Origin of the sequence: Pseudomonas sp. BMS12 (genome assembly GCF_001592875.1) — a bacterium.
Classification (GTDB): Bacteria; Pseudomonadota; Gammaproteobacteria; order Pseudomonadales; family Pseudomonadaceae; genus Aquipseudomonas.
In genome coordinates, this window is the sequence record NZ_LSOF01000020.1 from 1 (window position 1) to 56033 (window position 56033).

At 65.7% G+C, this 56033-nt stretch carries 51 protein-coding genes, 1 tRNA gene and 2 pseudogenes; 34 read left to right on the top strand and 20 right to left on the bottom strand.

Annotated elements, in window-relative coordinates; all coding sequences use genetic code 11:
• On the top strand, positions 1-353 hold a 353-nt coding region (locus AYB31_RS18610; protein ID WP_330220007.1), incomplete at its 5' end, for a helix-turn-helix domain-containing protein.
• Between the two features lie 6 nt (positions 354-359).
• On the opposite strand, the gene AYB31_RS18615 is transcribed toward AYB31_RS18610, so the two are convergent.
• A complete protein-coding gene (locus AYB31_RS18615; protein ID WP_068830461.1) occupies positions 360-2042 on the bottom strand; it encodes an amidohydrolase in 1683 nt (560 codons plus the stop codon).
• 416 nt (positions 2043-2458) lie between these two features.
• Between AYB31_RS18615 and AYB31_RS18620 the strand changes: the two genes are divergently transcribed.
• The 7 genes from AYB31_RS18620 (at position 2459) to AYB31_RS18650 (ending at position 11101) form a co-directional block, all read left to right on the top strand.
• Positions 2459-3412: a TAXI family TRAP transporter solute-binding subunit gene (locus AYB31_RS18620; RefSeq protein ID WP_068830463.1), complete on the top strand. Its 954-nt coding sequence runs from the start codon at positions 2459-2461 to the stop codon at positions 3410-3412.
• A gap of 166 nt (positions 3413-3578) precedes the next feature.
• Positions 3579-5606, top strand: a complete 2028-nt coding sequence (locus AYB31_RS18625) for a TRAP transporter permease (RefSeq protein ID WP_068830465.1) — start codon at positions 3579-3581, stop codon at positions 5604-5606.
• Positions 5603-5998, top strand: a complete 396-nt coding sequence (locus AYB31_RS18630) for a DUF1850 domain-containing protein (protein WP_068830467.1) — start codon at positions 5603-5605, stop codon at positions 5996-5998. The genes AYB31_RS18625 and AYB31_RS18630 overlap by 4 nt, the downstream gene beginning before the upstream one ends.
• A gap of 110 nt (positions 5999-6108) precedes the next feature.
• Positions 6109-6603 (top strand): DUF3617 domain-containing protein, encoded by a 495-nt coding sequence (locus tag AYB31_RS18635; protein WP_068830469.1) that lies wholly within the window; start codon positions 6109-6111, stop codon positions 6601-6603.
• A gap of 51 nt (positions 6604-6654) precedes the next feature.
• Complete coding sequence (locus tag AYB31_RS18640; RefSeq protein WP_068830471.1) at positions 6655-7221, top strand: LemA family protein; 567 nt, start codon at positions 6655-6657, stop codon at positions 7219-7221.
• 2 nt (positions 7222-7223) lie between these two features.
• Complete coding sequence (locus tag AYB31_RS18645) at positions 7224-9149, top strand: DUF2207 domain-containing protein (RefSeq protein WP_068830473.1); 1926 nt, start codon at positions 7224-7226, stop codon at positions 9147-9149.
• A 50-nt stretch (positions 9150-9199) separates the two neighbouring features.
• A complete protein-coding gene (locus tag AYB31_RS18650; protein WP_068830475.1) occupies positions 9200-11101 on the top strand; it encodes a DUF2207 domain-containing protein in 1902 nt (633 codons plus the stop codon).
• Between the two features lie 3 nt (positions 11102-11104).
• On the opposite strand, the gene folE2 is transcribed toward AYB31_RS18650, so the two are convergent.
• Positions 11105-11998 carry a GTP cyclohydrolase FolE2 gene (gene folE2, locus AYB31_RS18655; RefSeq protein ID WP_068830477.1) on the bottom strand — a complete coding sequence of 298 codons (894 nt, stop codon included), beginning with the start codon at positions 11996-11998 and terminating at the stop codon, positions 11105-11107.
• 105 nt (positions 11999-12103) lie between these two features.
• Between folE2 and AYB31_RS22395 the strand changes: the two are divergent.
• From AYB31_RS22395 to AYB31_RS18670, 4 genes and pseudogenes are all read left to right on the top strand, one after another.
• Positions 12104-12304: pseudogene (locus tag AYB31_RS22395) on the top strand (RNA polymerase-binding protein DksA); the annotation flags it as partial.
• 264 nt (positions 12305-12568) lie between these two features.
• Positions 12569-12703: pseudogene (locus AYB31_RS22400) on the top strand (TraR/DksA family transcriptional regulator); the annotation flags it as partial.
• A complete protein-coding gene (gene zigA, locus AYB31_RS18665; protein WP_068830481.1) occupies positions 12696-13901 on the top strand; it encodes a zinc metallochaperone GTPase ZigA in 1206 nt (401 codons plus the stop codon). The pseudogene AYB31_RS22400 and the gene zigA, both read left to right, overlap by 8 nt.
• On the top strand, positions 13901-14542 hold the full coding sequence (locus AYB31_RS18670) for a DUF1826 domain-containing protein (protein WP_068830483.1): 642 nt from the start codon (positions 13901-13903) through the stop codon (positions 14540-14542). The genes zigA and AYB31_RS18670 overlap by 1 nt, the downstream gene beginning before the upstream one ends.
• 21 nt (positions 14543-14563) lie before the next feature.
• On the opposite strand, the gene AYB31_RS18675 is transcribed toward AYB31_RS18670, so the two are convergent.
• Positions 14564-14917: an NADH:ubiquinone oxidoreductase gene (locus AYB31_RS18675; protein ID WP_068830485.1), complete on the bottom strand. Its 354-nt coding sequence runs from the start codon at positions 14915-14917 to the stop codon at positions 14564-14566.
• Positions 14918-14989: 72 nt separating this feature from the next.
• Between AYB31_RS18675 and AYB31_RS18680 the strand changes: the two genes are divergently transcribed.
• Complete coding sequence (locus tag AYB31_RS18680; protein ID WP_068830487.1) at positions 14990-15955, top strand: CobW family GTP-binding protein; 966 nt, start codon at positions 14990-14992, stop codon at positions 15953-15955.
• Here the strand turns inward: AYB31_RS18680 and AYB31_RS18685 are convergent.
• Together AYB31_RS18685 and AYB31_RS18690 are read right to left on the bottom strand one after the other, a co-directional pair.
• Positions 15952-16662, bottom strand: coding sequence for a hypothetical protein (locus tag AYB31_RS18685; RefSeq protein WP_068830489.1), 711 nt, complete (start codon positions 16660-16662; stop codon positions 15952-15954). The genes AYB31_RS18680 and AYB31_RS18685 overlap by 4 nt on opposite strands.
• A gap of 51 nt (positions 16663-16713) precedes the next feature.
• Positions 16714-17547 carry an extracellular medium-chain-length polyhydroxyalkanoate depolymerase gene (locus AYB31_RS18690; RefSeq protein WP_068830491.1) on the bottom strand — a complete coding sequence of 278 codons (834 nt, stop codon included), beginning with the start codon at positions 17545-17547 and terminating at the stop codon, positions 16714-16716.
• Positions 17548-17865: 318 nt separating this feature from the next.
• Between AYB31_RS18690 and AYB31_RS18695 the strand changes: the two genes are divergently transcribed.
• On the top strand, positions 17866-19602 hold the full coding sequence (locus AYB31_RS18695; RefSeq protein WP_068830493.1) for a DUF1302 domain-containing protein: 1737 nt from the start codon (positions 17866-17868) through the stop codon (positions 19600-19602).
• A gap of 11 nt (positions 19603-19613) precedes the next feature.
• Positions 19614-20972 carry a DUF1329 domain-containing protein gene (locus tag AYB31_RS18700; RefSeq protein WP_068830495.1) on the top strand — a complete coding sequence of 453 codons (1359 nt, stop codon included), beginning with the start codon at positions 19614-19616 and terminating at the stop codon, positions 20970-20972.
• A gap of 10 nt (positions 20973-20982) precedes the next feature.
• Here AYB31_RS18700 and AYB31_RS18705 read toward each other — a convergent pair whose 3' ends face one another.
• Entirely contained in the window at positions 20983-21603 is a 621-nt protein-coding gene (locus AYB31_RS18705; protein WP_068830497.1) for a TetR/AcrR family transcriptional regulator, read from the bottom strand.
• Positions 21604-21780: 177 nt separating this feature from the next.
• On the opposite strand from AYB31_RS18705, the gene AYB31_RS18710 reads away from it, so the two are divergent.
• Genes AYB31_RS18710 through AYB31_RS18720 form a run of 3 tightly spaced genes read left to right on the top strand, consistent with a single transcriptional unit; the run spans position 21781 to position 23875 of the window.
• Positions 21781-22584 carry an alpha/beta fold hydrolase gene (locus AYB31_RS18710; RefSeq protein ID WP_068830499.1) on the top strand — a complete coding sequence of 268 codons (804 nt, stop codon included), beginning with the start codon at positions 21781-21783 and terminating at the stop codon, positions 22582-22584.
• 54 nt (positions 22585-22638) lie between these two features.
• Positions 22639-23520: an alpha/beta fold hydrolase gene (locus tag AYB31_RS18715; RefSeq protein ID WP_068830501.1), complete on the top strand. Its 882-nt coding sequence runs from the start codon at positions 22639-22641 to the stop codon at positions 23518-23520.
• 1 nt (position 23521) lies between these two features.
• Positions 23522-23875, top strand: a complete 354-nt coding sequence (locus AYB31_RS18720) for a DUF7079 family protein (RefSeq protein ID WP_068830503.1) — start codon at positions 23522-23524, stop codon at positions 23873-23875.
• Positions 23876-24049: 174 nt separating this feature from the next.
• On the opposite strand, the gene zwf is transcribed toward AYB31_RS18720, so the two are convergent.
• The gene (zwf, locus tag AYB31_RS18725) at positions 24050-25477 is read right to left on the bottom strand and encodes a glucose-6-phosphate dehydrogenase (RefSeq protein WP_236715582.1); all 1428 of its coding nucleotides are present in this window, start codon (positions 25475-25477) and stop codon (positions 24050-24052) included.
• Between the two features lie 181 nt (positions 25478-25658).
• Here zwf and hexR point away from each other — a divergent pair, with 181 nt between their 5' ends.
• The 4 genes from hexR (at position 25659) to AYB31_RS18745 (ending at position 29748) form a co-directional block, all read left to right on the top strand.
• On the top strand, positions 25659-26525 hold the full coding sequence (gene hexR, locus AYB31_RS18730; protein WP_068830508.1) for a transcriptional regulator HexR: 867 nt from the start codon (positions 25659-25661) through the stop codon (positions 26523-26525).
• A 105-nt stretch (positions 26526-26630) separates the two neighbouring features.
• Positions 26631-26825, top strand: coding sequence for a PA3496 family putative envelope integrity protein (locus AYB31_RS18735; RefSeq protein ID WP_068830510.1), 195 nt, complete (start codon positions 26631-26633; stop codon positions 26823-26825).
• 212 nt (positions 26826-27037) lie between these two features.
• A complete protein-coding gene (locus tag AYB31_RS18740) occupies positions 27038-27496 on the top strand; it encodes a (2Fe-2S)-binding protein (RefSeq protein ID WP_068830512.1) in 459 nt (152 codons plus the stop codon).
• Between the two features lie 14 nt (positions 27497-27510).
• Complete coding sequence (locus tag AYB31_RS18745) at positions 27511-29748, top strand: xanthine dehydrogenase family protein molybdopterin-binding subunit (RefSeq protein WP_068830514.1); 2238 nt, start codon at positions 27511-27513, stop codon at positions 29746-29748.
• 86 nt (positions 29749-29834) lie between these two features.
• On the opposite strand, the gene AYB31_RS18750 is transcribed toward AYB31_RS18745, so the two are convergent.
• A complete protein-coding gene (locus AYB31_RS18750) occupies positions 29835-31022 on the bottom strand; it encodes an XdhC family protein (RefSeq protein ID WP_082805358.1) in 1188 nt (395 codons plus the stop codon).
• Between the two features lie 82 nt (positions 31023-31104).
• Positions 31105-32079 carry a LysR family transcriptional regulator gene (locus AYB31_RS18755; RefSeq protein ID WP_068830515.1) on the bottom strand — a complete coding sequence of 325 codons (975 nt, stop codon included), beginning with the start codon at positions 32077-32079 and terminating at the stop codon, positions 31105-31107.
• A gap of 189 nt (positions 32080-32268) precedes the next feature.
• Here AYB31_RS18755 and AYB31_RS18760 point away from each other — a divergent pair, with 189 nt between their 5' ends.
• Together AYB31_RS18760 and oadA are read left to right on the top strand one after the other, a co-directional pair.
• The gene (locus AYB31_RS18760; protein ID WP_068830517.1) at positions 32269-33684 is read left to right on the top strand and encodes an acetyl-CoA carboxylase biotin carboxylase subunit; all 1416 of its coding nucleotides are present in this window, start codon (positions 32269-32271) and stop codon (positions 33682-33684) included.
• 16 nt (positions 33685-33700) lie between these two features.
• Complete coding sequence (gene oadA, locus AYB31_RS18765; RefSeq protein WP_068830518.1) at positions 33701-35515, top strand: sodium-extruding oxaloacetate decarboxylase subunit alpha; 1815 nt, start codon at positions 33701-33703, stop codon at positions 35513-35515.
• A 172-nt stretch (positions 35516-35687) separates the two neighbouring features.
• Here oadA and AYB31_RS18770 read toward each other — a convergent pair whose 3' ends face one another.
• The gene (locus tag AYB31_RS18770) at positions 35688-35903 is read right to left on the bottom strand and encodes a DUF1127 domain-containing protein (RefSeq protein WP_068830520.1); all 216 of its coding nucleotides are present in this window, start codon (positions 35901-35903) and stop codon (positions 35688-35690) included.
• Positions 35904-36270: 367 nt separating this feature from the next.
• On the opposite strand from AYB31_RS18770, the gene AYB31_RS18775 reads away from it, so the two are divergent.
• Positions 36271-37314 carry a threonine aldolase family protein gene (locus AYB31_RS18775; protein WP_068830521.1) on the top strand — a complete coding sequence of 348 codons (1044 nt, stop codon included), beginning with the start codon at positions 36271-36273 and terminating at the stop codon, positions 37312-37314.
• Between the two features lie 410 nt (positions 37315-37724).
• Positions 37725-38549: an HDOD domain-containing protein gene (locus tag AYB31_RS18780; protein ID WP_068830523.1), complete on the top strand. Its 825-nt coding sequence runs from the start codon at positions 37725-37727 to the stop codon at positions 38547-38549.
• 31 nt (positions 38550-38580) lie between these two features.
• Here the strand turns inward: AYB31_RS18780 and AYB31_RS22130 are convergent, their stop codons facing one another.
• Positions 38581-38793: a response regulator transcription factor gene (locus AYB31_RS22130; RefSeq protein WP_082805360.1), complete on the bottom strand. Its 213-nt coding sequence runs from the start codon at positions 38791-38793 to the stop codon at positions 38581-38583.
• Positions 38790-39065 carry a response regulator transcription factor gene (locus tag AYB31_RS22405; protein WP_442961834.1) on the bottom strand — a complete coding sequence of 92 codons (276 nt, stop codon included), beginning with the start codon at positions 39063-39065 and terminating at the stop codon, positions 38790-38792. The genes AYB31_RS22130 and AYB31_RS22405 overlap by 4 nt, the downstream gene beginning before the upstream one ends.
• Before the next feature lie 216 nt (positions 39066-39281).
• Here AYB31_RS22405 and AYB31_RS18790 point away from each other — a divergent pair, with 216 nt between their 5' ends.
• Together AYB31_RS18790 and AYB31_RS18795 are read left to right on the top strand one after the other, a co-directional pair.
• Positions 39282-40343, top strand: coding sequence for a hypothetical protein (locus AYB31_RS18790; protein WP_068830526.1), 1062 nt, complete (start codon positions 39282-39284; stop codon positions 40341-40343).
• A gap of 74 nt (positions 40344-40417) precedes the next feature.
• Positions 40418-40816: a hypothetical protein gene (locus AYB31_RS18795; protein WP_068830527.1), complete on the top strand. Its 399-nt coding sequence runs from the start codon at positions 40418-40420 to the stop codon at positions 40814-40816.
• Positions 40817-40873: 57 nt separating this feature from the next.
• Here the strand turns inward: AYB31_RS18795 and AYB31_RS18800 are convergent, their stop codons facing one another.
• From AYB31_RS18800 to AYB31_RS18810, 3 genes are all read right to left on the bottom strand, one after another.
• Positions 40874-41962 carry a polyamine ABC transporter substrate-binding protein gene (locus AYB31_RS18800; RefSeq protein WP_068830529.1) on the bottom strand — a complete coding sequence of 363 codons (1089 nt, stop codon included), beginning with the start codon at positions 41960-41962 and terminating at the stop codon, positions 40874-40876.
• A 28-nt stretch (positions 41963-41990) separates the two neighbouring features.
• A complete protein-coding gene (locus tag AYB31_RS18805) occupies positions 41991-43022 on the bottom strand; it encodes a histone deacetylase family protein (protein ID WP_068830531.1) in 1032 nt (343 codons plus the stop codon).
• Between the two features lie 203 nt (positions 43023-43225).
• On the bottom strand, positions 43226-44221 hold the full coding sequence (locus tag AYB31_RS18810) for an AraC family transcriptional regulator (protein WP_068830533.1): 996 nt from the start codon (positions 44219-44221) through the stop codon (positions 43226-43228).
• Positions 44222-44354: 133 nt separating this feature from the next.
• On the opposite strand from AYB31_RS18810, the gene glsB reads away from it, so the two are divergent.
• Positions 44355-45278, top strand: a complete 924-nt coding sequence (glsB, locus tag AYB31_RS18815; RefSeq protein WP_068830534.1) for a glutaminase B — start codon at positions 44355-44357, stop codon at positions 45276-45278.
• 117 nt (positions 45279-45395) lie between these two features.
• Here the strand turns inward: glsB and AYB31_RS18820 are convergent, their stop codons facing one another.
• Complete coding sequence (locus AYB31_RS18820; RefSeq protein ID WP_068830536.1) at positions 45396-46388, bottom strand: asparaginase; 993 nt, start codon at positions 46386-46388, stop codon at positions 45396-45398.
• 128 nt (positions 46389-46516) lie between these two features.
• Positions 46517-47962, bottom strand: a complete 1446-nt coding sequence (locus tag AYB31_RS18825) for an alanine/glycine:cation symporter family protein (protein ID WP_068830538.1) — start codon at positions 47960-47962, stop codon at positions 46517-46519.
• Between the two features lie 159 nt (positions 47963-48121).
• On the opposite strand from AYB31_RS18825, the gene AYB31_RS18830 reads away from it, so the two are divergent.
• Positions 48122-48943 (top strand): helix-turn-helix domain-containing protein, encoded by an 822-nt coding sequence (locus tag AYB31_RS18830; RefSeq protein WP_068830539.1) that lies wholly within the window; start codon positions 48122-48124, stop codon positions 48941-48943.
• Between the two features lie 378 nt (positions 48944-49321).
• Here AYB31_RS18830 and gabT read toward each other — a convergent pair whose 3' ends face one another.
• The 3 genes from gabT to AYB31_RS18845 form a co-directional block, all read right to left on the bottom strand.
• Entirely contained in the window at positions 49322-50602 is a 1281-nt protein-coding gene (gene gabT, locus AYB31_RS18835; protein ID WP_068830541.1) for a 4-aminobutyrate--2-oxoglutarate transaminase, read from the bottom strand.
• Positions 50603-50857: 255 nt separating this feature from the next.
• A complete protein-coding gene (gabD, locus tag AYB31_RS18840) occupies positions 50858-52309 on the bottom strand; it encodes an NADP-dependent succinate-semialdehyde dehydrogenase (RefSeq protein ID WP_068830544.1) in 1452 nt (483 codons plus the stop codon).
• Positions 52310-52642: 333 nt separating this feature from the next.
• The gene (locus tag AYB31_RS18845; protein ID WP_068830546.1) at positions 52643-53653 is read right to left on the bottom strand and encodes an AraC family transcriptional regulator; all 1011 of its coding nucleotides are present in this window, start codon (positions 53651-53653) and stop codon (positions 52643-52645) included.
• Positions 53654-53789: 136 nt separating this feature from the next.
• On the opposite strand from AYB31_RS18845, the gene AYB31_RS18850 reads away from it, so the two are divergent.
• From AYB31_RS18850 to AYB31_RS18865, 4 genes are all read left to right on the top strand, one after another.
• Positions 53790-54845 carry a fatty acid desaturase gene (locus AYB31_RS18850; RefSeq protein WP_068830548.1) on the top strand — a complete coding sequence of 352 codons (1056 nt, stop codon included), beginning with the start codon at positions 53790-53792 and terminating at the stop codon, positions 54843-54845.
• A gap of 68 nt (positions 54846-54913) precedes the next feature.
• The gene (locus tag AYB31_RS18855) at positions 54914-55639 is read left to right on the top strand and encodes an NAD(P)H-dependent oxidoreductase (RefSeq protein WP_068830550.1); all 726 of its coding nucleotides are present in this window, start codon (positions 54914-54916) and stop codon (positions 55637-55639) included.
• Positions 55636-55800 carry a rubredoxin gene (locus AYB31_RS18860; RefSeq protein ID WP_068830552.1) on the top strand — a complete coding sequence of 55 codons (165 nt, stop codon included), beginning with the start codon at positions 55636-55638 and terminating at the stop codon, positions 55798-55800. The genes AYB31_RS18855 and AYB31_RS18860 overlap by 4 nt, the downstream gene beginning before the upstream one ends.
• A 68-nt stretch (positions 55801-55868) precedes the next feature.
• Positions 55869-55945, top strand: a tRNA-Arg gene (locus AYB31_RS18865).
• Positions 55946-56033 lie beyond the last annotated feature (88 nt).

The window sequence follows — 56033 nt, forward strand, 5'->3', positions numbered from 1 at the left end:
AGGCCGCCCGGCGCCATGGCCGCGAGGCGCCGCCGCTGCCGCCGAGCGAGCTGGCGCGGCTGCTGGGCCACGACTGGCCGGGTAATGTGCGCGAGCTGATCAATGCCGCCGAGCGCCATGCCCTGGGCCTGTCGGTGCCGGCACCGAGTCTGGCCAGTGGACAGTCGCTGGCCGAGCAGATGGAAGCCTTCGAGGCACAGTGCCTGCACCAGGCGTTGCAACGTTGCCAGGGCAATATCGCCGAGGTGATGGAGCTGCTGCAGCTGCCGCGCCGCACCCTCAACGAGAAGATGCAGCGTCACCGCCTGCAGCGCAGCAGCTATCGCCCTGCCGGCAGTGGCGACGACGAATAGCGGCGCTTAGCGTGGGTACTTGCGCTCGCCGGCCAGGTACACCGCCTGCACCTTGATCCGGGGCAGCGCCTCGGTCGCCACGCTGTAGGGGTTGTGGTCGACGATCTGCAGATCGGCCCACTTGCCCGGCTCCAGGCTGCCGGCCTGTTCCTCGATGCGCAGCTGGTAGGCGCCGTTGACCGTCATGGCGCGTAGCGCCTGGTGGATGTCGATGGCTTCGCCGGCGTTCAGCGCCCGTCCGCTGCTGCTCTGCCGGGTGATCGCCGTGTGCATCAGGCTGAACGGGCTGGCCGGGAACATCGGGCTGTCAGCGTGCAGGGTGGGGCGCATGTGCTGGGCGAAGGCGCTGCGTACCGGTAGCACCTGCTGCGCCATCAGCCGGCCGATGATCGAGTCTTCCAGCGCGTCGCCGTAGTAGAGGATGTGGTTGATGTGGAAGGAGGGCGTCACGCCCATCTCGGCCAGCAGCGGCAGGCGGTCAAGAGGCAGCTCCACGCCATGCTCCAGGCGCACCACCGGCCGTTTGCCGGGCAGCGGGCCGGCGGCCTTGAGCGCCTGGGTCACGGCGCGGGCCGAGGCATCGCCCTGGCTGTGGATGGCCACCTGCCAACCGGCGGCCGTGTAGCGGCGGATCTTCTCCTGCAACTGCTGCTGGCTGAACATCGCCTCGCCGTGACTGCCCGGCGCGATGCCCAGGGTCTGGCCCAGCGGGCTGTTCAGGTAGGGCGAGCTGGTGAACATGCTGCCGGTGTAGGGCGAGCCGTCGTGCCACAGCTTGATGCCGAGCACGCGGAAGTAGGGATTGTCCTGCTCGGGACTGTCCGGCAGGTACTTGAGCTCGTCCTCGACCAGGTAGAAGAACTGGCGGATGCGTGGCTGCAAGTGGTCCGAGGCGACGAAGCGCGCCATCAGCGGCGGCACGTTGTAACCCAGTGAGGCGACCGAGGTGAAACCGTTGGCGAGCAGGTCGTCGAGCACCGTCTGGTAGCGGCCGAACAGCTGCCACGGTGATTTGAGGTCCTTGAGCAGCGGTTGGGCGGCGCGGCTTTCGGCGATGAAACCGGTCAGCTCGCCCTGGCTGTCACGCTGGTAGTAGGAGCCGTCGCCCGGATCCGGCGTGTTGCGGTCGATGCCGGCTTCGGCGAAGGCGCGCGAGTTGGCCCAGAACGAATGCAGGGTCTGCGACACCAGCAGCACCGGGTTGTCCGGGGCGATGGCGTCCAGTGCCTGGCGCATCGGCACGGCGAGGTCGGGAGTGAGGATCGGGTCGATGCCGCCGGCATATACCCACTCGCCCGGGTCGGCCTCGGCCACCGCCGCCTTGAGCGCCGCCCAGACCTCGGCGTTGCTTGGGTGGGTGAAGCCGGACAGGTCCGCCGCGCCGCCGAATACCGCGCTCAGGGTCGGGTGTTCATGGGCGGCGATAAAGCCCGGCAGTACCGTGTTGCCCTGCAGGTCGATCACTTCGGTGTGTTCGTCCTTCAGCGCCATGATCTGCGCCTCGCTGCCCACTGCCAGGACCAGCCCGTCGCGCACGGCGATGGCCTCGGCCACCTGGTCCTGGGCGTTGACCGTCAGCACCTGACCGTTGTGCAGGATCAGGTCGGCGCCATCGCCGGCCGAGCAGCCGGCCAGCAGGGTCAGGATGGCGAGGGCAGCATTGCGGCAGAGCGCGTGGGGATTCGGCACGGGGAGGTTCTCCTTGGCGGCTGGTGCTCAGACTACCGGACAGCGCCGCAGCGCGTGGCCAGGTGGCACAGAAGTGCGCGGGTCTGGCACAAGTGCCCTGGCATGGCTGGCGGGCCATCGGCGGATTTCCGCTTATTGGGGGCGGGTGGTGGGCGGATTTCCGCTCAAACTTGTCGGGCGGATTTGCTCGAACCCAGCAAAATCGAGCCTTCTAGCCCCTGGCACGCTGGCTGCTATGGTTTCTGCCATGCCCTCAAGAGGGTGATAACAAGAACGACCGAGTGTGCATTGCCTGCCAGGAGTCCAAGGGCTCCTCATCTAGCCCGGCCTGCCGGGTGCGCTCGCCGTTCTTGTTGCCGGGTCGCCGTTCAGCTCCACGGGCGCGACTCACCGACAACAACAATGGAGAAACCCGCATGACCCTGACCAAGCGTCTCAGCCTGTTCGCCGCCGCGGCAGCGTTCACCGCCAGCACCGCGGCCATTGCCGCCCCGACCTTTATCAACATCCTCACCGGTGGCACCAGCGGCGTGTACTACCCGATCGGTGTCGGCCTGTCGCAGCTGTACAGCAACGGCATCGAAGGCTCGAAAACTTCGGTACAGGCGACCAAGGCCTCGGTGGAAAACCTCAACCTGCTGCAGGCCGGGCGTGGCGAGTTGGCTCTGGCCCTCGGTGACTCGGTGGCCGATGCCTGGAACGGCGTGGAAGAAGCCGGCTTCAAGGCGCCGCTGAAGAAGCTGCGTGCCATTGCCGGGACCTACCCGAATTACATCCAGATCGTCGCCAACGCCGACGCGGACATCCACACCCTGGCCGACCTCAAGGGCAAGCGCATCTCCGTCGGCGCGCCGAAGTCCGGCACCGAGCTCAACGCCCGCGCCATCTTCAAGGCCGCTGGCCTGAGCTACGAGGACATGGGTGAAGTGCAGTTCCTGCCCTATGCCGAGTCGGTCGAGCTGATCAAGAACCGCCAGCTGGACGCCACCCTGCAGTCCTCGGGCCTGGGCATGGCCGCCATCCGCGACCTGGCCTCGACCATGAAGATCAGCTTCGTTGCCATCCCGGCCGACGTGGTGGGCAAGATCGGCAACGCCGCCTACCAGCCGGCGACCATCCCGGCCAAGACCTACGACGGCCAGGATGCCGACGTACCGACCGTGGCCATCACCAACATCCTGGTGAGCCATGAGGGCGTGAGCGACGACGTGGCCTACCAGATGACCAAGCTGATGTTCGAGAACCTGGACAAGCTGGCCACTGCCCACTCCGCGGCCAAGGACATCAAGCTGGACAGCGCGGCGAAGAGCCTGCCGATCCCGCTTCACCCGGGTGCCGAGCGCTACTACAAGGAAGTCGGTGCGCTGTAAGGCCCTTGCGCGTCGGGTTACCCGCTGGGCGGCGTAACCCGGCGCGCCGCGCACAGGCCGCCAGCGGTGGCCGCAACTATCCTGCTGAGAGAAGCCGGCAAAGGCCGAACCGCCGTTTGTCCTTTGCCGGCCGCTCTCGTCCCATGGTTATCGAGGTACCGGATTCATGAGCGAGCACCACGACGGTCTGGCGGCCAACCCGCGCGACTGGCCCAAGGCGCTGTTCTGCGTCGCCCTGCTGTTCACCATCTTCCAGATCATCACCGCCGCCTTTCACCCGGTGTCTACCCAGGTGCTGCGTGCGGTGCACGCCGGCTTCCTGCTGCTGATCGTGTTTCTCTGCTACCCCGGCGTCGGCAAGGGCCGCCCGTGGCAGCCGCTGGCCTGGGTGCTGGGCCTGGCCGGCATGGCCACGGCGATCTACCAGTGGGTGTTCGAGGCGGACCTGATCCAGCGCTCCGGTGACCTGACCCAGGGCGACCTGATCGTCGGCGTGTTGCTGATCGCCCTGGTGTTCGAGGCGGCGCGGCGGGTCATGGGCATCGCACTGCCGCTGATCTGCGGCCTGTTCCTGCTCTACGGCCTGTTCGGCGAATACCTGCCGGGTGATCTGGCCCATCGTGGCTACGGCTTCGACCAGATCGTCAACCAGCTGTCGTTCGGGACCGAGGGGTTGTACGGCACGCCGACCTACGTGTCGGCCACCTATATCTTCCTGTTCATCCTGTTCGGTGCCTTCCTCGAACAGGCCGGCATGATCAAGCTGTTCACCGACTTCGCCCTGGGCTTTTTCGGCCACAAGCTGGGTGGCCCGGCCAAGGTGTCGGTGGTGTCCTCGGCGCTGATGGGCACCATCACCGGTTCCGGCGTGGCCAACGTGGTCACCACCGGGCAGTTCACCATCCCGCTGATGAAGCGCTTCGGCTACAAGTCGGCCTTTGCCGGCGGGGTCGAGGCCACGTCGAGCATGGGCAGCCAGATCATGCCGCCGGTGATGGGCGCGGTGGCCTTCATCATGGCCGAGACCATCAACGTGCCCTTCGTCGAGGTGGCGAAGGCGGCGCTGCTGCCGGCGTTGCTGTACTTCGGCTCGGTGTTCTGGATGGTTCACCTGGAAGCCAAGCGTGCCGGCCTCAAGGGCCTGCCGAAGGACCAATGCCCGAACCCCTGGACGGCGGTGAAGGAGCGCTGGTACCTGCTGATTCCGCTGCTGGTGCTGGTCTGGCTGCTGTTTTCCGGGCGCACGCCGCTGTTCTCCGGCACCGTCGGCCTGGCGCTGACCGCCATCGTTATCCTCGGCTCGGCGATCATCCTGCGGGTTTCCAGCTTCGGCCTGCGCGTGGCGTTCTGGATCGCCCTGGGCGTGCTCTGCGCCGGCTTCTTCCAGCTCGGCATCGGCGTGGTGTTCGGCGTCATTGGCCTGCTCGTCGCGGCCTGCTGGTTCATCAAGGGTGGTCGCGAGACCCTGACCGTGTGCCTGCACGCGCTGGTCGAGGGCGCGCGCCATGCGGTGCCGGTGGGCATCGCCTGTGTGCTGGTCGGGGTGATCATCGGCGTGGTGTCGCTCACCGGGGTGGCCACCACCTTCGCCGGCTACATCCTGGCCATCGGCAAGGACAACCTGTTCCTCTCGCTGGTGCTGACCATGTTCACCTGCCTGGTGCTGGGCATGGGCATCCCGAGCATCCCCAACTACATCATCACCAGTTCGATCGCCGCGCCGGCCCTGCTGGAGCTGGGCGTGCCGCTGATCGTCTCGCACATGTTCGTGTTCTATTTCGGCATCCTCGCCGACCTTACCCCGCCGGTGGCGCTGGCCTGCTTCGCCGCCGCGCCGATCGCCAAGGAGACTGGGCTGAAGATCAGCCTGTGGGCGATCCGCATCGCCGTAGCCGGTTTCGTGGTGCCGTACATGGCGGTGTACAACCCGTCGCTGATGCTGCAGGGCGACAGCCTGTGGATGACCGCGTACATGCTGTTCAAGGCGGCGGTTGCCATCGGCCTGTGGGGCATCGCCTCGATCGGTTTCCTGCAGGGTCGCCTGGCCTTGTGGGAGCGCGTGCTGGCCTTCGCTGGCGGCGTGGCCCTGGTGTTGGCGCTGCCGATCACCGATGAGCTGGGCTTCGCCATTGCCGCCGTGCTGCTCGGCCAGCACCTGTGGCGTCATCGCCACGCGGCGCCGGCGGCCGCGTGATCGGTCTGTGCATGGGCCTGGCCGGCGCGCTCTGGGCCCAGGTGGCGGTGCCGCAGTCGGGGTTCACCCTGGCCTGGAACCACACTATCGAGAAGATCCGCTGGGAAGAGGACTACCGCGTTACCGCCGACGGCCTGCTGCTCGGCGAGGCACGGGTCAAGGGCTCCGGCGCGGGCATGGAGATCCCGGACGGCGCCGAACTGCGTGACGGCAGCTGGCACTACCGCCGGCAGATGCCGCCGCTGCAACCGCTGCGCGTCGGGCGTACCCCCGAGGCCGGTGATTACCAACTCTGTTTCGACCAGCGTTGCCATACCCTTGGCGAGTGGTTGGGTCCGCCACGAGCGGACCGGCCGGCGCTGGAACTCTGGAGCTGCACGCTCCAACGCTGATCCCGGCGCCACAAGCGCCAGGATGGACCCGACCCCCGCAGGTTCGCCTCCGGGGGTTTTGTTCGTCTGGGGTCTAAGCTGGCTGAACCGCCACCTGGAGGAAAACCGTCATGCGCCCTCTGCTTGCCCTGCTGTTTGTCTTGCCAACCCTCGCCTGCGCCGAGCCTCGTGCCGGTCTGTGGGAGTTCACCAGCCAGATGCTGCATGGTGGTCAGACCATGCCGGACATGCAGCAGATGATGGGCCAGCTGCAGAACCTGCCGCCCGAGCAGCGCCAGATGATGGAGCAGATGCTCGCCCAGCAGGGAGTCAAGCTGGGTGGCAGCGGTGTGCAGCTGTGCCTCAGTGCCGAACGCCTCAAGGCCGGCGACATCCCTCTGCAGAACGAAGACTCCGGTTGCAGCCATGAAATCACCGAGCGCAGCGCCGAGGTCTGGAAGTTCCACTTCAAGTGCCCGAATGGCGAGGGTGAGGGCGAAACCCGCTTCCAGGGCGATACCGCCTTCACCACCACGGTCAACGGCGTCTACGACGGCCAGCCCAGCAGCATGCACAGCCAGGCGAAATGGCTGGGCGAGGACTGTGGCGGGCTGCCCAGTCGCTGATCCGGTGGCCGGGGTACACTGCCCTCCTCATGGGGCAGGGGAGCCAAGGGTATGCAAGGATTGAGTGGCTGGATCGCACTGGCACTGGTGGCGGCTGTGCTGCTGGCGATCATCTATGGCTACAACCGCCTGGTGTTCAACCGCGCGCGGGTGGCCGAGGCCTGGAGCGGCATCGACGTGCAGCTCAAGCGCCGCTCCAGCCTGATCCCGCAGCTGGTGGCCTGTCTCAAGGCCTACATGGCTCACGAACGGGAAACCCTCGAAGAACTGGTCAGCCGCCGCGGCGCGGCCCAAGCCCATGAGCGCGACGGTGCGGCGGATCGGGCGGCGGTCGAAACCCAGCTCACGGCCGCGCTGCTGCGCACCTTCGCCCTGGTGGAAAACTACCCGCAGCTCAAGGCCGACGCCGCCTTCCTCGATCTGCAGCGCAACCTCAGCGAGGTCGAGGAGCATATCCAGATGGCCCGTCGTTACTACAACGGCGCCGTGCGCGAGCTCAATGTGCTGGTTGAGTCATTTCCCAGCAACCTGCTGGCGCGCGCCTTCGCGTTTCGCTGCGCCACCTATTTCACCCTGGACGACGCCCGCGACGGGTTGTCGCCGAAGCTGGAGTTCTGAACATGCCGGGCTGGCTGAAACCCCTGTTGCTGTTGTGCTGCCTGCTGCCCGGCGTGACGCGGGCGCAGGAAGTGATCGAGGACTTCGCCGTCGAGGTGCAGGTCGAGGCTGACGGCGGCCTGCTGGTGAGCGAGCGCATTACCGTGCAGGCCGAGGGCGAGCAGATCAAGCGTGGCATCTACCGCGACTTCCCGGTGCGCATGCGGCTGGCGGGGCTGCTCGACAAGCGGGTCGGTTTCGAGCTGCTCGAAGTGCAGCGCGACGGCGCCCCCGAGCCCTATTTCGAGCAGGCCCAGGGGCCGATGCAGCGGGTCTATATCGGCCGCCACGACCGCCAGCTGGCGCCGGGGCGCTACCAGTACCTGCTGCGCTACCGCAGCAATCGCCAGTTGCTGCATCGCCCCGGCGAGGATGAGTTGTACTGGAACGTCACCGGCAACGACTGGGCCTTTCCCATTCGCCATGCCAGCGTACGCGTGTTGCTGCCGGCCGGCGCCGAGGTGCTGGCCGCGCACGGCTACACCGGCTGGGCGGGCGAGCAGGGCGAGGATTACCGTGAGGTCGACGACGTGCCGCCGAGCTACGAGACCACCCGCGAATTGCAGCCCGGCGAGGGTTTCACCATCGCCCTGGCCTGGCCCGAGGGCCTGGTGCAGCGGCCCGGTGCGCTACGCCAGCTGGGCTGGCTGATCGACGACAACCCCGGCGCGCTGCTCGGCCTGGCCCTGTTGCTGGCGCTGCTGGGCTTCTATGGCTACCAGTGGCGGCGCGTCGGCCGCGATCCCGAGGCCGGCGTGGTGATCGCCCGCTTCGCCGCGCCCGAGGGCCTGTCGCCAGCGGCGGCCGGCTTCATCTGGCACCGAGGTTTTGCGCGTGGCTACAGCAGCGTGCGCGCGCTGACCGTGGCGCTGACCTCGATGGCGATCAAGCAGGCGGTGCGCCTGGAGGACCTCAACGGCGGCAAGGGTTTCGCCGTGCATCGCGGCCAGGTAGACGACAAGGCGCTGTTCAGCGGCGAACGCAAGGTTCTGGCCAGCCTGCTCAAGGGCGACATCGGCTATCTGGAAGTCGGCAGCGACTACGAGCCGCGTCTCGGCGCCGCCGTCGGTGCACTGGACAAGCTGCTGCACAAGGAACAGCACGAGCGCTGCTTCCGCCTCAATCGCGGCATCTGGTGGCGCGGCGTGCTGCTGGCCCTGGCCGGCATCGCCGCCTGCCTGGTGCTGGGCACCCGCGACAGCGAGGGCCTGGCCCTGATCGGCGTGGCCAGCCTGTTCATGGTCTGCTTCGGTGGCGCCGGGCTGTTCATCATTGGCACCGGGGTGCGCAGCATGGGCGAGGGCGGGGTCGGCAGCGGTTTGGTCATGGTGCTGTTCGGCCTGCCGTTCTTCGGCGTCGGCCTCGGCGCGCTGGGCATGATGGCAGGGGCGGTGGCGCCGCTGAACCTGCTGTTGGTGCTGGCCTTGGTGCTGTGCTGCGCGCTGTTTCGCGTGTGGCTGGAGGCGCCGACCCTGCAAGGCCGGCAGTTGCTCGACGAGCTTGCCGGCTACCGCGAATACCTGAGCCTGGCCGAGCGCGACGAACTGGCCGGCGCCGGCAAGGCCCCGGCCATGAGCATCGCCCTGTACGAACAACACCTGCCCTACGCCATGGCCTTGGGCGTGGAGAAGGAATGGAGCGCGCGCTTTACCCGCGCCCTGGCGGCGGGCCTGATCTCGGGTGCCAGCAGCGACAGCTACCGGCCGACCTGGTATGCCAGCGAGCGCGCCTTCAGTAGCCCGGAACAGTTCTCCAGCCACCTGTCCTCGGGCCTGGCCGGCATCGCGGCGAGCGCGGCCAGCCCGCCGTCGAGTTCGTCATCCGGTGGCTCGTCCGGCGGCGGTTCCTCGGGCGGAGGCGGTGGTGGTGGCGGCGGTGGCGGCTGGTAGGTCGAAAATGTCCGGCGCCCGGAAAGGGCGCTCTTACAAGGAGTGTGGTTGTGCCAGGAAGGCTGTTATCCCTGTTGTTGTTGTGCTGTCTGGCGTCTTCGGCCAGCGCCGATGAAGTCATCGAATCGTTTGCCGCTACCCTGCAGGTGCAGGCCGACGGTCAACTGCTGGTCACCGAGCGCATCGTGGTGCAGGCCGAGGGAGGGCAGATCAGGCGTGGCATCTATCGCGAACTGCCCACGCGCTATCGCCGCGGAGACTCCTTGTATCGCAACACGCCGTTCGAGTGGCTGGGCAGCAGTCGCGATGGTCAGCCGGAGGCTAGCCATATCGTGCGCGCCGCCGGGGGCGAGCGCCTGTATCTCGGCAGCGCCGAGCACATCCTGGAGCCGGGGCGGCATAGCTATGAGCTGCGTTACCGCGTCGATGCCCAGCTGATTCAGGGCGAGTTGCACGACGAGTTGTACTGGAACGTTACTGGCAATGCCTGGCGCCTGCCGATTCTCAGCGCCAGCGCCGAGGTGTTGTTGCCGGAGGGCGCGCAGATCGTCAGTGCCAGGGCTTACACGGGCCTGAAAGGAACACAGGGAACTGACTACCGCATCGAGTCCGGCCAGGGTCGTCTGGCGTTAACCAGCACCCGAGTCCTGGGCCCCGGCGAGGGCCTGACCTTGGCAGTGCAATGGCCGTCCGGGCTGGTCACGCATCCGGGTTGGCTGAAGCGCACCTGGCGTTTGCTGTGCGACAACCTCGGCCTGCTTCGTGCGGGCCTGGCGGTGCTGTTTCTGGCGGGTGTCTACGGGTACTACTGGTATCGCATTGGCCGGGACCCGGCACCTGGCCTGGTGATTCCGCGTTATGCCGCTCCCGAGGGCGTCAGCCCGGCGAGGGTCAGCTTTCTCTGGCACCGTGGCTTCGCCGAGGGCAAGCGTGCTGTGCGTGAGCTGGGTGTAACCCTGACCGATCTGGCCATCCGCGGTCATGTCCATCTGCGCGACGAAGGGGGACGGCTGCTTCTTACCCGCGCCACAGAGTGCCAGGCGACGCTGGGTATCGACGAGGGGCGTCTGCTCGACGAACTGTTTACCGATGGGCAACCGATCCCGCTCGGACGTACGCACCAGCCGCGCCTTCTGCAGGCGGTGGTCGCCTTCGGCCATAGGCTGAAGGAGTTTGGTGCCCGCTATCACAGCCTCAATCGGGCTCCATGGCTGGTCGGTTTCTGGATTGCTTTCGCTGCCACCCTGGTGTTGCTGTTTGCCGAAAGTGAGGGAGAAGCGAGCAAGGAGATCGCCGGCATTGCGGTTTCAATTTTGCTTTTTGGAGGCATCGGTATTGGCTCATTGCTCAGTGGGGGCCCGTCCTTCGGCGGCATCATGGCGTTGTTGGTCAGTCTGTTTCCGCTGAGCATGCTGGCTAATCGGGTACCCCCGGGAGCGCTTGTGGCCGTAACCGTGCTCTGGCTGTTGGTGGTGCTGTTCCGTTTCCTATTGGCGGCACCCACCGTTCAGGGCCGGCGCATGCTGGATGAGCTGGCGGGGTACCGCGAATACCTGCAGCTGGCTGAGGCCGACGTGCTGGCTCGCGCTGGTGACGCGCCGGCCATGAGTATCGAGCTGTACGAGCGGCACCTGCCTTACGCCATGGCCCTGGGGGTCGAGGCACGCTGGAGCGCACGCTTCGCTGCGGCGCTGGCCGCCGGGTTGGTCGAGCCGCAGTTGCGCGAATACCGGCCCGACTGGTCAGTGGGGCGCGATGCGGCAGCCATTGGCCGCGAGCTGGCGCCGAGCCTCTACCGCGACTTGGCCAGCGCCTGTGACGAGGAGTCGGCTGCGAGCTCCTCTGCTGATTATTCCGTGTCCGATGCTCCGAGCTCCAGTGGCGGGTCCGCCTCTTCGGGGGGAGGCCATTCTGGCGGTGGTGCCGGTGGCGGAGGAGGCGGCGGCTGGTAAGGCTTAGCGCCAGTTCCAGCTGCTGCGGGCCACGGCGTCGTGGGCGTGCAGGCTTTCGGCATGCACCACTTCCAGGTTGAAGCCGAGCAGGCCGTCCTGCTCGCGCAGGCACTGATGCAGACGTCGCGCGGCGTCTTCGCAGAACATCAGGTTCTGCCCGTTGGCCAGGGCGAAGGCCTGCTCGTCGGCGCGTTTCACTGCCGTCTGCAGCGCCGTGCCCAGGGCGGCTTCGGCGTTGTTCAGCAGTTGGCGAACCGGCAGACGCTGCAGTTTGGGGTCTAAGCACAGTCGTAGGCGCGCCTCGCTGCGCTGGCTGTGCGGCGTGGCAAGAATGCCGCTAGTGCCGCCAAGCCAGGCGATGATATCGGCATGATCGAGTGATATACCTGCAAAATCATCGACAAATTGCTGCTGAATCAGCTGTCTGGCCAGCGCCGCCGAGCACGGGCAGGTGGAGGAATAGCCCAACGTCAGCTGCAGTTCCACGTGAAACCCTGCCGCATCCAGGCGGGTATTCAGTTCCAGCGGATAGCCCTTCCATCCGGCCAACGGGCTGACCAGCGCCGGGCGCTTGAGCAGCAGCTCGCCGCGCAGGTTGAGGTGGGCCTGCTGCGATAGCCCTTCATGACTCTGCAGAAACTGGTGCAACACCGCCTCGATCGCGGGCAAGGACAACTCGCGCTGCTCCAGGGCCTCCAGCGCCAGGTACAGGCGCGACATGTGAATGCCGCGTGCGCCGGGGTTGTCCAGGCTGACGCCGGCATCCACCCGACAGTCCAGCGGCTTGCCATCGAGCAGCACCGGCAAGGCGATCTGCTGCATGCCAACGAAGTCCAGCCGGGGCTGGTTCTGCGCGTTGGACTGCGCGGCGATATCGGGAAGGGTCAGGGCAGTCATCGGATTTCTCGGGCCAGTTGCGAACCGATAATGTTATGTTATAACAAAAATGAGAGACAACCCTGACGAGAATCGACTGTGCTCAGCGAACCCGAACTGCTTGCCATGCCCGCCGCCGCCTACATGAACGAGGCGCAGCAGGCGTTCTTCCGCCAGCGTCTGCTGGAACAACGCAGCGAGCTGCAACGGCGCATCGACGAGGAACAGCGCCAGTGGCAGCTGCGTCTGCTGGAGCGCGAGAAGAAGCTGCTGGACAAGATCGACGAGGCGCTGGAGCGCCTGGCCCGTGGCGAGTACGGCTGGTGCCCAGGGTCTGCCCCCCGTTTCGTAGCGGCCGCGTTGCTGCGCCAAATGGCGCCAGGCAAGGCGCGGGGCGCAGGGAATGGTGGCCCCTTGCCAAGTCCCGCAACGCCGCATGGCGCCATTTGCCGCGCAACCCGAAGTGCCGGGCCAGTTTTTGCACGGTGCGTTGTTGCTCGACGGCTCATTTGGAGCACCAAACTTCGCCTCTCGCGCCTAACCCCGCGCAAAAACTGGTGCCGGCGCGGCCACTACGAAACGGGGGGCAGACCCTCAACCGGCGAGCCGATCGGCCTGCGCCGCCTGCTGCTGCGGCCCACCGCCAGCCTGTGCATCGAAGCCAAGGAGCGTCAGGAACAACGCGAACGCCATATCCGTGATGTGCGAGGAAACCCCAATGGATAACCGTCTACCCGTTACCGTGCTGTCCGGCTTTCTCGGCGCCGGCAAGAGCACCCTGCTCAACCATGTGCTGAAGAACCGCGACGGCCTGCGCGTGGCGCTGATCGTTAACGACATGAGCGAGATCAACATCGACGGCAGCGAAGTGCAGCGCGACGTCAGCCTCAACCGCGCCGACGAGAAGCTGGTGGAGATGAGCAACGGCTGCATCTGCTGCACCCTGCGCGAAGACCTGCTGGAGGAAGTGGCGCGGCTGGCCCGCGACGGCCGCTTCGACTACCTGCTGATCGAGTCCACCGGCATCAGCGAGCCGCTGCCGGTGGCCGAGACCTTCACCTTCCGCGACGAACAGGGCCAGAGCCTGTCCGACCTGGCGCGCCTCGACACGCTGGTCACCGTGGTCGACGGGGTGAACTTCCTGCGCGACTTCCACGCCGCGGAGAGCCTGGCCAGCCGTGGCGAGACGCTGGGCGAGGAGGACGAGCGCTCGATCACCGACCTGCTGATCGAGCAGGTGGAGTTCGCCGACGTCATTCTGATCAGCAAGACCGACCTGATCTCCAGTGCCGAGCGCGAGGAGCTGACGGCCATCCTGCGCGGGCTGAACACCGAGGCCGAGATCGTGCCGATGGTGATGGGCCAGGCGCCGCTGGCGAAGATCCTCAACACCGGCCGCTTCGACTTCGACCGCGCTTCCCAGGCGCCCGGCTGGCTCAAGGAGCTGCGCGGCGAGCACGTGCCGGAGACCGAGGAATACGGCATCGCGTCGACCGCCTACCAGGCGCGCCGGCCCTTCCACCCCGAGCGTTTCTTCACCTTCCTCAACCGCGAATGGGTCAACGGTCGGCTGCTGCGCTCGAAGGGCTACTTCTGGCTGGCCAGCAAGTACCAGGAGGCCGGCAGCTGGTCGCAGGCCGGCGGCCTGATGCGCCATGGCTACGCCGGGCGCTGGTGGCGCTTCGTGCCCAAGACCCAGTGGCCTCAGGATCAGGACGGCCTTGGCACCATCATGAGCAAATGGAGCGCCGAGGTCGGCGACTGCCGTCAGGAATTGGTGTTCATCGGCCAGAACATCGACTTCGCCCGCCTGCGCGCCGAACTGGACGACTGCCTGCTGACCGACGCCGAGATGGCCGCCGGCCCCGAGGCCTGGCAACACCTGCCGGACCCCTTCGGCGCCTGGACCGAGGAGGCGGCCTGATGCAGGCCCTGCAGTTGCGCCCGGCGCCACGCCAGGTGCTGAGCGAGAAACACGAGGTGCTCACCGAGGTGCTGCACGACGGGGTCAATCTGGCCCTCTGGCAGCGCCGCCTGGCGCCGCAGGTGACGGATTTCGCGCAGGTGCTGCTGGCCCAGCCGCTGGAGGTGAGCGAGACCCTGCAGATCGAGATTGGCACCGACGAGGCGCTGCGCATGCCGCCGTTGCTGGCCGTCCAGGCCGACCTGCATGGGCACGCAGCCTTTGTCGCCGATGTCGTCTGGCTGGTCGAGGCATTCGCCTGTCTGCTCGATGCGCGCCGGGTTGGCTTGCGCCTGCGCAGCCTGGCCAAGCCGATGTGCCCGCGCTTTCACGTCGATCATGTGCCGCTCAGGTTGATCAGCACCTATGCCGGGGTTGCCAGCGAATGGCTGCCAGAGGGTGGCATGGATCGCCGCCGGCTGGGCGATGCCCAGGCCGAGCCCCGGGATGCCGGGCGTATCCAGCAGATGGAGGCGGGCTGGGTGGCGCTGGCCAAGGGCGAGAAGTGGTTGGGCAACGAGGGCGCCGGGCTGATTCATCGTTCGCCAGCGCCACCTGCTGGCGAGCGGCGCTTGTTGCTGACCCTGGACTGGCTGGCCTAGCCGCGCTCAGCAGGTGGCTGGCTAGCGCGCCATCCACACGCCCTTGCTCTGCTGTTCGCAGGCGGGCTTGAGGTAACGGGCATCGCTTTCGACGCCGTAATAGTGAATATCCTGCTGGTAGGGCGTGCCCTGCACCTTGGCGTTGCGGCATTCGCCGAAAGCGCCGGCCGGGCATTGCACGACGAAGCTGACCTCGACCTTCTGCCCCTGCAACTGTGGGGCGCAGAAGCCGCTGCGAAACAGGTTGGCCGGGATGGTACGGTTCTGCTGGCACAGCTTGACCTCAAGCTGCTGGCCTTCCGCGTGCACCACGCAGGCCTCGGCCCAGGCCTGGCCGGTCAGGCCCAGCAACAACAGGGCAACAATCGCACGCATCGCGTTTCTCCTTGGCGGCAAAGCGGCGACTCTAGCCTTTTCCGCCAGCCGTTAAAACCGCACCATAGGGCCATGCTCGCGAATATCCCCACCCATCTGATCGGCGGCCCGCTGGGCGCCGGCAAGACCAGCCTGATCCGTCATCTGTTGGCGCACAAGCCGGCGCATGAGCGTTGGGCCGTGCTGGTCAACGAGTTCGGCCAGATCGGCCTGGACGCTGCCCTGTTGGCGACCCATGAGGACGGCATCGGCATCGCCGAGATTCCCGGTGGCTGCCTGTGCTGCGTCGCCGGTGCGCCGTTTCAGGTTGGCCTCGCCCGTCTGCTGCGCAAGGTGCGGCCGGATCGCCTGCTGATCGAGCCGTCCGGCCTGGGCCACCCGGCCGAGTTGCTGCGCCAGCTGGGCATGGCGCCCTGGCTGGGCGTACTGGCGCTGCAGCCAGTGGTGCTGGTGCTGGATGCCGCGGCCCTGGCGGCTGGCCAGACGTTGCCGGAGGCGCAGCAGGCGGCGTTGCCGCTGGCCGGTTTGCTGCTGCTGAACAAGGCCGAAGGCCTGGATCAGGCGGCGCGCGCACGCGTGCAGGCGCAACTGCCGGCGTTGCCGTTGCGCTGGACCAGCCAGGGCGCGCTGGACTTCGCCGAGCTGCCGGGCAGCGCCGTATGTGCTGCTGAGGCCACTGACGCTAGTGCCTTGCCCGAGGCCAAGGCGCCGCTGGCGCAGCTCTGGCGCGACCCGCGCCAGCCGATCTGTCAGATGCAGGCGCAGGCCGAGGGCTGGAGCATCGGTTGGCGTTTCCACCCAAGCCAGCGTTTTGACTCCCTGCAGATCGAGTCGTGGCTGGCCGGGCTGGACTGGAGCCGCGCCAAGCTGGTGCTGCATACCGAGCAGGGCTGGCGCTCGGCCAACCTGCTCGCCGGCCAGGCGCCGCAGTGGCGGGACAGCGAATGGCGCCGGGATTCGCGGCTGGAGCTGATCTTCGCCGCAGCGCAGGAGCCGGATCTGCTCCAGGCCTCGTTGCTGCGTTGCCGGCTGGCCTAGTCGGCTGCGGCGAGCAGTGTCAGTTCACCGATGATGCTGGTGCTGTAACGGCGCATGAGGCTGGGGACTGCGCGTTGCTCGTAGCCCATTAGCGACGGTTCGATATAGCGCCATTTGCGGGCGATGGCCTGGAGTCGGCGTTGGCGTTCGCTGCGGGGAGCCGCCTGGTGCAGCATCTGCAGCAGGTCGCTGCTGAAGTTTCTGGCCTGCTCGTCGATCGCCAGGCTGTCGCTGCCCAGGGCATTGGCACCGATGCTGTAGGCGATGTAGTCGGTGGTCAGGTACTGCAGGCGCAGGGCCAGGCGCTCGGGGCCAGTCAACTCGTCCGGCGTCGGGCCGAGGCTGTCGCTGTCGGCCATGAGCCGGCGATTCAGTTCCAGTACCGAGGCCACCGAGTTGCCGTCGGGGATATGGCCCTGCTGGATTTCGTTCGAGATGGACTGCAGCAATGTGCGATAGCGCTGCCAGGTTTCGAGCATGGCGGGCGGTCGCGTGGCCAGCTGGGTCACCAGTCTTTCTCCGTGTTGCAGGCGCCGTTCGAGTACGACGCTGAAACCGGGGTCGGCATCAACGCCATAGAGCAGGTAGAAATCGCCGAGCGAACCGCTGAGCGCCAGGCGCAGCTCCTGTAACTCGTCCGCGTTGGCAGTTGCGCCGCTGAGCAGGCATGAGACGAGGCCCAGCAGGCCGAATAGGCGGGCGATCATGAAAGGCTCCGTGTGGTGTAGGGTCGGGCGGCGTTGGCCGCCAGGTGCTGCTCAGGGGTGGGCGTTGAACCAGGCGAGGACCTTGCCGGGCGATGCGGCGAACCACTCGTGGCCGCCCAGCGGCTCGGTGTAGCGCGCGGTTTCGATGCCCTGCTGGAGCAGGCGGTCGTAGTACAGATCCATGCTCCACCAGGGCACGGTGAGGTCGACGAAGCCATGCAGGAAGTAGGTGGGCGGATGATCGGCCGGCAGCTGATTGGGTAGCACGCACAACGGGCCGCTGCAGGTGGCGTAGGAGCCGGACTGGATGGCCAGGGCCTTGAACTGGCCAGGGAAGGACACCGCCATGCGGCTGCTGTTGTAACCGCCGCTGGAAATGCCGGTGGCGTATTTGCGCTGGCTGTTCAGCGGACCGAAGTGGCCGCTGGCGATGGCGTCGAATACGTTGCCGAGGAAGTCGTAGTCGGTGGTCAGTTCATAGGCCTGGGCCAGTCCGGGAATATTGGTCTGCCAGAACAGGTCGGCCGGCGCGCTGGGGGCGATCACCGCGTAACCGTTGTCGAGCAGGGCGCGTACCAGTTTGCCTTCGTAGTAACCGCCGAAGGGCTGATTGCTGTAGTAGGTGAAGTTGTTCAGCGGGAAGAACGAGCCCTGGTAGATCAGCACCACCGGCCAGCCGTTGGCGGGCGGCGTGCCCAGCGGGGTCTGGTAGATCACCTGGCGGGCGCCGACGATGCCGGAGTCGATCCAGGTGGTCTTGTAGCTGCAACTGACCTTGGCCGGCAGCAGCAGGGTCTTGGCTCTTTCGCTGCAGCGCGAGTCGGCGAAGGCGTTGGGCAGGGCGAACAACAGCAGGCAGAACAGCAATGAGCGGGGCGCGAGCATGAGCGTGATCTCCGTTGTTATTGTGGGTGTCGCGAGCCAAATAGAAACAGGAATTCCGATTCCGTCAAGTGTTAAAGTGCCCGGATTGCGGGGCCTGCAGAGCATCTTTGCCGGGAGATTGGCGGAATAGAGCGGCTGATTCGCTCGCTGCCGAGGGCGAATCAGTTGCCGGAGGAAGGCACGAACCACTGGCCACAGAAAAAGTTCTGTTGGCGGGCTTGTCAGGTGAGCAGAGGAGGTCTAGATTATTTCGGAACCGATGTTCCGATTCCGATAAAAACAACACTGGAGGTCATCGTGGCACACCACGGAAGAGGCTTGGCGGCAGCCAGCCTGGCATTACTCGGCAGCCTGCCCCTGGGCGCTCAGGCATTCCAGGTTCGCTCCGGCGACTGGACCACCTCGCTCGATACTACCGTCTCCTATGGCGTCAGCTACCGCATGGAGGGCCAGGACCGCAAACTGATCGCCCGCGCCAACGGCGGCAAGGGCAGCAATGCCGGGCTGATCAACTCCGACGACGGTAACCTCAACTTCAAGAGGGGCGATCTGTTCTCGGAAATGGCCAAGGTCGTCTCGGAGATGGATCTGCGCTACCAGGACAACTTCGGCGTATTCGTCCGTGGCCGTGCCTTCTACGACTTCGAGCTGAAGGACGATGACCGTCGCCACCGCGAGATCAGCGACGGCGGCCTGGATGAAGCCGGCTCCAGCATCGACCTGCTGGATGCCTTCGTCTACGGCAGCTGGACGGTGGGCGAGCGCGACCTCAACGTGCGCCTCGGGCGCCAGGTGATCAACTGGGGCGAGTCGCTGTTCTACCAGAACGGCATCGGCGCCACCAACCCGGTGGACATCAACGCCCTGCGCGCGCCGGGCTCGGAGATCAAGGAGGCCTATCTGCCGACCTTCATGATCTACGGCTCCTACGAGCTGCACGACAACGTCTCCGTGGAAGGCTACTGGCAGCCGGGCAAGGCCTGGGAAGCCTCGAAGATCGACCCCTGCGGCACCTACTACTCGACGCTCGACCCGCTGGGCGAGGATTGCGAGTACCTGTCCGTGTCCCCCCTGCAGGAACAGGCCACCGCCCTGGCTGGTAGCAGTCTGGCCTTCGACAGCCCGCAGGCGGCGCAGGCCTGGGCCAACGGTTTGCCACCTGGCCTGGTCAACAACCTGCTGCGTGCCTACATCCCGACCACTTTCATGAGCCGCGCCCAGGACATCGATGGCGACGACTCGGCCCAGTACGGCCTGGCCCTGCGCTGGTACGTGCCGGAGCTGAACGACACCGAGCTGGGCTTCTACTACCTGCGTTACAACATGCAGGTGCCGATGCTCGGCATGACCGTCGGCCGCCCCGTGGTACTGCCGGTAGTGGGCGCGCTGCCCGATGCCAGCAGCTCGCGCTACTACGCCGAGTACCTGGAGAAGCGCGACCTGTTCGGCATCAGCTTCAACACCTCGATCGGCGGCGACAGCTTTCTCAATGGCCTGTCCCTGGCGGGCGAGCTGAGCTACCGGCCGGACACGCCGATCGCCCTCGGCCTCAACGAATACCTGCCACTCGCCCTGCTCAATCCGGATGGCCTGCCGGTGGGCAGCAAGCTCGACGGCTATCGCGAGAAGGACATGTATCAGGCCTCGCTGGCGGCCATCTACAACTTCAACGGTCTGTTTGGCTCGGACTCCGCGACGCTGTTCTCCGAACTGGTCGCCAGCCGCGTGCAGGGCCTGGAGTCGGACGTCGACTACTACGAGGCGACCAGCAGTGCCTACGGCGCCCAGGCCAGCATGAACCTGACCTATACCAACGTGTTCAACCTGGTGAACCTTGTGCCCAGCATGAGCTACCAGTACAGCATCAACGGCGTGGCGCCTCAGCTCACCAACGGCCTCGATGAAGAGGCGCAGAGCTGGTCGGTGGGTCTCGACGCCATCTACCAGGAATCGCTGACGGTCGGCGCCAAGTTCGTCGCCTACAGTGGCGGCGGCATTTCCAACAAGCGCACCGACCGCGACTACCTGACTTTCAACGTCAAATACAGCTTCTGAGAGGGATAGCCATGCATCATTCAGGAAAGCTCCACGCCGCATTGCTGGCCACCCTGCTCGTAACCCCGCTGGCGCAGGCCCAGGTCGGCGCCGACCAGGCCGCGCGCCTGGGCCAGGACCTCACACCGCTGGGCGCGGAAAAGGCCGGCAACGCCGACGGCAGCATCCCCGCCTGGAACGGCGGGTTGAACAAGGACAGCGCGGCCTTCGACCCCAAGCTCGGCTACAAGGATCCCTACGCCGCCGACCAGCCGCTGTTCAGCATCAGCGCCGCCAACGCCGAGCAGTACCGCGACAAGCTCAGCCCGGGGCAGCTGGCCATGCTCAAGCGCTACGCCGGCAGCTGGAAGCTCAACGTCTATCCGAGCCGCCGCTCGGCCTCCTACCCGGACAAGGTCTACGCCGCGATCAAGGCCAACGCCACCAGCGCCAAGCTGATCGAGAACGGCAACGGCATTGCCGACTTCAAGGTCGCCACGCCTTTCCCGATCCCGCAGTCGGCTCTGGAAGTGTTGTGGAACCACCTGGTGCGTTATCGCGGTGACAGCGTCAAGCGCTACTACGCCCAGGCCGTGCCGCACGCCAGCGGCGACTACTTCATGACCCAGATCGAGGACCTGTTCCTGTTCAACCAGGACGCCGGCAACGCCAGCAAGGACAACGGCAACGTGCTGTTCTACTTCCGCCAATCGGTACTGGCGCCGGCGCGTCTGGCCGGTACCGAGCTGCTGGTCCACGAGACCGTCAACCAGGTCAAGGAGCCGCGTCTGGCCTGGCTCTATGCCGCCGGCCAGCGCCGCGTGCGACGTACGCCGAACGTGGCCTACGACTCGCCCGGCACCGCCTCCGAGGGCATGCGTACTACCGACAATTTCGACATGTTTTCCGGCGCCCCGGACAAGTACGACTGGCAGCTGATGGGCAAGCAGGAAATGTACGTGCCCTACAACAGCTACCGCTTCGCGGCCAAGACCAACAAGTACGCCGATATCGTCCAGCCTGGGCACGTCAATCCGGACCTGCTGCGCTACGAGCTGCACCGCGTCTGGCACGTACGCGCCACGCTGAAGGCCGGTCTGCGCCACCAGTACAAGCAGCGCGACCTGTATTTCGACGAGGACAGCTACCAGATCCTGGTGGTGGACCACTACGACAACCGCGACAACCTATGGCGTCTCGGCGAGTCCTACACCCTCAACATGTACGACCAGCCGTTGCTGTGGACCCGCGGTGATGCGGTGTATGACCTGATCGGCGGCCGCTACGTGATTGGCATATTGGCCAACGAAGAACCGGCGGACCAGTTTGGTGTGGCTTTGAATCCAACCGACTTCACGCCGGCGCAACTACGCCGCGACAGTCGCCGTTAATCGACGGATATCAACTTTGCGTCAGCTGGAGATAGCTGCAGATCATCTTGGAAAGTTCCCCGGGAACAACTTCCCGGGGCGTCGCCCCGATACTGCCGACCATGGTGAAGTAGTTCAGCCCGGCCAGCAGCATATGGGCACAGAGATCGGCAGCCTGTTCCGGCTGCGGGTGACGCAGGAGAGCCCGATGGTGCAGCACAATACGACCAAGGGCCTGGCCGATATGGGCATTGAGCTGGTGAAAGCGTTGACGGAACTGCGGGTCCATGGAACTGCGCCGGATCAGCGCGCGGAGCAGGCCTTCACTACCGTCGAACAGGCGGATCACCCCGCGGATAAAGGCTTCCACCTCGGCGTCCAGCGGTGCGGCCTCGCGACTCAGGTCCTCGACCAGGTTATCGATTGCGATCCGGTTCTGCTCGACGAAGCGCTCGTGCACGGCGTACAGCAGCACGTCCTTGTCGCCGAGCAGGCGGTAGAAAGTACCGACCGAGGATTCGGCCAGTTGAGCGATCTGGGAAATACCGGTTTCTTCGAAACTATTGTTGGTCAGCAGTTCGGCCGCCACGTTGAGGAAGCGTTCCAGGGCCTTCTTGCTGCGTGCCTGGGTGGGGCTGGCGATGCTGTACATAAATGATTCTCGAGCCGGAGCCAGTCGATTCTAGGGGGTTTGATAGGGCAAGGCAAATTGCCATTTATTGAAGTGAATGGCGTTTATCAAGTTATTGCTTAAAACAACTTTATTAATTATCCGAGTTGCTCGGGTAATGCACTTTTATTGTCTTTTTAATAATCAGTGGATGCACTAATGATCAACTATCTGCATTTGCCCACCGGGCGTTTCGCTTATATCGACCAGGGCCAGGGTACACCCATTCTGCTGCTGCACGGGTTGGGTTCTTCGTTGCTCGACTGGCAACCGCAGGTCGAACACCTGGCGCGCTATTGCCGGGTGCTGGCGCTGGATGTGCGCGGTCATGGTCAGAGCGAACCGCTGCGCGCGCCATCCAGCATGAGCGCGCTGGCGGGGGACGTGGCGGCGTTCATCCAGGCGCTGGATATCGAGCCGTGCATTCTGGTGGGCATTTCCATGGGTGGCATGCTGACCTTCCAGCTGCTTGCCGAGCAGCCGCAGCTGGTGCGGGCGGCGGTGGTGATCAACAGTGCGCCGAGCTTCCCGGTGGACTCCTGGCAGATCAGGGGCCAGATCTGGCTACGCCTCACGCTGTTTCGTCTGTTCGGCCTGCGCGGCCTGGCGCGCATGCTGGCCGGCAAGCTGTTCCCCAAACCGGAACAGCAGGCGCTGCGCGAGCAGGTGAAGCAGCGTATCGCCGGCAATGACCCCGTCTCCTACCTGCATGCCATGCGCAGCATTCCCGGCTGGTCGGCCCTGCCGGCGGTGACGCGGGTGGAGACTCCGTTGCTGGTGGTCAGCGGTGACCGCGACTACACCCCGCTGGCCTACAAGCGTGCCTACGTGGCCCAGCTGCGCAACGCGCGCCTGGAAGTGATCGAGGACTCCGGGCATGCCACGCCACTGGACCAGCCAAGGCGACTGAACCACTTATTGGACGAGTTTATCGCCGCGCATTCGGCGGCTTTGCCTGCCTGACGCCTCGGGAGGGCATGGGTACACTAGCCGCGGACATTCTCTGCGGCCCATTCCATGCAACTGCTCCCCTGGTCTCATCCGTCATCCGCCGGCTTCACCCTGACCGGCTGGCACAGCCCGCCCTCCGGCAAGCCGCTGCTGCATTTCCTGCATGGCAACGGCTTCTGCGGGCGCACCTACGAACCCATGCTGGCGCTGCTGGCCGAGCATTTCGACCTGTGGCTGTGCGATGCCCAGGGCCATGGCGAGACCGAGCATGGTGGCCGCTTCCACGGCTGGAACCGCAGCGCCGAGCTGGCAGTCGAGGCCTTCGAGGCAGGGCGCGGCCTATTCGGCGAGGTGCCGCGCCTGGCGCTCGGCCACAGTTTCGGCGGCGTGCTGACCAGCCTGATCCTGGCGCGCCATCCCGAGCTGTTCCGCCGTGCGGTCATGCTCGATCCGGTGCTGTTCAGCAAGCCGATGATCGGCGCGATGGCGCTGTCCGAGCTGCTCGGTCTGCATCGGCGCAACGTCATGGCGAAGAAGTCGGCAGCGCGCCGGCGCCACTGGCCGGACCGGGCCACGGCGTTCTCCCTGCTGCAGGGGCGCGGTATCTTCCGTGGCTGGGACGATGCGGCGCTGCAGGCCTATGTCGAGCATGCCCTGAAAGATGCCGAGGACGGCGGCGTCGAACTGAAGTGCCGGCCCAGTCGCGAGGTGGATATCTTCAGCTCCTACCCCAAACGCCTGTGGCCGTCGCTGGCCAGGATCGCCACGCCTAGCCTGCTGCTGTACGGCAACCGAACCTACCCCTTCGTAGGCCAGTCGGCGCGGCGCCTGACCGGGCTGAACCCACAGGTGCGTATCGACGAGGTCGAGGGCGGGCACTGCTTCATGCAGGAGCACCCCGCGGCGAGTGCCGAGCGAGTGCGTGCCTTTCTGCTGACGCAGGGCTGAAATGAGCGCCAGCCGCGAGGCTATCTGGCTGGCGCTGTCCGACCTGTGGCTGGACGTCGAGCCCGACGTCACCAGTCGCCTGCACATCATTCGCGTATTGCGCGCCAGCGGCCTGCCACTGGCCGAGCTGGAGCGGATCTTCTACGAGGAAGTGGCACCGGTGGTCTGGCTCAATGGCTGGAGCGTCGCCGGCGTGTGGACGGGGTTCGATGCACAGTGGCTGGCCGAAGCCTGCCGGCGCAACCAGGCCCGCGGGCGTTGGCATCGGCTTCGCTGCCGGCTGTTGCGCTGGCCGATGACCGCCAAGTGCATCGAGGAGTGGCGACTGATTGTCGCCGAGCTGACTAAAACTTGAGCGGTAAGGGCGGGGAGCTAAATCTATGTGCTGCACTTCAGACTGCGCATAAGCATCGTGGCCAAAGCCGCTTGTGTCAGCTCAGAGCGTTAGATTTTTAGGCGAGAGCAGTAGAGGGCAGGCTGATCGGGGCTAGCAACTGACGCCCTGGTTCTTGCCCATTCCGCCAGGTGCTCAGTCCATCCACTCGCGGCCGGCCAGTTCCAGCAGGGTGCTGGCCTGTTCCGGGCCGTTGCTGCCGGCGGGGTAGGGGCGCGGGTCCTGGTAGTTGTCTTGCCAGCCCTTGATGATGGGGTCGACCCAGGCCCAGGCGGCCTCCACTTCGTCGCGGCGCATAAACAGTGTCGAGTCGCCTTCGATCACATCCAGCAGCAGGCGTTCGTAGGCGTCCCAGCGGCGCTTCTGCGGGAAGACCTGGGCCAGGTTGAGGTCCAGATCCATCGGCGTCAGACGCATACCGCGGCCCGGGCTCTTGCCCATCAACTGCAGGCTGATGCGCTCCTCCGGCTGCAGGCGGATGACCAGGCGGTTGGCCTGGCTGCCGTCGAACAGGCGATGCGGCACCGGCTTGAACTGGATGACGATCTCCGAGCACTTCTTGGCCATGCGTTTGCCGGTGCGCAGGTAGAAGGGCACACCGGCCCAGCGCCAGTTGTCGATCTCGGCCTGGATGGCGACGAAGGTCTCGGTATCGCTGTCGTTATCGACATGTTTCTCGAAGTAGTACGCCGGCACCTCCTGTCCGCCGATCTTGCCGGCGACGTATTGGCCGCGCACGGTCTTGTCGTGCACGTCGAGGCCGGCGATGGGCTTGAGCGCTTCGAGGATCTTCACCTTCTCGTTGCGGACCGACTCGGCGTCGAAGCGTACCGGCGCCTCCATGGTGACCAGGCAGAGCAGTTGCAGCAGGTGGTTCTGCACCATATCGCGCATGGCGCCGGCATGGTCGTAGTAGGCGCCGCGATTCTCCACACCGAGGGTCTCGTTGACGCTGATCTGTACATGGTCGACATGGCCGGCGCGCCAGATCGGCTCGAACAGGGCGTTGGCGAAACGCAGCGCCATGAGGTTCTGCACCGTCTCCTTACCCAGGTAGTGGTCGATGCGAAAGACCTGCGCCTCGCTGAATACCGCGCCGATGCTGGCATTGATTTCCTGGGCCGACTCCAGCGAGTGGCCGATGGGTTTTTCCAGCACGATGCGTGTGTCGCTACCGGCCAGCCCGGCGATGGCCAGGTGCTCGGCGACCGCCTCGAACAGGTCCGGTGCGGTGGCCAGATAGTAGATGCGCCCGCGATTGCAGCCGCGGTTGCCGAGGAATTTGCCGAGGCGGCCGAATTCGGCGCTCTGCGACAGGTCCATGGCGAAGTAGTCGAGGCGCGCGGCGAAGCCGGTCCAGGTGTCGTTGTCGAAGTCGCTGCGCGCCACCTGGGCGCGGCAACGGCGCTCGGCCAGGGCCTGGTAGGCGGCACGATCGAGCTGGTTGCGGGCGACGGCGACGATGCGCATGTCGGCAGCCAGACGGCCGTCGCGGTGCAGGTGGTAGAGGGCCGGCAGCAGCTTGTGCAGGGCCAGATCACCGGTACCGCCAAAGACCAGCATGTCGCAGGGGCTGTTCACGAGAAGACTCCGGCTGGGTTTGCCTGTGCGGGGCGAGCGTTCATGTAGTATAACTACAAGCTCACTACAGCCCGATCATAACAGGCCGAGTGAAATCGCCGCGAGGCCGGGTCTTTACCCGTTCGCCGCTTTTACACTGCGCCGCCCATTCAGAGTCCTGCCTGTGAATCTTCTGCAGCATATCGCCCAGTCCCGTCACCTGCTCCGCAAGTCCGAACTGAAGGTTGCCGAACACGTCCTGCAGGACCCTTCTGCGGTGATGCACAGCTCCATGGCCGACCTGGCCCATGAGGTCGGCATCAGCGAGCCAACCATCGTGCGCTTCTGTCGCGCCATCGGCTGCAGCGGCTTCCAGGACCTCAAGCTGAAACTGGCGCAGAGCCTGGCGGCGGGGGCCAGCTTCGGCCAGTTCTCGATCAGCGAGAACGACTCGGTGGCCGATTTCAGCCTGAAGATCTTCGATACCACCCTGCATACCCTGATGGAGGTGCGCGAGCGCCTCGACCCCCTGGAGCTGGAGAAGGCCATCAATGCCATCGCCAATGCCCGGCGTATCGAGTTCTATGGCTTCGGTGCCTCCGGTGCGGTGGCGGCCGATGCCCAGCACAAGTTCTTCCGCCTGCTGCTGACCGCGGCGGCCTACTCCGACCCGCACATGCAGGCCATGTCGGCGGTGACGCTCAAACCGACCGACGTGGCCATCTGCATCTCCCAGTCCGGGCGCTCCAAGGATCTGCTGATCACCGCCAACCTGGTGCGCGAGTCCGGCGCCACCCTGATCACCCTGTGCCCGGGGCAGACGCCGCTGGCCGACCTGGCCACTGTCAGTCTGGCCATCGACGTACAGGAAGACACCGAGATCTACACCCCGCTGACCTCGCGCATCGCCCACCTGGTGGTGATCGACGTGCTGGCCATGGGCGTGGCCATGGCGCGTGGCCCGGACCTGGTCAACCACCTCAAGAGCGTCAAGCGCAGTCTGCGCAGCCTGCGTCTGTCGCCCAAGTCGGTGCGCAGCGCCGAGGACTGAGGGCGCCCTGTAGCCAGTTCTTCACGCAAAGTTCATCGCGCCGCCGCCTTAGCGTCATGGCAGCTGCGCAAGCTGGGGGCTCGTTCTCGGATCAGGAGCCCCGCGATGAACCTGCATCACGCCGAAGCCGTCCACGACAGCAAGACCCGGCGCAAGCTGGAAGACCAGCGGCGCATGGCCTTTCGCCGCGCCATCGAGGATTACGCCGAGCAGCGCCGTCTGCAGAGCGAACTCGATGACTACCCCGAGCTGATTCCCGCCGGCTATCTGCTGGCCAGCGCCCAGCGCAACGCGGCCTGATCGCGGTGCCCGCGGCGCCATTGCCCGCGGGTTGCCCGATCCTGCGAAGTTATTGCCCGGTTCTGCCGATCTGCGTGTGGGCCGACGACAGCGGCCGCACGCCCATCTAGAGTGATGTTCTGCCTCGCTGCGCATGGCGTACGTGGGCGAGCGCGACTTGCCGGCCCCGACTGCCGGTTATCGAAGACCAGCCTGAAACAAGGTGGCAGACCATGATTACCCTGAATATCAACGGCCAGGACCGTGAGTTGGACGTGGCCGACGACATGCCGCTGCTCTGGGCCTTGCGCGACGTGGCCAATCTCACCGGCACCAAGTACGGCTGCGGCATGGCGCTGTGCGGCGCTTGCACGGTGAACGTGGAGGGTCAGCCGACCCGCTCCTGTGTGACTCCGGTGTCGGCGGTGGCCGGCAAGCGTATCAGCACCATCGAGGCGGTCGGCGAAGACGCCGTGGGCAAGGTGGTGCAGCAGACCTGGCGTCAGCTCGACGTGGTGCAGTGTGGTTACTGCCAGTCCGGCCAGATCATGGCCGCCACGGCGCTGCTGAGCGGCAACAAGGCGCCGAGCGACGCCGATATCGACGCGGCCATGAGCGGCAATATCTGCCGTTGCGCCACCTACGTGCGGATTCGTGCGGCGATCCACGAAGCCGCCGGCAAGCTGGCCTGAGGAGGCGCGCAGACATGGGCAAGATCGAAACCCCCGATAGCGCCGCCCGCGGCATTCTCAACCTCAGTCGTCGTTCGCTGCTCAAGGGCTCGGGTGGGCTGGCGCTGGGCATCTTCTTCGCGCCGCTGCTGCGTGGCGGCGAGGCGCTGGCGGCCGCTGCGCCGTTGGAGCCGAACGCCTTCGTGCGTATCGACCCCGACGGCACGGTGACCGTGCTGGCCAAACATCTGGAGATGGGCCAGGGCAGTTACACCGGCCTGGCCACCCTGCTCGCCGAAGAGCTGGATGCCGACTGGGACAAGGTGCGCGTCGAAGGCGCGCCGGCCGATGTGAAGCGCTACAACAACCTCGCCTTCGGCCCGATGCAGGGCACCGGCGGCAGCACCGCCATGGCCAACTCCTGGGAGCAGATGCGCAACGCCGGCGCCGTGGCCAAGGCCATGCTGGTGGCTGCTGCGGCGCAGCGCTGGGCGGTGCCGGCCAGTGAAATCAGCGTCGACAAGAGCGTGCTCAGTCACGCCGGCTCCGGCCGTAGTGCCGGTTTCGGCGAGCTGGTCGAAGCGGCGGCGGCGCAGCCGGTGCCCGAGCAGGTTCGCCTCAAGCAGCCGCAGGACTTCAAGCTGATCGGCAAGGTCGAGCTGCGCCGCAAGGACAGCTCGGTCAAGACCGATGGCAGTGCCCTGTTCACTCAGGACTTCAAGCTGCCGGGCATGCTGGTGGCGATGGTCGCCTATCCGCCGCGCTTCGGTGGCGTGCCGCGCGCTGTCGACAGCAGCAAGGCCAAGGCGGTACGCGATGTGGTCGCGGTGGTGGAATTCCGTGATTTGCCGCATGGCCGTTCAGGTGTTGCCGTGCTGGCGAAGAACACCTGGGCCGCGCGCCAGGGGCGCGATGCGCTGGTGATCGATTGGGACGAGAGCCAGGCCTTCACCCTCGGTAGCGCGGAAATTCTCGCCCAGTACCGCGAGAGTGCTGGCCAGCCTGGCCTTCCCGCCACGAGCAAGGGCGATGCCGCGGCTGCGCTGAGCGCGGCGGCGAAAACCATCGAGGCCGAGTACGAGTTTCCCTACCTGGCGCATGCGGCGATGGAGCCGATGAACTGCCTGGTGAAGCTCTCCGCCGAGCGTTGCGAGATCTGGAACGGCGAGCAGTTCCAGACCGTCGACCAGGCGATCATCAGCGGCTACCTGGGCTTCCAGCCTGAACAGGTTTCGCTGACTCAGCTGTATGCCGGCGGCAGCTTCGGGCGTCGCGCCAGTTCGGTGTCGGACTACCTGCTGGAGGCGGTGGCCATCGCCAAGGCGGCCCGCGCCCAGGGCGTCGAGGCGCCGGTGAAGATGGTCTGGAGCCGCGAGGACGACACCCGTGGCGGTTACTACCGGCCGCTGTACCTGCACCGCGTGCGCATCGGCCTGGACCAGGCCGGCAAGCTGCAGGCCTGGCACAACCGCATCGTCGGTCAGTCGATCATTGCCGGCACCTCTATGGAGCCGTTCATGGTCAAGGAGGGGATCGACCACACCTCGGTGGAAGGCCTGTCCAACCTGGCTTACAGCGTGCCCAACCTGCAGGTGGAGCTGAGCACGCCGAGCAACATCAAGGTGCCGGTGCTGTGGTGGCGCTCGGTGGGCCATACCCACACCGGCTACGTCGCCGAAACCATGATCGACGAGGCCGCCGTGGCTGCTGGCAAGGACCCCTACGCCTTTCGTCACGCTCTGCTGGACAGCCGTCCGCGGCATCGCGGGGTGCTCGAACTGGCAGCCGAGCAGGCCGGCTGGGATCAGCCACTGGCGCCCGGCGCTGCGGGCGAGAAGCGCGGGCGCGGCATCGCCGTGCACGAGTCGTTCGGCTCCTTCGTCGCCCAGGTCGTCGAGGTGACGGTCAAGGCCGACGGCAGCTATCGTCTCGATCGCGTGGTCTGCGCGGTGGACTGCGGCATCGCCATCAACCCGGACGTGATCCGCGCGCAGATGGAAGGCGGCATCGGCTTCGGCCTGGCGGCGGCGTTGCATGGTGCCATCACCCTGCAGGAGGGGCGCGTGGCGCAGTCGAACTTCCATGACTTCCAGGTGCTGCGGATGAACGAAATGCCCAAGGTCGAGGTGCATATCCTGCCATCGGCCGAGAGTCCCACCGGCGTTGGCGAACCGGGCGTGCCGCCGCTGGCACCGGCGCTGGCCAATGCGCTGTTCGCCGCCACCGGCGTGCGTCTGCGCAAGCTGCCGTTGCCGGCGCAGATCACGGCCTGACGGCGATCGCCATAAACACCAACGCCCGGGTAACTGCCCGGGCGTTGGTGTTTATGGCGGATTTCCGGAACGCATTCGGGCTAGGTTTAGGACGCGCTCAGCCTGGTCTCCGTCCCGATCTCGCTGCAATCCTGCGGCGTCGGCGCGTGGATCGCCGCCTGCCGATGCCTGAGCATGCCGCCGTCGCGCCGGTTCAGTGCCGCGGTCATCTCGGCGAGGACGGCCGTGGCCACGCTCTCCGGGGTGTCGCCGCCGATATCCAGGCCGATGGGGTAGTGCAGGCGGTCCAATGCCGAGAGCTCGCTGCCCTGCACGGCAATCTCGTCGAGCAGGCGCTCCGTGCGTTCGCGCGGGCCCAGTTGGCCGACATAGGCGGGCTGGCCGCGCAGCACGCCACCCAGCCAGTGGCGGTCCTGGCTGTAGCTGTGGCTCATCACCGCCACCAGTGCGCCGTCGGTCAGATGGTGCAGGGCGTAGGGCGCGGTGGGCTCGACCTGCAGCACCGCATCGGCCTCGGCAAAGCGCTCGGCGCGGGCGAAGTGGGCGCGACCATCCACCACCGTCACGTGCCAGTCCAGCAGCTTGGCCATATGCACCAGTGGTTGGGCGTCGTGGCCGGCGCCGAAGATCACCAGACGGCGCTGCGGCGCCAGGTATTCGCAGAACACCTCCACCTCGCCGCGCGCATCGCGGTAACGGCGCAGCGAGGAACGGCCCAGTGCCAGGGTCTCGGCCAGATCGGTGCGTACCCGGGCATCCAGCGCCGGATCGAGCAGGCGACCGTTCGCACCGGTTTGCGGATGCAGCAGCAGGCGCTCGCCGACCCGCACGCGGGCATTGCGGTAGCTGGCGATCACAGTGGCGAGCGCCCCGGCCTGAGCGCTTTCGCGCACCCGGCGCAGCAGCTCGGACACCACCAGCGGCCTTTCCGCGCTATGCCGCTCCAGCAGCACATGCACGGTGCCGTTGCAGCCGAGGCCGAAAGTCAGCGCGGCGTCCTGATCGTCGTCATCGTCCTGGGTGGCGGTGCTGTAGCGGCGGATCACCGACTCGCCGGCATCGGTCAGCCACCAGGCCTTCTTCGCCACCTCGGACTCCAGGCAGCCGCCACTGATGGTGCCGACCGTGCCGCCGTAGAGCGGAATCAGCATGCGCGCGCCGGGGCGGCGATAGGCCGAACCCTCGACCTTGACCACCGTGGCCAGCACGGCCTGGCCGCCGTCGCGCTCGACGGCGGCGATGGCGCCCAGCAGGGCGCTGATTCCCGACAGCATAGGCTCTCTCCCTGGCAGGTTTGGTGGGGCGCTGCGCCGCGCCGCCCAGGCTGCCAATGTCGCCCAGGCCAGTCAGGAGGGGCTAGGCCGATCCTGCTGGATCATTGCCTGATCCTGCTGCGCCGAGCTGGAAGCGTTCGGCCAGCTGGCCGATGGCGGCCCGCTCACTGCGGATGAAGTCGCGGAAGGCCTGCGCCACCGGCGACAGGCGTTTGCCGCGACCATGTACCACGCACCAACTGCGCCGCAGTGGCAGCTCTTCCACCGGCAGCTCGCGCAGCAGGCCGTGGCTGAGCTCCAGGCGCACGGCGTGACGAGACAGCAGGGCCAGGCCGAGCCCGGCCGCTACGGCCTCGACCTGGGATTCGCAGGAGCCGACCTCCAGGGTCTGGGCGAAATGCGCGCGCTTCTGATGGCAATACTCCTCACAGGCGCGGCGAGTGCCCGAGCCGGGCTCGCGCACCAGCAGCGGGAAGCTGGTGAGATCGCTCAGGCGCAGTTTCTCCAGCGAGCACAGCGGGTGCTGCGGCGGCGCCACCGCGATGATCGGGTTGTTGAGGAAGGGGAAGAAATCCAGGCCCATGTCGCTGGGCACCTGGGACATGATCAGCAGGTCGTCGCGACTCGCCGACAGACGGCGCACCGCCTGGGCGTGATTGACCACCACCAGCTGCAGGCTGACTTCCGGATGCTGCTCGCGGAAGGCGGCGAACAGGTGCGGCACCAGGTACTTGGCGCTGGACTCCACGGCCAGACTGAGCTGGCCCTGCAGCGAGCCCTGCAGGTCGGAGAGTTGCATGTCCAGGGCTTCCAGGCGGCCAAAGACATCTTCGCTGGCCTTCAGCAGCGCCTCGGCGGCAGGGGTCAGGTAGAGCTTCTTGGCCACGTAATCGAACAGCGGCTGGTCGATCAGCTCTTCCAGTTGGCGGATCTGCAGGCTGACCGCCGGCTGGGTCAGCGCCATTTCTTCGGCGGCGCGGCTGTACGAACGGCTTTCACACACGGCGCGGAAAATCTGCAGCTGACGAAAAGTCATTCGCATCAATGACTTGCGCATTATCTAAAGTCCGCATGAGGGGTTGAAGAAAAGAACTATAAGTCTTTACTTATGCTTAACCCAATAAATATTGATTTTGGTTATTCAGATGGCGGGCGTAGGGTAAATGCACGACCGCCGAGGCCTTTGCGGTCACCCGTAGACCGCTTTGCTGCGGTCGTTTGTTCACATGAGCGAGGAACCCGGCTCGTGATCAAGAAGATCCTCATCGCCAACCGCGGCGAGATTGCCGTGCGTATCGTGCGCGCCTGTGCCGAGATGGGCATCCGTTCGGTGGCTGTGTATTCCGAAGCGGATCGCCAGGCTCTGCACGTCAAGCGCGCCGACGAGGCGCACAGCATCGGCGACGACCCACTGGCCGGTTATCTGAACCCGCGCAAGCTGGTCAACCTGGCGGTGGAAACCGGCTGCGACGCCCTGCACCCCGGTTATGGCTTTCTCTCGGAAAACGCCGAGCTGGCGGAAATCTGCGCCGAGCGCGGTATCAAGTTCATCGGTCCCAGCGCCGAAGTCATTCGCCGCATGGGCGACAAGACCGAAGCGCGGCGCAGCATGATCGCCGCCGGCGTGCCCTGCACGCCCGGCACCGAGGGCAACGTCGCCGACATCGATGAGGCCCTGCGCGAAGGTGAACGCATCGGCTACCCGGTGATGCTCAAGGCCACTTCCGGCGGCGGCGGTCGCGGTATCCGTCGCTGCAACAGCCGCGAGGAGCTGGAACAGAATTTCCCGCGAGTGATCTCCGAGGCGACCAAGGCGTTCGGCAGCGCTGAGGTGTTCCTCGAGAAATGCATCGTCAATCCCAAGCACATCGAGGCGCAGATCCTGGCCGACAGCTTCGGCAACACCGTGCACCTGTATGAGCGCGACTGCTCGATCCAGCGGCGCAACCAGAAGCTGATCGAGATCGCCCCCAGCCCGCAGCTGACGCCCGAGCAACGCGCCTACATCGGCGACCTCGCCGTGCGCGCGGCCAAGGCTGTGGGCTACGAAAATGCCGGTACCGTGGAGTTCCTGCTCGCCGATGGCGAGGTGTACTTCATGGAGATGAACACCCGGGTGCAGGTGGAGCACACCATCACCGAGGAAATCACCGGCATCGACATCGTCCGCGAGCAGATCCGCATCGCTTCGGGTCTGGAACTGTCGGTCAAGCAGGAAGACATCATCCACCGTGGTTATGCCCTGCAGTTCCGCATCAACGCCGAGGACCCGAAGAACAACTTCCTGCCCTCGTTCGGCAAGATCACCCGCTACTACGCTCCCGGCGGCCCGGGTGTGCGCACCGACACGGCGATCTATACCGGTTACACCATCCCGCCCTACTACGACTCCATGTGCCTGAAGCTGATCGTCTGGGCGCTGACCTGGGAAGAGGCCATGGACCGCGGCCTGCGCGCGCTGGACGACATGCGCGTGCAGGGGGTGAAGACCACCGCGGCCTACTATCAGGAAATCCTGCGCAACCCCGAGTTCCGCAGCGGCCAGTTCAACACCAGCTTCGTCGAGGCCCACCCGGAACTGACCCAGTACTCGATCAAGCGCAACCCGTCGCACCTGGCCATCGCCATCGCCACCGCCATCGCCGCCCACGCCGGCCTGTAGGGGAAGGATTCAGATCATGAGCAAGACCAAGAAAATCACCGTCACCGACACCATCCTGCGCGATGCCCACCAGTCGATCATTGCCACGCGCATGCGCACCGAGGACATGCTGCCGATCTGCGGCAAGCTCGACCAGGTCGGCTACTGGTCGCTGGAAGTCTGGGGCGGCGCCACTTTCGACGCCTGCGTGCGCTTCCTCAAGGAAGACCCCTGGGAGCGCCTGCGCAAGCTCAAGGCCGCGCTGCCCAACACCCGCCTGCAGATGCTCCTGCGCGGGCAGAACCTGCTCGGCTACCGCCACTACAGCGACGACGTGGTGCGCGCCTTCGTGGCCAAGGCTGCGGTCAATGGCATCGACGTGTTCCGCATCTTCGACGCGATGAACGACGTGCGTAACCTGCGCGTCTCCATCGAGGCGGTGAAGGCCGCCGGCAAGCACGCCCAGGGCACCCTCAGCTACACCACCAGCCCGGTGCACACCGTGGCTGCCTACGTCGAACAGGCCAAGGCCATGCAGGCCATGGGCATCGACTCTATCGCCATCAAGGACATGGCCGGGCTGCTGACGCCTTACGCCACCTTCGAACTGGTCAAGGCACTCAAGGCCGAGGTCGATCTGCCGGTGTTTATCCACAGCCACGATACTGCCGGCCTGGGCGCGATGTGCCAGCTGAAGGCCATCGAGGCCGGCGCCGACCATATCGACACCGCCATCTCCAGCTTCGCCTGGGGCACCAGCCACCCCGGCACCGAGTCGATGGTCGCTGCCTTGCGTGGCAGTGAGTTCGATACGGGGCTGGATCTGGAGCTGATCCAGGAGATCGGCATGTACTTCCATGCCGTGCGCAAGAAGTACCACCAGTTCGAGAGCGAATTCACCGCCGTGGATACCCGTGTGCAGGTCAACCAGGTGCCGGGCGGCATGATGTCCAACCTGGCCAACCAGCTGAAGGAACAGGGCGCGCTGAACCGCATCAACGAAGTGTTCGCCGAGATTCCGAAAGTGCGCGAAGACCTCGGCTTCCCGCCCCTGGTCACCCCGACCTCACAGATCGTCGGCACCCAGGCGGTGTTCAACGTGCTCGCCGGTGCGCGCTACAAGACCATCACCAACGAGGTGAAACTGTACCTGCAGGGCCGCTACGGCAAGGCGCCGGGCAAGGTCAACGAGGCGCTGCGCAAGCAGGCCATCGGTAGCGAGGAAGTCATTGATGTGCGCCCGGCCGACCTGCTCAAGCCGGAGATGGCCAAGCTGCGCGAGGAGATCGGCGCCCTGGCCAAGAGCGAAGAAGACGTGCTGACCTTCGCCATGTTCCCGGACATCGGTCGCAAGTTCCTCGAAGAGCGTGCGGCCGGCACCCTGACCCCGGAAGTACTGCTGCCGATTCCCGAAGCTGGCGGCGTGGCCGCAGCCGGTGGCGAAGGCGTGCCGACCGAGTTCGTGGTCGACGTGCATGGCGAGAGCTACCGCGTGGACATCACCGGCGTGGGCGTGAAGGGCGACGGCAAGCGCCACTTCTACCTGTCCATCGACGGCATGCCGGAAGAGGTGGTGTTCGAGCCGCTCAACGACTTCGTCGCCGGTAGCGGCGGCAAGCGCAAGCAGGCCAGTGCGCCGGGCGACGTCAGCACCACCATGCCGGGCAATATCGTCGACGTGCTGGTCAAGGAAGGCGATCAGGTCAAAGCCGGCCAGGCCGTGCTGATCACCGAGGCGATGAAGATGGAAACCGAAGTGCAGGCGCCCATCGCCGGTACCGTGAAGGTCATTCACGTGGCCAAGGGCGACCGGGTCAACCCGGGCGACGTGCTGGTGGAAATCGTCGCCTGAGCCGCTAAAGAGTAAGTCCCGCTGGGGGAGCTTCGGCTCCCCCTTTTTTATGGCCGGGTCCTTGTAGGCGTCGCCCAGGCGCTCCTTCGGCTAGCCCATGCCGGGTGCTGTTCTGCGGGCAACAAAAAGGGAAGCACTCGGCTTCCCTTTTGGCTACTGCTTACAGCCAGGCTTAGCGCCAGAACGGCTTGCGGACTTCTTCGGCGCGCTCGTTCAGGCTGATGCCGGCGTCGGCCAGCAGGCGTGCGTCCAGGCGGGCCAGCTCGCGGCGGCTGCTCGAGCGGCGCTGCCACAGCAGCAGGGTGGCCAGGGCGCGCAGCGGCAGCAGGCCGGTGGCATTGGAGGTGTGTTGCTGGAACATCGAGTCGGAACTGAGGGTACGTTCCATGGTGGTGCTTCCTTCCGCTTGTGGCGGGGTTAGAGGGTGTTCTACTGGAAGGCTATTTTCCTGACTGTGTGGTCGGTTTTATAGGCACAGCTGGGTTAAATTGTCGGGCTATTTGTTAGCCAGCTTTGCAACTGTTCTGCTTGGTGGAACACAACTGTACTGGTCCTCCGTGGAAAATCCTGAGCTGTGATAATTGCCAGGTTTTTTCACTGCACAGGGCCGCCACTACAGCGAATGCCTGGCGATACAGTTCCCTAAACTGTTTTAGTCAAAGCCCATCTGTTATTGCCTCGCTTGCCGGTTTTGGCGCTGCGCCATGGCGGCGTAAAGTAGGCCGATCTCGGTGGCCGTCCAGCAAGGAAATCCCATGACCGATCAGAGCCAACAATTCGCCAGCGACAACTATTCCGGCATCTGCCCCGAAGCCTGGGCCGCCATGGCCGAGGCCAACCAGGGCCACCAGCGTGCCTATGGTGACGATCAGTGGACGGCGCGTGCCGCCGACCATTTCCGCCAGCTGTTCGAGACCGACTGCGAGGTGTTCTTCGCCTTCAACGGCACGGCGGCCAACTCCCTGGCGCTGGCCTCGCTGTGCCAGAGCTACCACAGCGTGATCTGCTCGGAGACCGCCCACGTCGAGACCGACGAATGTGGCGCACCGGAGTTCTTCTCCAACGGCTCCAAGCTGCTCACCGCGCGCACCGAACTGGGCAAGCTGACGCCGGAGTCGATTCGCGAGGTGGCGCTCAAGCGCCAGGACATCCATTACCCCAAGCCGCGGGTGGTGACCCTGACCCAGGCCACCGAGGTCGGTACGGTTTACAGTCCGGAGGAAGTGCGGGCGATCAGCCAGGCCTGCAAGGAGTTGCAGCTCAACCTGCACATGGACGGCGCGCGCTTTTCCAACGCCTGTGCGTCACTCGGTTGCAGCCCGGCCGAGCTGACCTGGAAGGCTGGCGTCGACGTGCTGTGCTTCGGTGGCACCAAGAACGGCATGGCCGTGGGCGAGGCCATCCTGTTCTTCAACAAGGCCCTGGCCGAGGACTTCGACTACCGCTGCAAGCAGGCCGGGCAACTGGCCTCGAAGATGCGCTACCTGTCGGCGCCCTGGGTCGGCATCCTGCAGGACGGTGCCTGGCTGCGCTATGCCGATCACGCCAACCGCTGCGCGCGCCTGCTGGCCGAGCTGGTGGCGGACGTGCCGGGCGTCAGCCTGATGTTCCCGGTGCAGGCCAACGGCGTGTTCCTGCAGCTTTCCGAGCCGGCCCTGGAACGCTTGCGTGACTGGGGCTGGCGCTTCTACACCTTCATCGGCGCCGGAGGGGCGCGCTTCATGTGCAGTTGGGATACCGACGAGAACCGGGTGCGCGAACTGGCTGCGGATATCCGCCTTGCCATGGGCGCGGCCTAGCCAGTCGCCTGCCTGCTTCTGAAGTTACCCCCAGCCCGAGTGGATCACTCTGTGGATAAGCTGTAGGGCGAGTTCTCGGTACCAGTACGGGCGTGGGCTGGCGGCTGTTGGGCGATTTCTAGACAGCGCCGAGAGACTGCTGCGCAAGTTAGTCACAGAAGTTGTGCAGTGTTATCTGGGTAGCCTGTGGATAGATGGCCGAGAGCCAGAGATGGCGCAGGCTGGAAGGTTTCGTACGCTTTTTGTGCAGCGGCCCGGTCGTTCACCTCTTCTGATATGAGGCAGAACCAGCAGTCGGCGGGGGAGGCTGGCTACACCGAACCATGCGACGAAAGGCACCGTAAGCGGCGGATGGGCTGACTAAGGTTCTTAGTCCAACCCACCCCTTTCCGCTTCGCCGGAGCTGCCTCATGGATATCGACAGCCTCTTCTCCCAGCTGCACAGCCTACCCAGTATTCCCAAGGTCGCTCAGGATCTTATCCAGCAGTTCGACAACCCCAACACCAGCCTGGATGCCGTGGCGAACAATATCGCCTTGGACCCGGTGATTGCCGCCAAGGTATTGCGGCTGGCCAACTCGGCGCGTTTTCGTGGTGCCCGCGAGGCCAGTAGCGTCGAGGATGCCGCCTCGCGCCTGGGCTTCAACACCCTGCGCACCCTGGTGCTGGCCTCGGCGGTCACCGGTGCCTTCAAGACCGACTCCGGCTTCGATCTCAAGGCGTTCTGGCTGCACAGCTTCCAGGTGGCGAGCATCTGCCGGCTGCTGGCCAAGACCCGTGGCGTGGCGGTGGAGACGGCTTTCACCTGCGGCATGATGCACAACATCGGCGAGCTATTGATCCAGACCGGAGCACCGGAGCTGGCGGCGCGCCTCAACCGTAGCGGCAAGACCGACGCGGCCGGGCGGGTGGCGTTGGAGACCCTGCAGCTGGGCTTTGGCTTCCCCGAGGTCGGCGCCGAGCTGGCACGGCGTTGGCAGCTGCCGGAGGTAATCCAGCAGGCCATTGCCCTGCAGGCGCGCCCGCATCAGGCACCGGTGGACATGCCCCTGCCACGCCTGGTGGCGCAGGCGGTGCTGATTGCCGAAGCCTTGCGCCTGCACAATGGCGACCTGGCCAAGACCCGCGAGGAGCTGGACAGCCCGCTGTGCGAGGGCATCGACCTGGATGCCCTGTTCGACAAGCTGCCCGAGGTGCTGGAGGCCGACAAGAGCTTCGCGCAGCTACTGGACTGACTGCCGGCTGCCCTGCCCTATCGCGCTCTGCTCAACGCTGCAGGTGGCTGGCTGGTAGGACCAGCCAGCCATTCTCGACGGCCTCGAATAACAGGGCGCACACATTCGACACCTGCAGTTTCTGCTGCAGGTTGCTGCGGTGCTTGCGCACGGTCAGGTCGCTGATGCCGAGTGCGCGAGCGGCCTGTTTGTCGCTGAGGCCCTGGGCGAACAGAACCAGGATTTGCGTTTCTCGAGCGCTCAGGGGTGTAGCGAGTGCCGCGGGCGGTTTTTTTTGGCACCGGGCATGGCGTGCTCAAGGTAATGAACCGTCAGCTGTGCCGACTTGTGCAGGTCCAGCTTCCTTTGCACATTCTCCCGGTGCTTCCGGGCAGTACTCAGAGAAATCGTCAGTAGTTCTGCAATCTCGCGGTCCGTGAAGCCTCTGGCGACCAGCGAGAGCGCCTCCTTCTCCCGTGCCGTAAGCACTTCCCTGTCCTGTTCAGCGCCCGACGCAGACCCGCCCGGCCATGGCACAGCATTGCGCTGCGACAGCTTCCTGCTTGCGCACCCTTATCTCTGGCAATACCGAAATTGCCCAATATCAGGCCATCAGGTTAGTCGCCAGCATGCAGCTGTCGATTAACTCTCAGGGGCCGGTGTTCGAGGCGAGAAGTGGGTTGCAGTAATCGGCGCAGGTGTCACGGCGGATGCCGTGACGCGTTTGGATGAACAACTGCAAGGATTACTGCCATGAATTGGAATCGCACATTTACCGATCTGATCCGCGCGGGCCGTCCGGCCTATTGGGGCAACTGGACGCTCGACCCGAAATTCAAGGTCGGGGCCGTGGGTATCGTTTCGCCGGACGACGGCGACTTCACCCTGGTGAAGGAGGCTACACCGGGTATCTCCGTCAGCAACCGGGGCATACCCAACCAGTGGAAGCTGGCATCCAGCAACGTCAGGCGCAGCCAGGCCAACGTCGAGCTGGATGGCTCGGCCACCGACCCCGAGACCGGCACCAAGATCACCGCGGGCACCCAGCTGACCTGGGATTTCGCCAGCGTCGGTTCGATTGCCTCGGAGTTCGGCATCGCCAACGAGGAATTCATCAGCGACCTGACCGTGCTGAGCAAACCGGAAACCCTGCAGTGGCTGGCGCAGCAGGCTGGCTCGGTGAGCATGGGCAGCGGCGGCAATATCGCTCAGGGCTTTGGCGTGATCACCAGCGTGATCTACGCCAACAGCGGCCTCAACCTCGGCTCGCAGGACAACAACTCCTCGTTCTCTCTCAGCGGCTCGGCAAGCGCCGTTCAGGAGATGGTGGCCGGGGCCAACGCCAAGGGCTCCTTCGTTTCCACCAAGGAAACCAAGCAGCTCGACCAGCACCTGTGGCCCAACACGCCGAACAAGGAGCCCAGCGGCTCGGTGCCGATCGCCTATACCTTCGCGTCGTTCGACGGCAATCTGCTGATCCCCAACTGGATCACTCGCCTGGGCGCCCTGCAGATTCTGTTCAACAACAAGCCGGGCTGTACCTACATCACCAGCATTCAGCTGAGCTACGACACCCCGCAGGGCAAGAAAAACGAGTCTTTCTCGTTGAGCGGTGGCCTGTCGAAGACGGTCTCCAACATCCCGCTGAGCGCCACCAATATCGTGGTGAATATCACCTTCAAGGGCATGATCAACAGCGACCACTACACCTTCAAGTGGCCCAGCCCTCTGGGCCAATGGCTGACCGGGCATCGCGAGATCGAGATGACCGGCGTCTGGCCGGGACAGACCCACGCCCGCGATATCGCGCACTGAAACCAGGACCGAGCCTCGGCCGTTGCTGGCCGAGTGCTCAAGACATCTGTCTTGCTTCGTAAAGGAACTCGATGATGAAAAACTCTCTGAAGAAACCCCAAGCGCTGGCCTTCGGCCTGCTGCTTTCTGCTCTTGCTGCAGGCGCTGCGCAGGCCGCGGAAGTGGGCAAAGGCGTGATGATTGTCCGTGGTGGCGCGGCCAATACCGACAACAACTACCAGAAGGAAGATCGCGACAGTAACGACCGCCTCTACCGAGTCTCTGCGCTGTGTGCCAGCAGTGGCAACCAGACGCCTGCGGCCCTGGTCGCGACGGACACGGGGTGGGCGTTTGGCGCTGCCTACATGAGCGGCAACAGCACCACGGTGATCAACTACGGCGGCCATGTCGTAAAAGACCCGCTGCCGGGCAATCCCAATCACTGTCTGATCAATGGCCTGAAGTTGGCGCAGATCAAGGGCATGTGGCACTGATCCCCAGGTGAGAAAAAGACCGGCCCTTAGCCGGTCTTTTTATTCCACACGGGCGGTTCAGTTGCCGGTCTTGATCTTGCTCCAGACTCGCGTTCGCACGCGCTCGACTTTCTGCGGCAAGGGCTTGAGCACGTAAAGGTTCTTCTGCACGTCCTCTGGCGGTGCCAGGTCGGCATCGTCGCGGATGGCCGCGCTGACCAGCGGCATGGCGTCCTTGTTCGGGTTGGGATAGCCGAGGAAGTCGCTGATCGGCGCCACCACCTTGGGATCGAGCAGGTTGTCGAGGAAGGCGAGGGCCTCGTCGACGTTCTTGGCATCGGCCGGGATGGCGAAGGAGTCGTACCACAGCGGCGCGCCTTCCTTCGGCAGCTTCCATTTCACCACCACGCCGTTACCGGCTTCCTTGGCGCGGTTGGCGAACTGGAAGAAGCTGCCGGAATAGCCGATGGCCACGCAGATGTCGCCGTTGGCGATATCGGTCATGTACTTGGCCGAGTGGAAGTAGGCCACGTAGGGGCGCACTTTCAGCAGCAACTCGGTGGCCTTGTCGTAGTCGGCAGGGTTGGTGCTGTTGGGGTCCAGGCCCAGGTAGTCGAGGGCGATCGGCAGGATCTCGGCGGGCGAGTCGAGCATGGCCACGCCGCAGCTCTTCAGCTTCTCTATGTTTTCCGGCTTGAACACCAGGTCCCAGCTGTTCACCGGCGCGTCGTCGCCGAGGGCGGCCTTGACCTTGTCCGGGTTGTAGCCGATCAGCACGGTGCCGTACATGTAGGGTACGGCGTACTGGTTGCCGGGGTCGTTGGCGCTCATCAGCTGCAGCAGGTTGGGGTTCAGGTGCTGCCAGTTGGGCAGCTTGGTCTTGTCCAGCTTCTGGTACACGCCGGCCTTGATCTGGTTTTCCAGGAAGGTGTTGGTCGGCACCACCAGGTCGTAGCCGGAGTTGCCGGCCAGCAGCTTGGCTTCCAGCGCCTCGTTGGATTCGTAGGTGTCCCAGGTCAGCTTGATGCCGGTGTTCTTGGCGAACGTCTTGGGCACCTCGGGCAGCATGTAGTCGGCCCAGTTGTAGACGTGCAGCTCGGCGGCACTGGCCTGCAGCGCGCCGGCACAGAGCGTGGCGCCGAACAGTAGCGGGATGGCTTTTCTCATGGTGCATCTCTCCCCTGGTTGGATGGGCTCAGGCGCCCTGGAAACCTTCGAGTACGTTGACGGCGTTGATGCCGATCTCTTCCACCGCGTAGCCACCCTCCATGATGAACAGGGTTGGCTTGCCCAGTGCGGCGATGCGTTGGCCCATGCGCAGGTAGTCCGGGCTGTCCAGCTTGAACTGGGAGATCGGGTCTTCCTTGAAGGTGTCGACGCCCAGCGATACCAGCACCACGTCCGGCGCGTAGGCGGCGATGCGCTGGCAGGCGCTTTCCAGGGCGGCGCTCCAGGCCGCCCAGTCGCTGCCGGCGGCCAGCGGCAGGTTGTAGTTGAAGCCACGCCCGGCGCCTTCGCCGACTTCGTCGGCATAGCCGAGGAAGAAGGGGAACTCGAAGCTGGGGTCGCCGTGGATCGAGGTCACCAGCACGTCGTTGCGGTTGTAGAAGATCGACTGGGTGCCGTTGCCGTGGTGGTAGTCGACATCGAGGATGGCCACGCGTAGGGCACCCTGGTCCAGGCAGGCCTGGGCGGCGATGGCGGCGTTGTTCAGGTAGCAGTAGCCGCCCATCAGGTCGGCGGCGGCATGGTGGCCTGGCGGACGGCACAGGGCGAAGGCGCTGTTGGCGCCCTGGGCAATGGCCTGCTGACCGGTCAGGGCAACCTGGGCCGAGCTGTATACGGCCTGCCAGGTACCGGGGGTGATCGGCGCGCCGCCGTCAAAGCTGTAGTAGCCGACCTGGCCGTACAGGCTGTCCGGGCGCACCGCGCGCAGGGTACGCGCCGGCCAGGTGAAGGGCAGCAGGTCGCCATCCGGGTTGCCCTCGGCGGCCCAACGCGCCCAGGCACCTTCGAGGAATTCCAGGTAGTCGCCGGCATGCACGCGGGCGATCGGCTGCATGCCGAAGTCGCCGGGCTCGCGCACTTCGCCCAGGGCACGGTCACGCACGCGCTTGAGTACATGGTCGGCACGCGAGGGCATCTCGAAGCAGGGCTTGAGTTCGCCGTCGATCAGCTCGCAACGGCCGTGGTGCAGGCGGTGGTCGTCGCTATAAATCGTGAGCATCTTGTTGTTCTCCTGTCAGACATCCGGCCTTCATTCTTGACGGCGATTGGCGTGACGGAGAACGTGCGGAGTGGCCACAAGGGGATAGATGTGGCCAATTTTAAGTGAGCGCGATGCGCAGTCCGGGCAGATGCCTGAGCGCAGGACAGCCAGGATTCGCGGCTAAAGCCGCTCCCACTGGGGTTTACAGCGGACGTCCTGAGTCAGGCGCGAAAGCGACTCGGCGGCTGTCCGCTCCAGCGCTGGAAGGCATGGCGGAAGCTGGCGGTTTCGCTGTAGCCCATGGCTTCGGCGATGCGGTAGATCGGCAGTTCACCCTGCTCCAGCAGCTGGCGGGCACGGGCGAAGCGCAGTTCGTCGAGCAGGCTCTGGTAGTTGCTGCCGGCATCGTGCAGGTGGCGGCGCAGGCTGCGCGAGGAGCAGTGCAGCTGGCTGGCCAGGCCATCCAGGCCGGGCGGCGCTTCGAGCTGGGCGGCGAGCAGCTGGCGGCAGCGCATCACCAGCGACTGGCGGCTGACGAATTCCTGGTTGATCTGCCGGCAGCGCGCAAGCATGTCGCAATGGGTCACCGGGTCGGCCAGCGGCAGGCGCTGCTCCAGCCAGGCGGCAGAGAAGGCGAAGGCGTTGCGCGGGGCCTCGAACTGACGTGGGCAGGGGAAGCTGTGCTGGTACTGCGCCTCGTACGCTGGCGCGGCATGGCGGAACTGTGCACCGATCAGGGGCAGCGGTTGCCCCAGCAGGTCGTCGCAGATCAGCTTCAGCGAGGCCAGGCAGAACTCGGTGTTGAAGGTTTCCAGCGCCGGCTGGTCGCGGTAGCCGGCAGCCTGCATGTAAACCAGGTCGCCTTCGCGCGGCAGGCTCAGCTCGAAGTAGGTTCCGAGCAGAGCGGGAAACTCCAGGGCCAGCTGCAGGGCGTCACCCAGGGTAGCGCTGGACAGCAGGGTGTAACCCAGCGCGCCATAGGCCGACACATGCATGCGCCGGCCCAGCTCCAGGCCGAGGCTCTGGCAATGCTCGCGGGCATTGGCACAGACGCGCATTTCCTGCGCGGTGCTGATGCGAAAGTCCGGGTGCTGCAGGTCGCCCAGGCGAATGCCGCTGCCGGCCAGCAAGGCTTCGGCGCTGATCTGCGGCTGCTCGCCGAGCAACTGGAGGATCAGGGATACGGTGTGCAGGGTGGTGACTTGCGAGTGCAGCATGGCGATACGACGGGCCGATGAGGCTGTTGATGCAGCAAGAACTATGCCCCCGAATTTCAAGGTGATGGCAAGCGCCCGACCGGCGTCTAGTGCTGAACGCCGGAGCCGGTCCGGCGTGGTTTGGAGTTCGTGCATGCAAGCACTGTTGAACGAGATCGTCGAGCAGGTTCGCCCGCTGCTCGGCCAGGGCAAGGTCGCCGACTACATTCCCGCACTGGCCGAAGTGCCGGGTGCGCAACTGGGCATCGCCGTGTTCGGCGTGGATGGCAGCCTGCACACCGCTGGCGATGCCGACAGGGCTTTCTCGATCCAGAGTATTTCCAAGGTATTCAGCCTGGTCCAGGCGATTCAGCATTCCGGTGAGGAGATCTGGCAGCGCCTCGGCCACGAGCCGTCCGGGCAGCCGTTCAATTCGCTGGTGCAGCTGGAGTTCGAGCGCGGCCGGCCGCGCAACCCCTTCATCAATGCCGGCGCGCTGGTGATCTGCGACATCAACGAGTCGCGCTTCGCCGCGCCGGCGCTGTCGCTGCGCGACTTCGCCCGGCGCCTGTCCGGCAACGCCCAGGTGGTGGCGGACATGAAGGTGGCCGAGTCGGAATACCAGCACCGCGCGCGCAATGCGGCGGCGGCCTACCTGATGCAGTCGTTCGGCAACTTTCACAACGAAGTAGAGGTGGTGCTGCGCAGCTATTTCCACCATTGCGCGCTGGCCATGAGCTGCGTCGACCTGGCCCGCGCCTTCGCCTTCCTCGCCAGCCAGGGGCGCTGCCCGCACAGCGGCGAGCAGGTGCTGAGCCCACGGCAGACCCAGCAGGTCAACGCCATCATGGCCACCAGCGGGCTGTACGACGAGGCCGGCAACTTCGCCTACCGCGTCGGCCTGCCGGGCAAGAGCGGTGTCGGTGGCGGCATAGTCGCCGTGGTGCCGGGGCGCTTCAGCGTCTGCGTGTGGTCACCGGAGCTGAACGCCGCCGGCAACTCGCTGGCCGGCATGGCGGCGCTGGAGCTGCTCAGCGAGCGCATCGGCTGGTCGGTGTTTGCACCCTTGCAGGGCTGATTGGACACAGCGTGGGAGCGGCTGGGCGGCACTCCGCTTTAGCCGCGATGCTGTCAGCCCTGATCGTGGCTGAAGCCACTCCCACAAAGGCCCCTGACTGCTCCTGCTGCGGATGAACTACTCGGCCAGCTCGCCACACAGGTCGAGGGCGAACAGCTGCTCGACCTCGGCCTGTGGCAGGCCGGCGCCGAGCAGGCCGAACAGCTTGCCCAGGGCCGCTTCGCGGGTCATACCACCACCGCTGACCAGGCCGACGCCGGCCAGCGCGCTGCCAGCGGCGTACACACCGAATTCCACATGCCCCTGCGAGCACTGGCTGATGGCGGCCAGCACCACGCCACGCGCGTGCGCCTCGCGCAGCACGTCGAGCAGTTCGGCGTCATCGGCCGGGCCGGTGCCGCTGCCATAGCACTCCAGCAGCAGGCCCTGGGGCGCGCTGGCCAGGGTGGCGCGCAACTGGGCTGCGTCTACGCCGGGGAACAGTGGCTGCACGGCCAGGCGCACCGTGCTGCGTGGCTGGCGATAGTGCAGGGCCGCTGGCAGCTCGTCGAGGTGCCGGCCCTGGCGTGGTCGGGTGGTGTTGGCAAAGGCGTCGAACGCCTCGCTCTTCAGCTTGCTGGCGCGGGCGCCGTGCAGCAGCTGGCCGGCGAAGTACAGGTGCACGCCCGGCAGGCAGCCTTCGGCCAGGGCGGCCATGGCGCCGAACAGGTTGGGCCAGGCATCGCTGCCGGGGCTGCCGGCCGGCAGCATGGAGCCGGTCAGCACTACGGGCACCCGGATGCCCAGCAGCAGGAAGCTCAGCGCCGCGGCACTGTAGGCCAGGGTATCGGTGCCATGCAGCAGCAGCACGGCATCGCAGCCCTGTTCGTCGACGGCCTGGACGATGGCGTCGCGCATCGCCAGCCAGTGGCTCTGGCGCATGTTGGCGCTGTCGATCGGTGGTGACAGCTCCTGGAAGCGCCAGGCCGGTGCCGGACGCTCGGGGTGCAAGGCTTGTTCGGCGCGCAGGCGCGCTTCGAAACCGGAGGCCGGTGCCAGGCCGGCCTCGGTCATCTGCATGCCAATGGTGCCGCCGGTGTAGAGCACCAGCAGGTTCTGCGAAGGAGTCATGGGCATTCCAACAACGGGCAGTAAAAGGGTGCCGGTGGAGGGTGGTTTCGCCGCAGTTTAGCGGTGAATCGCCGGCACTTGGGCAAAGAAAAGGGGGCTGTCGCCCCCTTCCCTGGTCTGGCAGCGACTTAGCGCTGGTGCAGGTGATGGGCGATTTCGGCAGGTTCGCTGGCGTTCAGCGGCGCCTGATTGGCCGTCCATACGCTGGGGTCGAGGTCCAGGTCGGCGAACTGCTTGGCGTCCAGCACCGGCGTTTCCACGCCGGCCTTCACCTGGTTGTCGTAGTCGCGCATCAGGCGCAGGCCGACCTTGAACAGCAGGGCCAGGGCTACCAGGTTGACCAGCGCCAGCAGGCCCATGGTCACGTCGGCGAAGGCGAACACGGTGGACAGGTCCTGCATCGAGCCCCACAGCACCAGGGCGATGACCAGGGCACGGTAGGCGATCAGCAGCGGCTTCTTGTTGCTGAAGAAGCCCAGCGCGTTCTCGCCCAGGTAGTAGTTGTACACCAGGGTGGTGAAGACGAAGAGCAGCAGCGCCAGGCTGACGAACACCCGGCCCCACTCGCCGACCACGGCGGCCATGGCGCTCTGGGTGAGGATCACGCCGCCGATCTCGGCGCCCGGCTGGTACACGCCGGAGAGCAGGATGATCAGCGCGGTGCTGGTGCAGATCAGCAGGGTGTCGATGAACACGCTGAGCGACTGCACAATGCCCTGAGCGGCCGGATGCTTGACCTCGGCCACGGCGGCGACGTTCGGCGCGCTACCCAGACCTGCTTCGTTGGAGAACAGGCCGCGCTTGACGCCCATCACGATGGCCGCGCCGATGCCGCCGGCGAAGGCCGGCTCCAGGCCGAAGGCACTCTTGACGATCAGCGCCAGGGTGGCCGGCACGGCATCGATGTTCATGCCGATGACCGCCAGGGCCATGATGATGTAGGAGGTGGCCATGACCGGTACCAGCACGTCGGCGGTGCTGGCGATGCGCTTGATGCCGCCGAAGATGATCAGACCGATCACCACCACCAGGGCGATGCCGCTGAAATGGGTGGGCACGCCGAAGGTGTCATGCAGCGAACTGGCTACGGTGTAGGCCTGCAGGGCGTTGAAACCGAAGCCGAAGGTCACCAGCAGCAGGATCGAGAAGATGATGGCCAGCCAGCGCAGACCGAGGCCGTGCTGGATGTAGAAGGCCGGGCCGCCACGGTAGCTGCCGTCTTCCTCGCGGCGCTTGAACAGCTGGGCCAGCGAGCACTCGAAGAAGCTGGTGGACATGCCCAGCAGGGCGACCAGCCACATCCAGAACACCGCACCCGGGCCACCGAGGGTGATGGCCACGGCCACACCGGCGATGTTGCCGGCGCCGACGCGCCCGGCGACGGAGAGCATCAGGGCCTGGAACGAGCTGAGCTGGCCCGGCTGACGTTTGAAGGCCTGGGCGAAGATGCTGAACATGCTGCCGAAGTAACGCAGCTGGACGAAGCGCGAGGCGATGGTGAAGTACAGGCCGAGGCCAACCAGGGCGACGATGAGGACCTTGCTCCAGAGCAGGTCATTGAGAAGATCGAGCATGGTGGGTTGTCTCTCTTGTTGTTCTGGCGAAGAAGCGCTCAAGGCGCAGAGCCCGGCAATGGTCGGGCGCGACCGGGCATCGGGCAATTTCGCGGGTCGCGGCGAGTTGATGCGAGTTGATGCTAGAATCGCGTCACCCGCATCACCCGGAATGACGCCATGGCCGAGTTCTTCGGCGACAACCTCAAGCTGCTGTGCAGCCACTACCGTTCGATTGCCGAAGTCTGCCGGCGACTGGCGATCAATCGTGCCCAGTTCAACCGCTACCTGGCCGGACAGAGTCGGCCCACGCCGTTCAACCTCAAGCGCATCTGTGATTTCTTCGGGGTCGAGGAGTACGAGCTGGGCTTACCGACCGAGCAGTTCGCCCGCCTGATCGGCGCCCGCGGCATGCAGCCGAGCCCTGGTCTGGACAGCGACCCACTGCTGCAACTGCTGCAGCCGTTGCGCGAGCAGGCCGGCGATCTGCGCCGCTACTGCGGCTACTACTTCGAATACTCCAACTGCATGTCGGTGCCGGGCAGCATCCTGTTGTCGCTGGTGCAGTTGCGTGAGGAACGTGGCGACTTCCTGTTCGAGCGCCAGGAGCGCCAGGAGCGTCAGGAACACGCCCGCGGCGGCGAGAGCGAGGACTGGGTGCGTTGCCGCTACCTGGGCGCCGCCTTCTACCTGCAGGATCGCCTGTTCCTGCTGGACTACGAGTCGCTGACCGGCAACGAGATGAGTCAGACCATCCTGATTCCCAGCTTCAAGAGCCGCATCACCCGCCTCAACGGCCTGAAGACCGGGGTGTCCAGCGGCGACCTGCGCACGCCGGCCTGTACTCGCGTGGTGTGGGAGTTCCTCGGCGCCGAGGTCAACCGGGTCAACGCCTACCGCCAGGTCGGTCTGTACAGCCCGGACGACCCGCGCATCGATGCTGATACCCGCCAGCGCCTGGGCGGCGCGCAGATCCGCCAGGGGTTGTTCGAGATCGAGTAAATCGCGTCGCACCGCTTAGGCTGGGCGGGCGCGCAGGCGAGCGCAGAGAAACCCCGCGCAGCCACAGCCACGGCGCTGGGTTTCGGCGCATGGCGCGTTTGCCCAGCCATCTATCTGTCGCGGCCAAGGCCCCTCCTACAGGCGCTATGGCGGCGCAGCGTGGGAGCGACTTCAGTCGCGATCAGGAGTGAATCTCGGCGGCATGGGTAATCGCTGTGCCCAGCCGCCCCAACCGAGCACTGGCCAAACGAAAGCCCCTGAATCGCAGGCAAAAAAAGACCCGCAAGCGCGGGTCTGAATGCATTCGCCTGGCCTGGTGAGCCACAGGCGCAATGTTCGGCCAGCCCCGGCAGGAGAGTCGGGGCCGGCGCGAAGGGGTCAAGCCAGCTCGTCGAAGCACTCGGCGACGATGGCCAGGCCTTTTTCCAGCTGGGCGTCGGGGATGGTCACCGGCATCAGGAAGCGCACCACGTTGTAGTAGGTGCCGCACGACAGCAGGATCAGGCCCTTCTCGCGCGCCTTGGCGACGATCTTGCCGGTCAGCTCGGCGGCCGGCTTGTTGGCGTCGCCGCCTTCGAACAGCTCGATGGCGACCATCGAACCCAGGCCGCGCACGTCACCGATGACCTTGTGCTTGGCGGCGATGTCGCGCAGGCCGGCCTTGAGCTTCTCGCCCACGGCCTGCGAACGCTGCAGCAGGTTCTCTTCGTCGAACACCTTGAGCACGGCCAGGGCCGCTGCGCAGGCAATCGGGCTGCCGGCATAGGTGCCACCCAGGCCGCCGGGAGCGATGGCGTCCATGATCTCGGCCTTGCCGCATACGCCGGAGATCGGGAAACCGCCGCCGACCGATTTGGCGAAGGTGGTCAGGTCAGGCACCACGCCCAGTTGCTCGGTGGCGAAGAAGGTGCCGGTACGGCCGGCGCCGGTCTGTACTTCGTCGGCGATCAGCAGGATGCCGTGCTGGTCGCACAGGGCGCGCAGGCGCTTCATGAAGGCCGGGGAATTGACGTAGAAACCGCCTTCGCCCTGCACCGGCTCGATGATGATGGCGGCAATGTCCTGCGGCTGCGCGTCGTTCTTGAAGATGCGCTCGATGCTGGCGATCGACTCGTCTTCGCTGACGCCGTGGATTTCGCACGGGGCCATGGCGCGGTACACGCCAGCGGGCATCAGGCCCATGCCGGCGGAGTACGGCACGACCTTGCCGGTCAGGCTCAGGGTCATCATGGTGCGGCCGTGGTAGGCGCCGGTGAAGGCGATCACGCCGGCGCGGCCGGTGGCGGCACGGGCGATCTTCACGGCGTTCTCGACCGCTTCGGAGCCGGAGGTGACCAGCAGGGTCTTCTTGGCGAAGTCACCCGGTACGCGCTTGGCGATTTCTTCGCACAGCTCGATGTAGGGTTCGTAGGCCAGCACCTGGAAGCAGGTGTGGCTCAGCTTGGTCAGCTGTTCCTGCACCGCTGCCACCACTTTCGGGTGCAGGTGGCCGGTGTTGAGCACGGCGATACCGCCGGCGAAGTCGATGTACTCGCGGCCTTCGACGTCCCACACGGTGGCGTTCTCGGCGCGCTCGGCGACGATTGGGTGGATCTGGCCCACACCACGCGGAACAGCGGCGGCACGGCGTTGCAGGATGGATTCGTTGGTTTTGCTCATGGTGTCCTCATAAGCCGCTCGCGGGCGACTCGGTCCAAGGATGATGACGGGGGCAACACGCGCCAGCTAACGATGATCGAACTGGAGTCGCGCTACCGAACCGTCTGCAGGGTTCGCCGGTGCCACCACCGGAAACGCCGACGCCGGCTGACGCAGCTCTTGCCTGTCAGCCGACACCCACGGAAATTCATGACCGTCGGAAACGGTCGAGGGCCGCGCAGGGTCGTGAGACGCGCTGCGCAGCCCCGCTGGCAATCAGATACCGCCGAGGCAGAGGTATTTGATCTCCAGGTAGTCTTCGATGCCGTACTTGGAGCCTTCGCGGCCCAGGCCCGAGGCCTTGATGCCGCCGAACGGCGCCACTTCGTTGGAGATCAGGCCGGTGTTGATGCCGACCATGCCGTACTCCAGGGCCTCGGCCACACGGAACACGCGGCCCAGGTCGCGGGCGTAGAAGTAGGAAGCCAGGCCGAACTCGGTGTCGTTGGACATGGCGATCACATCGGCCTCGTCCTTGAAACGGAACACCGGGGCCAGCGGGCCGAAGGTTTCTTCCTTGGCCACGGCGGCGGTGTTCGGCACGTTGGTCAGGATGGTCGGCTCGAAGAAGCTGCCGCCCAGCGCATGCGGCTTGCCGCCCATGGCCAGGGTGGCGCCCTTGCCGACGGCGTCAGCGATGTGCTCCTCGACCTTGGCCACGGCCTTGTTGTCGATCAGCGGGCCGGTGGTGGTGCCGGTTTCCAGGCCGTTGCCGATGTTCAGCTTGGCCACGGCGGTCTTCAGCTTGTCGACGAAGGCGTCGTACACGCCGTCCTGCACGTACAGGCGGTTGGCGCACACGCAGGTCTGGCCGTTGTTGCGGAACTTGGAGATCAGCGCGCCTTCCACGGCGGCATCCAGGTCGGCGTCGTCGAAGACGATGAACGGCGCGTTGCCACCCAGCTCCAGGGAGACTTTCTTGATGTCCTTGGCGCACTCGGCCATCAGCTGGCGACCGATCTCGGTGGAACCGGTGAAGCTCAGCTTGCGCACGATGGGGTTGCCGGTCAGCTCGCCGCCGACTTCGCCGGCGCTACCGGTAACCACGCTGAACACGCCAGCGGGGATGCCGGCACGCTCGGCCAGCTCGGCCAGGGCCAGAGCGGAATAAGGGGTCTGCGAGGCAGGCTTGAGCACCATGGTGCAGCCGGCGGCCAGAGCCGGGCCGGCCTTGCGGGTGATCATCGCCGCCGGGAAGTTCCACGGGGTGATGGCGGCGGTGACGCCGATCGGCTGCTTGATCACGATCAGGCGCTTGTCCGGCTGGTGGCCCGGAATCACGTCGCCGTAGACGCGTTTGGCTTCTTCGGCGAACCACTCGAGGAAGGAGGCGGCGTAGGCGATCTCGCCCTTGGCTTCGGCCAGCGGCTTGCCCTGCTCCAGAGTCATCAGACGGGCCAGGTCGTCCTGGTTCTCCATCATCAGCTCGAACCAGCGGCGCAGCTTGCCGGCGCGCTCCTTGGCGGTCAGCGCACGCCAGGCTGGCAGGGCCTTGTCGGCGGCTTCGATGGCGCGGCGGGTTTCCGCGGCGCCCATCTTCGGCACGCTGCCGAGGATTTCACCGGTGGCGGGGTTGTTCACCGCGAGGGTCTGGCCGCTGTCGGCGTTCTGCCAGGTGCCATTGATATAGGCCTGTTGGCGGAACAGCTGGGCGTCTTTCAGTTGCATGTTGTTCTCCTGGAGCACGGCGCCGACGGGTAGGGCAGTCAGGCAAAAAGCAGGCAGCCATATCGGTCTGCCCAGCGTTTGAAATGTCAAACGAATGCTAGGGCCAGTGCCGGCAAAGGGCAAGAGTGACGTTCGATAAAACCAACAAAATAGTTAAAAAGGGTGAACAGTCCAGTGCGACCCCGAGATTTGCTTCTAAGCAGCGGCCAGCTGGCACCAGCGTGGTTTGCCTGGTGACTGGCGGGCGGCTGTTGTGGTTCCCTGGCGTTCAATATTCAGAACGATGATGCGGGGCGATACGCTGTAGTGCTGCTCGCCCCGCACTACGCGAGCTCAGTTCGAGCGCAGGCTGTCGCGATACTGGCTCGGGCTCTGCCCGCTCCAGCGCTTGAACGCGCGGCTGAAGCTGCTGCTGTCGGCGAAACCGAGCAGGTAGGCGACCTCGCTGATCGAGCAGTCCTGCGCCTGCAGGTGCTGCAGGGCCAGGGCGTGGCGGGTCTCGGCCAGCACCTGTTCGTAGCTGCTGCCTTCTTCACTGAGATGCCGTTGCAGGCTGCGCAGGCTCAGGTGCAGGCCGTGGGCCAGGCTTTCGGCGGACGGCTCGCCGTTCGGCAGGCACTGCTCCAGGGCGCGCCGCAGGCGGCGGGCCACGGTATCCGGCTGCAGCGCTTCGAGACGCTTCTGCAGCACCGTTTCGTTGTGCGCGGCCAGCTCCGGGTTGCCATCGTCCAGCGGTAGGTCGAGGTCGTCACGGGCAAAGCACAGCACATCTTCGGCGGCGGAGAAGTGCATCGGGGCGCGGAACACGTCCAGCCAGGGTTGCGGATCGACCGGCTGCGCGCGGCGTAGATGCACGGCCAGCGGGGCGTAGTCGCGACCCAGGCGATTGCGGCAGGTGCGCACATAGATGGCGGCAAAGGCATCGATGGCTTCCGGCGCGGGCGACGGGCTGCCGGGCGGCAGGCGGAAGTGGAACTCGCAGGTGCTGCCGACGTCGCGCAGTTCCAGGGTCAGCACGTCGCTGACCACCTGGTGGTAGCGCACGATGCGCTCGAACACTTCGCGCAGGCTGCCGCTGGCCATCACCGCCATGCCCAGGGCATGAAAGGTGGTGGGGGCGACGTGACGCGAGGTGCTCAGGCCCAGGGCCGGGTCGCCACTGGCGGCGACGGCCAGTTGCCACAGGCGGGTGGTGGCGCCGAGCGGGTAGCGCGCGTTGGGGTCGTCGAGCTGCGTCGGGTCGAGCCCGGCCTCGCGGCACAGGGCGGCGCTGTCCAGGCCGAGGGCATCGAGCTGGCGGCGCAAGGCGCGGGTCCAGCTGGCCAGGGTGGTGGGTTCAGTCATGCAGCTTGGCATTCTCGGTCATGAGGTTGGCGTCGTCGGTCGGGCGCGGTGCCCGGCGCAGGGGCACTCTAGCCTGGCCTGATTTCGACAACTGTCCGTGGCGCTCTTGCTGGCGCCGCCCCAAGAGGATGCGTGCATGACCCCGACTCCTGCAACCCACCAAGAGCGTTCGGCGCATATCCGCGCCGTGGTGATGGCCCGTGGCAACGAGCTGCGCGAACGCTACCCGATTCTCAAGCACCAGGACGCCATTGGTGCCGGCATCCTGGCCTTTGCCCTGGCCGGCATGCTCGGCAGTGCCTGGCTGTACGCCGAAGGCGCCATCGCCTGGTGGGCCTGCCTGCTGCTCAATGCCTTCTTCGCCTCGCTGACACACGAGCTGGAGCACGACCTGATCCACTCCATGTACTTCCGCAAGCAGCGTGTGCCGCACAACCTGATGATGGGTCTGGTCTGGATGGCGCGGCCGAGCACCATCAACCCGTGGATCCGCCGCCACCTGCACCTCAACCACCACAAGGTGTCCGGTACCGAAACCGATATGGAAGAGCGCGCCATCACCAACGGCGAGCCCTGGGGCTTCGCCCGCCTGTTGATGGTCGGCGACAACATGATGTCGTCCTTTATCCGCTTTCTGCGCGCGCCGACCTGGGAGCGGCGCAAGATGATCGTCAGCCGCACCATCATGGGCTACGCGCCGCTGGGGCTGATCAACTGGAGCGTCTGGTACCTGTTCCTCGGTTTCCACCTGATCGACTTCGTCGCGACCGCTGCCGGTGCGCCGATTGCCTGGTCCGCCACCACCCTGGCGGTGATGGATGGCGTCACCTTCGCCGTGGTCGTGCTGGTCGGCCCCAACGTGCTGCGCACCTTCTGCCTGCACTTCGTCAGCTCGAACATGCACTACTACGGCGACGTCGAGCTGGGCAACGTGATCCAGCAGACCCAAGTGCTCAATCCCTGGTGGCTGTGGCCGCTGCAGGCGTTCTGCTTCAACTTCGGCAGCACCCACGGCATCCACCACTTCGTGGTCAAGGAGCCCTTCTATCTGCGCCAGATGACCGCGCCGGTGGCGCACAGGGTGATGCGCGAGATGGGCGTGCGCTTCAACGACTTCGGCACCTTCGCCCGCGCCAACCGTTGGGACGAGCAGGACAAGCCGGCCGCCGCGCCTGTCCAGCAGACCGCCTGATCTTCTTCATCCGCCCCGATTCGGGGGCGTCTCCGGGGCCTGCGGGCCCCGCGCTTTTGGAAGTCTTCATGAATATCCTGATCGTTCACGCTCACCCCGAGCCGCAGTCCTTCTGCACGGCCATGAAGGACCTGGCTGTTGCCACCCTCGGTGGTGCCGGCCACAGCGTGCAGGTCTCCGACCTCTACGCGATGAACTGGAACCCGGTGGCCAGCGCCGCCGACTTCCCGCAGCGCAGCAACCCGGACTACCTGGTCTATGCCCTGGAGCAGCGCGAGGCGGTCAAGCGCGGCGAAATCGCCGCGGATATCGCGGCCGAACTGGACAAGCTGCTGTGGGCCGACCTGGTGATCTTCAACTTCCCGCTGTTCTGGTGCTCGGTGCCGGCCATCCTCAAGGGCTGGATCGACCGCGTACTGGTGTCCGGCACCTGCTACGGCGGTCTGCGCTTCTATGATCGCGGCGGCCTGGCCGGCAAGCGCGCGCTGCTGGCCTTCAGTCTCGGTGGGCAGCAGCACATGTTCTCCGACGAAGACGCTATTCACGGCGACTGGGAGCCCATGCTGCGCCCACTGCAGCGCGGCACCCTGGCCTATGTCGGCATGCATGTGTTGCCGCCGTTCCCCGCCTACCACGTGCCCTATATCGAAGCGCAGGCACGCACGGAGATTCTCCAGCGCTATGGCGACTACCTGCTGCAGCTGGAATTCGCCGAGCCCCTGGTATTCCCCTCTCTGGCCGACTTCGACCGCGGCCTGCGCCCACTGTCGAGCAACGCAGAGGTGCCGGCATGAAGACCTGGATCTGCGTGATCTGCGGCCTGATCTACGACGAAAGCAAAGGCTGGCCCGACGACGGTATCCCTGCCGGTACGCCCTGGGCGGAAGTGCCGGACGACTGGCTGTGCCCCGACTGCGGCGTGAGCAAGGCGGATTTCGAGATGCAGGAAATCTGACAGCCTGCCGTCACCAACACCCCGCATGGACGCCCGCGCCCCGGATGCGTATCATTGCGCCGCGCGACGCATCCGTAGCTCAGCTGGATAGAGTACTGCCCTCCGAAGGCAGGGGTCGTGGGTTCGAATCCCGCCGGATGCGCCATCTACGAAAAAGCCCCTGGTTTGCGCCAGGGGCTTTTTTATTTGGCTGCAACTTAAGCGTCAGGCTGCTCACTCCACCCGTAATCCGG

Bases quoted from the DNA above. Each gene is read 5' to 3' on its own strand.
- AYB31_RS18625 (WP_068830465.1), top strand. From the start codon at position 3,579: ATGAGCGAGCACCACGACGGTCTGGCGGCCAACCCGCGCGACTGGCCC.
- AYB31_RS18670 (WP_068830483.1), top strand. From the start codon at position 13,901: ATGCAGGCCCTGCAGTTGCGCCCGGCGCCACGCCAGGTGCTGAGCGAG.
- AYB31_RS18680 (WP_068830487.1), top strand. From the start codon at position 14,990: ATGCTCGCGAATATCCCCACCCATCTGATCGGCGGCCCGCTGGGCGCC.
- AYB31_RS18740 (WP_068830512.1), top strand. From the start codon at position 27,038: ATGATTACCCTGAATATCAACGGCCAGGACCGTGAGTTGGACGTGGCC.
- AYB31_RS18800 (WP_068830529.1), bottom strand. From the start codon at position 41,962: ATGAGAAAAGCCATCCCGCTACTGTTCGGCGCCACGCTCTGTGCCGGC.
- AYB31_RS18645 (WP_068830473.1), top strand. From the start codon at position 7,224: ATGCCGGGCTGGCTGAAACCCCTGTTGCTGTTGTGCTGCCTGCTGCCC.
- AYB31_RS18715 (WP_068830501.1), top strand. From the start codon at position 22,639: ATGCAACTGCTCCCCTGGTCTCATCCGTCATCCGCCGGCTTCACCCTG.
- AYB31_RS18770 (WP_068830520.1), bottom strand. From the start codon at position 35,903: ATGGAACGTACCCTCAGTTCCGACTCGATGTTCCAGCAACACACCTCC.
- AYB31_RS18830 (WP_068830539.1), top strand. From the start codon at position 48,122: ATGGCCGAGTTCTTCGGCGACAACCTCAAGCTGCTGTGCAGCCACTAC.
- AYB31_RS18810 (WP_068830533.1), bottom strand. From the start codon at position 44,221: ATGCTGCACTCGCAAGTCACCACCCTGCACACCGTATCCCTGATCCTC.
- AYB31_RS18860 (WP_068830552.1), top strand. From the start codon at position 55,636: ATGAAGACCTGGATCTGCGTGATCTGCGGCCTGATCTACGACGAAAGC.
- AYB31_RS18700 (WP_068830495.1), top strand. From the start codon at position 19,614: ATGCATCATTCAGGAAAGCTCCACGCCGCATTGCTGGCCACCCTGCTC.
- AYB31_RS18850 (WP_068830548.1), top strand. From the start codon at position 53,790: ATGACCCCGACTCCTGCAACCCACCAAGAGCGTTCGGCGCATATCCGC.
- AYB31_RS18780 (WP_068830523.1), top strand. From the start codon at position 37,725: ATGGATATCGACAGCCTCTTCTCCCAGCTGCACAGCCTACCCAGTATT.
- AYB31_RS18735 (WP_068830510.1), top strand. From the start codon at position 26,631: ATGAACCTGCATCACGCCGAAGCCGTCCACGACAGCAAGACCCGGCGC.
- AYB31_RS18635 (WP_068830469.1), top strand. From the start codon at position 6,109: ATGCGCCCTCTGCTTGCCCTGCTGTTTGTCTTGCCAACCCTCGCCTGC.
- folE2 (WP_068830477.1), bottom strand. From the start codon at position 11,998: ATGACTGCCCTGACCCTTCCCGATATCGCCGCGCAGTCCAACGCGCAG.
- AYB31_RS18755 (WP_068830515.1), bottom strand. From the start codon at position 32,079: ATGCGCAAGTCATTGATGCGAATGACTTTTCGTCAGCTGCAGATTTTC.
- zwf (WP_236715582.1), bottom strand. From the start codon at position 25,477: ATGCTGGTCTTTGGCGGTACCGGTGATCTGGCCCTGCACAAGCTGCTG.
- AYB31_RS18745 (WP_068830514.1), top strand. From the start codon at position 27,511: ATGGGCAAGATCGAAACCCCCGATAGCGCCGCCCGCGGCATTCTCAAC.
- AYB31_RS18790 (WP_068830526.1), top strand. From the start codon at position 39,282: ATGAATTGGAATCGCACATTTACCGATCTGATCCGCGCGGGCCGTCCG.
- AYB31_RS18845 (WP_068830546.1), bottom strand. From the start codon at position 53,653: ATGACTGAACCCACCACCCTGGCCAGCTGGACCCGCGCCTTGCGCCGC.
- AYB31_RS18855 (WP_068830550.1), top strand. From the start codon at position 54,914: ATGAATATCCTGATCGTTCACGCTCACCCCGAGCCGCAGTCCTTCTGC.
- AYB31_RS18640 (WP_068830471.1), top strand. From the start codon at position 6,655: ATGCAAGGATTGAGTGGCTGGATCGCACTGGCACTGGTGGCGGCTGTG.
- AYB31_RS18620 (WP_068830463.1), top strand. From the start codon at position 2,459: ATGACCCTGACCAAGCGTCTCAGCCTGTTCGCCGCCGCGGCAGCGTTC.
- AYB31_RS18805 (WP_068830531.1), bottom strand. From the start codon at position 43,022: ATGCTCACGATTTATAGCGACGACCACCGCCTGCACCACGGCCGTTGC.
- zigA (WP_068830481.1), top strand. From the start codon at position 12,696: ATGGATAACCGTCTACCCGTTACCGTGCTGTCCGGCTTTCTCGGCGCC.
- AYB31_RS18675 (WP_068830485.1), bottom strand. From the start codon at position 14,917: ATGCGTGCGATTGTTGCCCTGTTGTTGCTGGGCCTGACCGGCCAGGCC.
- AYB31_RS18820 (WP_068830536.1), bottom strand. From the start codon at position 46,388: ATGACTCCTTCGCAGAACCTGCTGGTGCTCTACACCGGCGGCACCATT.
- oadA (WP_068830518.1), top strand. From the start codon at position 33,701: ATGAGCAAGACCAAGAAAATCACCGTCACCGACACCATCCTGCGCGAT.
- AYB31_RS18690 (WP_068830491.1), bottom strand. From the start codon at position 17,547: ATGCTCGCGCCCCGCTCATTGCTGTTCTGCCTGCTGTTGTTCGCCCTG.
- gabT (WP_068830541.1), bottom strand. From the start codon at position 50,602: ATGAGCAAAACCAACGAATCCATCCTGCAACGCCGTGCCGCCGCTGTT.
- AYB31_RS18710 (WP_068830499.1), top strand. From the start codon at position 21,781: ATGATCAACTATCTGCATTTGCCCACCGGGCGTTTCGCTTATATCGAC.
- AYB31_RS18825 (WP_068830538.1), bottom strand. From the start codon at position 47,962: ATGCTCGATCTTCTCAATGACCTGCTCTGGAGCAAGGTCCTCATCGTC.
- glsB (WP_068830534.1), top strand. From the start codon at position 44,355: ATGCAAGCACTGTTGAACGAGATCGTCGAGCAGGTTCGCCCGCTGCTC.
- AYB31_RS18775 (WP_068830521.1), top strand. From the start codon at position 36,271: ATGACCGATCAGAGCCAACAATTCGCCAGCGACAACTATTCCGGCATC.
- AYB31_RS18795 (WP_068830527.1), top strand. From the start codon at position 40,418: ATGAAAAACTCTCTGAAGAAACCCCAAGCGCTGGCCTTCGGCCTGCTG.
- AYB31_RS18705 (WP_068830497.1), bottom strand. From the start codon at position 21,603: ATGTACAGCATCGCCAGCCCCACCCAGGCACGCAGCAAGAAGGCCCTG.
- AYB31_RS18685 (WP_068830489.1), bottom strand. From the start codon at position 16,662: ATGATCGCCCGCCTATTCGGCCTGCTGGGCCTCGTCTCATGCCTGCTC.
- gabD (WP_068830544.1), bottom strand. From the start codon at position 52,309: ATGCAACTGAAAGACGCCCAGCTGTTCCGCCAACAGGCCTATATCAAT.
- AYB31_RS18720 (WP_068830503.1), top strand. From the start codon at position 23,522: ATGAGCGCCAGCCGCGAGGCTATCTGGCTGGCGCTGTCCGACCTGTGG.
- AYB31_RS18750 (WP_082805358.1), bottom strand. From the start codon at position 31,022: ATGCTGTCGGGAATCAGCGCCCTGCTGGGCGCCATCGCCGCCGTCGAG.